At 70.8% G+C, this 55495-nt stretch carries 57 protein-coding genes and 4 pseudogenes (2 of these 61 running past the window's edge); 31 read left to right on the top strand and 30 right to left on the bottom strand.

Translation table 11 applies throughout. The annotated features are described in order from the left end of the window. On the bottom strand, positions 1-630 hold the 5' portion of the coding sequence (locus HOP40_RS33305) for an acyl-CoA dehydrogenase family protein (protein WP_172167092.1). Its footprint begins 495 nt before the window's first position; the window shows 630 of its 1125 coding nt (coding positions 1-630); its start codon is at positions 628-630; its stop codon lies beyond the left edge, outside the window. 396 nt (positions 631-1026) lie between these two features. On the opposite strand from HOP40_RS33305, the gene HOP40_RS33300 reads away from it, so the two are divergent. Together HOP40_RS33300 and HOP40_RS33295 are read left to right on the top strand one after the other, a co-directional pair. Then, the gene (locus tag HOP40_RS33300) at positions 1027-2703 is read left to right on the top strand and encodes a sigma-54-dependent Fis family transcriptional regulator (protein ID WP_172167090.1); all 1677 of its coding nucleotides are present in this window, start codon (positions 1027-1029) and stop codon (positions 2701-2703) included. Positions 2704-2720: 17 nt separating this feature from the next. After that, on the top strand, positions 2721-3056 hold the full coding sequence (locus HOP40_RS33295) for an NIPSNAP family protein (protein ID WP_172167087.1): 336 nt from the start codon (positions 2721-2723) through the stop codon (positions 3054-3056). A 15-nt stretch (positions 3057-3071) separates the two neighbouring features. On the opposite strand, the gene HOP40_RS33290 is transcribed toward HOP40_RS33295, so the two are convergent. Next, positions 3072-3773, bottom strand: a complete 702-nt coding sequence (locus HOP40_RS33290) for a FadR/GntR family transcriptional regulator (protein WP_172167085.1) — start codon at positions 3771-3773, stop codon at positions 3072-3074. Between the two features lie 415 nt (positions 3774-4188). Here HOP40_RS33290 and HOP40_RS33285 point away from each other — a divergent pair, with 415 nt between their 5' ends. The 4 genes from HOP40_RS33285 (at position 4189) to HOP40_RS33275 (ending at position 6714) form a co-directional block, all read left to right on the top strand. Further along, positions 4189-5394, top strand: coding sequence for an LLM class flavin-dependent oxidoreductase (locus tag HOP40_RS33285; protein ID WP_172167083.1), 1206 nt, complete (start codon positions 4189-4191; stop codon positions 5392-5394). Positions 5395-5635: 241 nt separating this feature from the next. Next, positions 5636-5917, top strand: coding sequence for a YciI family protein (locus HOP40_RS33280; RefSeq protein WP_172167081.1), 282 nt, complete (start codon positions 5636-5638; stop codon positions 5915-5917). 26 nt (positions 5918-5943) lie between these two features. Beyond that, on the top strand, positions 5944-6072 hold the full coding sequence (locus tag HOP40_RS36540; RefSeq protein WP_267460504.1) for a hypothetical protein: 129 nt from the start codon (positions 5944-5946) through the stop codon (positions 6070-6072). 96 nt (positions 6073-6168) lie between these two features. Further along, positions 6169-6714: a cupin domain-containing protein gene (locus tag HOP40_RS33275; RefSeq protein WP_172167079.1), complete on the top strand. Its 546-nt coding sequence runs from the start codon at positions 6169-6171 to the stop codon at positions 6712-6714. Positions 6715-7155: 441 nt separating this feature from the next. On the opposite strand, the gene HOP40_RS36535 is transcribed toward HOP40_RS33275, so the two are convergent. Further along, positions 7156-7872 (bottom strand): alpha/beta fold hydrolase, encoded by a 717-nt coding sequence (locus HOP40_RS36535; RefSeq protein ID WP_172167076.1) that lies wholly within the window; start codon positions 7870-7872, stop codon positions 7156-7158. 546 nt (positions 7873-8418) lie between these two features. Here HOP40_RS36535 and HOP40_RS35685 point away from each other — a divergent pair. Further along, entirely contained in the window at positions 8419-8811 is a 393-nt protein-coding gene (locus tag HOP40_RS35685) for a TSUP family transporter (protein ID WP_275691324.1), read from the top strand. 95 nt (positions 8812-8906) lie between these two features. On the opposite strand, the gene HOP40_RS33255 is transcribed toward HOP40_RS35685, so the two are convergent. From HOP40_RS33255 to HOP40_RS33200, 13 genes and pseudogenes are all read right to left on the bottom strand, one after another. After that, complete coding sequence (locus HOP40_RS33255) at positions 8907-9251, bottom strand: IS110 family transposase (protein ID WP_205347013.1); 345 nt, start codon at positions 9249-9251, stop codon at positions 8907-8909. A 499-nt stretch (positions 9252-9750) separates the two neighbouring features. Next, positions 9751-10176, bottom strand: a pseudogene (locus HOP40_RS36675) (transposase); the annotation flags it as partial. 83 nt (positions 10177-10259) lie between these two features. Next, positions 10260-10310: pseudogene (locus tag HOP40_RS36670) on the bottom strand (hypothetical protein); the annotation flags it as partial. An 85-nt stretch (positions 10311-10395) separates the two neighbouring features. Beyond that, a pseudogene (locus HOP40_RS36665) lies at positions 10396-10554 on the bottom strand (LLM class flavin-dependent oxidoreductase); the annotation flags it as partial. Between the two features lie 84 nt (positions 10555-10638). Then, a complete protein-coding gene (locus tag HOP40_RS33240) occupies positions 10639-11613 on the bottom strand; it encodes an LLM class flavin-dependent oxidoreductase (RefSeq protein WP_172167074.1) in 975 nt (324 codons plus the stop codon). A 155-nt stretch (positions 11614-11768) separates the two neighbouring features. After that, positions 11769-12218 (bottom strand): Rieske (2Fe-2S) protein, encoded by a 450-nt coding sequence (locus tag HOP40_RS33235; RefSeq protein WP_172167072.1) that lies wholly within the window; start codon positions 12216-12218, stop codon positions 11769-11771. Beyond that, positions 12215-13282 (bottom strand): amidohydrolase family protein, encoded by a 1068-nt coding sequence (locus tag HOP40_RS33230; RefSeq protein WP_172167070.1) that lies wholly within the window; start codon positions 13280-13282, stop codon positions 12215-12217. Before HOP40_RS33230 ends, HOP40_RS33235 begins: the two co-directional genes overlap by 4 nt. Further along, the gene (locus HOP40_RS33225; RefSeq protein ID WP_172167068.1) at positions 13264-14346 is read right to left on the bottom strand and encodes an amidohydrolase family protein; all 1083 of its coding nucleotides are present in this window, start codon (positions 14344-14346) and stop codon (positions 13264-13266) included. Before HOP40_RS33225 ends, HOP40_RS33230 begins: the two co-directional genes overlap by 19 nt. 14 nt (positions 14347-14360) lie before the next feature. Further along, positions 14361-15110: an enoyl-CoA hydratase-related protein gene (locus HOP40_RS33220; RefSeq protein WP_172167065.1), complete on the bottom strand. Its 750-nt coding sequence runs from the start codon at positions 15108-15110 to the stop codon at positions 14361-14363. Beyond that, positions 15107-16324 (bottom strand): CaiB/BaiF CoA transferase family protein, encoded by a 1218-nt coding sequence (locus HOP40_RS33215; RefSeq protein WP_205347012.1) that lies wholly within the window; start codon positions 16322-16324, stop codon positions 15107-15109. Before HOP40_RS33215 ends, HOP40_RS33220 begins: the two co-directional genes overlap by 4 nt. Next, positions 16321-17469, bottom strand: coding sequence for a CaiB/BaiF CoA transferase family protein (locus HOP40_RS33210; RefSeq protein ID WP_172167063.1), 1149 nt, complete (start codon positions 17467-17469; stop codon positions 16321-16323). Before HOP40_RS33210 ends, HOP40_RS33215 begins: the two co-directional genes overlap by 4 nt. Then, a complete protein-coding gene (locus HOP40_RS33205) occupies positions 17466-18572 on the bottom strand; it encodes an acyl-CoA dehydrogenase family protein (protein WP_172167061.1) in 1107 nt (368 codons plus the stop codon). Before HOP40_RS33205 ends, HOP40_RS33210 begins: the two co-directional genes overlap by 4 nt. A gap of 1 nt (position 18573) precedes the next feature. Then, entirely contained in the window at positions 18574-19770 is a 1197-nt protein-coding gene (locus HOP40_RS33200; protein ID WP_240157409.1) for an acyl-CoA dehydrogenase family protein, read from the bottom strand. Between the two features lie 628 nt (positions 19771-20398). Here HOP40_RS33200 and HOP40_RS33195 point away from each other — a divergent pair. Genes HOP40_RS33195 through HOP40_RS33170 form a run of 6 tightly spaced genes read left to right on the top strand, consistent with a single transcriptional unit; the run spans position 20399 to position 26926 of the window. Next, a complete protein-coding gene (locus tag HOP40_RS33195; RefSeq protein WP_172167056.1) occupies positions 20399-21949 on the top strand; it encodes a sigma-54-dependent Fis family transcriptional regulator in 1551 nt (516 codons plus the stop codon). Between the two features lie 16 nt (positions 21950-21965). After that, complete coding sequence (locus tag HOP40_RS33190; protein WP_172167054.1) at positions 21966-22292, top strand: NIPSNAP family protein; 327 nt, start codon at positions 21966-21968, stop codon at positions 22290-22292. A 9-nt stretch (positions 22293-22301) separates the two neighbouring features. Continuing rightward, complete coding sequence (locus HOP40_RS33185; protein WP_172167051.1) at positions 22302-23075, top strand: enoyl-CoA hydratase-related protein; 774 nt, start codon at positions 22302-22304, stop codon at positions 23073-23075. 2 nt (positions 23076-23077) lie between these two features. Then, the gene (locus HOP40_RS33180; RefSeq protein WP_205347011.1) at positions 23078-24232 is read left to right on the top strand and encodes an acyl-CoA dehydrogenase family protein; all 1155 of its coding nucleotides are present in this window, start codon (positions 23078-23080) and stop codon (positions 24230-24232) included. Then, a complete protein-coding gene (locus HOP40_RS33175; RefSeq protein WP_172167047.1) occupies positions 24225-25301 on the top strand; it encodes an acyl-CoA dehydrogenase family protein in 1077 nt (358 codons plus the stop codon). Before HOP40_RS33180 ends, HOP40_RS33175 begins: the two co-directional genes overlap by 8 nt. Continuing rightward, the gene (locus HOP40_RS33170) at positions 25298-26926 is read left to right on the top strand and encodes an AMP-binding protein (protein WP_172167045.1); all 1629 of its coding nucleotides are present in this window, start codon (positions 25298-25300) and stop codon (positions 26924-26926) included. Before HOP40_RS33175 ends, HOP40_RS33170 begins: the two co-directional genes overlap by 4 nt. A gap of 12 nt (positions 26927-26938) precedes the next feature. Here HOP40_RS33170 and HOP40_RS33165 read toward each other — a convergent pair whose 3' ends face one another. Continuing rightward, on the bottom strand, positions 26939-27640 hold the full coding sequence (locus tag HOP40_RS33165) for a FadR/GntR family transcriptional regulator (RefSeq protein WP_172167043.1): 702 nt from the start codon (positions 27638-27640) through the stop codon (positions 26939-26941). A gap of 415 nt (positions 27641-28055) precedes the next feature. Between HOP40_RS33165 and HOP40_RS33160 the strand changes: the two genes are divergently transcribed. The 5 genes from HOP40_RS33160 (at position 28056) to HOP40_RS33140 (ending at position 32152) form a co-directional block, all read left to right on the top strand. Further along, positions 28056-29261, top strand: coding sequence for an LLM class flavin-dependent oxidoreductase (locus HOP40_RS33160; protein WP_172167041.1), 1206 nt, complete (start codon positions 28056-28058; stop codon positions 29259-29261). 110 nt (positions 29262-29371) lie between these two features. Next, on the top strand, positions 29372-30307 hold the full coding sequence (locus HOP40_RS33155; protein WP_172167039.1) for an alpha/beta hydrolase: 936 nt from the start codon (positions 29372-29374) through the stop codon (positions 30305-30307). 86 nt (positions 30308-30393) lie between these two features. Further along, positions 30394-30675: a YciI family protein gene (locus HOP40_RS33150; RefSeq protein ID WP_172167037.1), complete on the top strand. Its 282-nt coding sequence runs from the start codon at positions 30394-30396 to the stop codon at positions 30673-30675. 24 nt (positions 30676-30699) lie between these two features. Further along, entirely contained in the window at positions 30700-31572 is an 873-nt protein-coding gene (locus HOP40_RS33145) for an MBL fold metallo-hydrolase (protein ID WP_172167035.1), read from the top strand. A 34-nt stretch (positions 31573-31606) separates the two neighbouring features. Further along, a complete protein-coding gene (locus HOP40_RS33140) occupies positions 31607-32152 on the top strand; it encodes a cupin domain-containing protein (protein ID WP_172167033.1) in 546 nt (181 codons plus the stop codon). 56 nt (positions 32153-32208) lie between these two features. Here the strand turns inward: HOP40_RS33140 and HOP40_RS33135 are convergent, their stop codons facing one another. The 5 genes from HOP40_RS33135 to hpaB form a co-directional block, all read right to left on the bottom strand. After that, on the bottom strand, positions 32209-33006 hold the full coding sequence (locus HOP40_RS33135) for an alpha/beta fold hydrolase (RefSeq protein ID WP_172167030.1): 798 nt from the start codon (positions 33004-33006) through the stop codon (positions 32209-32211). A gap of 22 nt (positions 33007-33028) precedes the next feature. Continuing rightward, on the bottom strand, positions 33029-34282 hold the full coding sequence (locus tag HOP40_RS33130; protein ID WP_172167028.1) for an LLM class flavin-dependent oxidoreductase: 1254 nt from the start codon (positions 34280-34282) through the stop codon (positions 33029-33031). Positions 34283-34548: 266 nt separating this feature from the next. Next, complete coding sequence (locus HOP40_RS33125; RefSeq protein WP_172167026.1) at positions 34549-35622, bottom strand: LLM class flavin-dependent oxidoreductase; 1074 nt, start codon at positions 35620-35622, stop codon at positions 34549-34551. Between the two features lie 43 nt (positions 35623-35665). Beyond that, positions 35666-36214, bottom strand: coding sequence for a flavin reductase family protein (locus HOP40_RS33120; protein WP_172167024.1), 549 nt, complete (start codon positions 36212-36214; stop codon positions 35666-35668). Next, positions 36214-37680 carry a 4-hydroxyphenylacetate 3-monooxygenase, oxygenase component gene (hpaB, locus tag HOP40_RS33115; RefSeq protein ID WP_172167022.1) on the bottom strand — a complete coding sequence of 489 codons (1467 nt, stop codon included), beginning with the start codon at positions 37678-37680 and terminating at the stop codon, positions 36214-36216. Before hpaB ends, HOP40_RS33120 begins: the two co-directional genes overlap by 1 nt. A 169-nt stretch (positions 37681-37849) precedes the next feature. Here hpaB and HOP40_RS33110 point away from each other — a divergent pair, with 169 nt between their 5' ends. The 3 genes from HOP40_RS33110 (at position 37850) to HOP40_RS33100 (ending at position 41096) form a co-directional block, all read left to right on the top strand. Then, positions 37850-39118 (top strand): LLM class flavin-dependent oxidoreductase, encoded by a 1269-nt coding sequence (locus tag HOP40_RS33110; RefSeq protein ID WP_172167019.1) that lies wholly within the window; start codon positions 37850-37852, stop codon positions 39116-39118. 328 nt (positions 39119-39446) lie between these two features. Beyond that, entirely contained in the window at positions 39447-40157 is a 711-nt protein-coding gene (locus tag HOP40_RS33105; RefSeq protein WP_240157408.1) for an LLM class flavin-dependent oxidoreductase, read from the top strand. A gap of 72 nt (positions 40158-40229) precedes the next feature. Then, positions 40230-41096, top strand: a complete 867-nt coding sequence (locus HOP40_RS33100) for an LLM class flavin-dependent oxidoreductase (RefSeq protein ID WP_240157407.1) — start codon at positions 40230-40232, stop codon at positions 41094-41096. 17 nt (positions 41097-41113) lie between these two features. On the opposite strand, the gene HOP40_RS33095 is transcribed toward HOP40_RS33100, so the two are convergent. Then, entirely contained in the window at positions 41114-41848 is a 735-nt protein-coding gene (locus tag HOP40_RS33095; protein ID WP_172167017.1) for a GntR family transcriptional regulator, read from the bottom strand. Between the two features lie 138 nt (positions 41849-41986). Here HOP40_RS33095 and HOP40_RS33090 point away from each other — a divergent pair, with 138 nt between their 5' ends. Genes HOP40_RS33090 through HOP40_RS33075 form a run of 4 tightly spaced genes read left to right on the top strand, consistent with a single transcriptional unit; the run spans position 41987 to position 44716 of the window. Beyond that, entirely contained in the window at positions 41987-42931 is a 945-nt protein-coding gene (locus HOP40_RS33090) for a 3-carboxyethylcatechol 2,3-dioxygenase (RefSeq protein WP_172167014.1), read from the top strand. 23 nt (positions 42932-42954) lie between these two features. Next, a complete protein-coding gene (locus tag HOP40_RS33085) occupies positions 42955-43569 on the top strand; it encodes a cysteine hydrolase family protein (RefSeq protein ID WP_172167012.1) in 615 nt (204 codons plus the stop codon). Then, a complete protein-coding gene (locus HOP40_RS33080; protein ID WP_172167010.1) occupies positions 43566-44426 on the top strand; it encodes an alpha/beta fold hydrolase in 861 nt (286 codons plus the stop codon). Before HOP40_RS33085 ends, HOP40_RS33080 begins: the two co-directional genes overlap by 4 nt. Next, positions 44426-44716, top strand: coding sequence for a YciI family protein (locus HOP40_RS33075; RefSeq protein WP_172167008.1), 291 nt, complete (start codon positions 44426-44428; stop codon positions 44714-44716). Before HOP40_RS33080 ends, HOP40_RS33075 begins: the two co-directional genes overlap by 1 nt. Before the next feature lie 12 nt (positions 44717-44728). Here HOP40_RS33075 and HOP40_RS33070 read toward each other — a convergent pair whose 3' ends face one another. Both HOP40_RS33070 and HOP40_RS33065 read right to left on the bottom strand, forming a co-directional pair. Next, positions 44729-45121 carry an alpha/beta fold hydrolase gene (locus HOP40_RS33070; protein WP_338053081.1) on the bottom strand — a complete coding sequence of 131 codons (393 nt, stop codon included), beginning with the start codon at positions 45119-45121 and terminating at the stop codon, positions 44729-44731. Then, positions 45073-45552 carry an alpha/beta fold hydrolase gene (locus HOP40_RS33065; protein ID WP_172167004.1) on the bottom strand — a complete coding sequence of 160 codons (480 nt, stop codon included), beginning with the start codon at positions 45550-45552 and terminating at the stop codon, positions 45073-45075. Before HOP40_RS33065 ends, HOP40_RS33070 begins: the two co-directional genes overlap by 49 nt. A gap of 780 nt (positions 45553-46332) precedes the next feature. Between HOP40_RS33065 and HOP40_RS33060 the strand changes: the two genes are divergently transcribed. The 3 genes from HOP40_RS33060 to HOP40_RS33050 all read left to right on the top strand — a co-directional run bounded on the left by HOP40_RS33060 (position 46333) and on the right by HOP40_RS33050 (position 50194). After that, positions 46333-47859, top strand: coding sequence for a DUF2252 domain-containing protein (locus tag HOP40_RS33060; protein ID WP_240157406.1), 1527 nt, complete (start codon positions 46333-46335; stop codon positions 47857-47859). A 426-nt stretch (positions 47860-48285) separates the two neighbouring features. Further along, on the top strand, positions 48286-48426 hold the full coding sequence (locus HOP40_RS33055; RefSeq protein WP_172167002.1) for a hypothetical protein: 141 nt from the start codon (positions 48286-48288) through the stop codon (positions 48424-48426). Between the two features lie 1324 nt (positions 48427-49750). Further along, the gene (locus HOP40_RS33050; protein WP_172167000.1) at positions 49751-50194 is read left to right on the top strand and encodes a histone-like nucleoid-structuring protein Lsr2; all 444 of its coding nucleotides are present in this window, start codon (positions 49751-49753) and stop codon (positions 50192-50194) included. Between the two features lie 115 nt (positions 50195-50309). On the opposite strand, the pseudogene HOP40_RS36250 reads toward HOP40_RS33050, so the two are convergent. Continuing rightward, positions 50310-50441 (bottom strand): annotated as a pseudogene (locus HOP40_RS36250) (flavin reductase); the annotation flags it as partial. Here HOP40_RS36250 and HOP40_RS36245 point away from each other — a divergent pair. Next, complete coding sequence (locus HOP40_RS36245; protein WP_240157405.1) at positions 50424-50645, top strand: hypothetical protein; 222 nt, start codon at positions 50424-50426, stop codon at positions 50643-50645. The pseudogene HOP40_RS36250 and the gene HOP40_RS36245 overlap by 18 nt on opposite strands. A 65-nt stretch (positions 50646-50710) precedes the next feature. Here HOP40_RS36245 and HOP40_RS33040 read toward each other — a convergent pair whose 3' ends face one another. The 3 genes from HOP40_RS33040 to HOP40_RS36240 all read right to left on the bottom strand — a co-directional run bounded on the left by HOP40_RS33040 (position 50711) and on the right by HOP40_RS36240 (position 53486). Then, a complete protein-coding gene (locus HOP40_RS33040) occupies positions 50711-51478 on the bottom strand; it encodes an SDR family NAD(P)-dependent oxidoreductase (protein ID WP_172166998.1) in 768 nt (255 codons plus the stop codon). A gap of 14 nt (positions 51479-51492) precedes the next feature. After that, positions 51493-52587 (bottom strand): LLM class flavin-dependent oxidoreductase, encoded by a 1095-nt coding sequence (locus HOP40_RS33035; RefSeq protein ID WP_172166996.1) that lies wholly within the window; start codon positions 52585-52587, stop codon positions 51493-51495. 155 nt (positions 52588-52742) lie between these two features. Then, a complete protein-coding gene (locus tag HOP40_RS36240; protein WP_240157404.1) occupies positions 52743-53486 on the bottom strand; it encodes a GlcG/HbpS family heme-binding protein in 744 nt (247 codons plus the stop codon). A gap of 22 nt (positions 53487-53508) precedes the next feature. On the opposite strand from HOP40_RS36240, the gene HOP40_RS33025 reads away from it, so the two are divergent. Beyond that, a complete protein-coding gene (locus HOP40_RS33025) occupies positions 53509-54372 on the top strand; it encodes an isocitrate lyase/PEP mutase family protein (protein WP_240157403.1) in 864 nt (287 codons plus the stop codon). Positions 54373-54697: 325 nt separating this feature from the next. Beyond that, positions 54698-55480: a 2-keto-4-pentenoate hydratase gene (locus HOP40_RS33020; protein ID WP_205347010.1), complete on the top strand. Its 783-nt coding sequence runs from the start codon at positions 54698-54700 to the stop codon at positions 55478-55480. Between the two features lie 12 nt (positions 55481-55492). Here HOP40_RS33020 and HOP40_RS33015 read toward each other — a convergent pair whose 3' ends face one another. Next, positions 55493-55495: the final stretch of an IclR family transcriptional regulator gene (locus HOP40_RS33015; RefSeq protein WP_172166993.1), read on the bottom strand. It continues 810 nt past the right edge of the window; 3 of the gene's 813 nt are visible here — the last part of the coding sequence; its start codon lies off the right edge, out of view; it ends in the stop codon at positions 55493-55495.

Genomic DNA, 55495 nt, shown 5'->3' with positions numbered 1-55495 from the left:
GAAGTGGGACTCGCCGGTCATCGCCCCGATCGTCCGCACCGTCACGCCGGGGGAGTCGAGCCCGATCAGCAGCTGGCTGAGCCCGGCATGCCGGTCGTCGTCCCGCGCCTCGGTGCGGACGAGCGCGAGCAGGAAATGGCTCCGATGCGCGTGGCTGGTCCAGACCTTGCGCCCGTTGACCCGCCAGCCCGTCGCGGTCGGGACGGCGCGGGTCCGGACCGACGCGAGATCCGAACCGCTGTCCGGCTCGCTCATACCGGCGGCGATGAACAACCGTCCCTGCGCGATGAGGGGCAGGAACCGCTGTTTCTGCTGCTCGGTGCCCGAGCGCAGCAGCAGCGGCCCGGTCTGACGGTCCGCGATCCAGTGCGCGGCCACCGGCGCGCCCGCGGCGAGCAGCTCCTCGATCACCGTGAACCGCTCGAGCGCCGAACGCCCGCCGCCGCCGTAGCGCCGCGGCCAGGTCATCCCGAGCCAGCCCCGTTGGCCGAGCCTGCGGCTGAACTCCGCGGAGTGACCCTGGATCCAGGCGTCGCAGGACGGCCGGAACGACCCCGCGGCGAGTTCGTCGGCGAGGAACCGGCGCACCTCGCTACGGACCTCGGCGACGGTCGCCTGCGTTGTCGTCATCGTGCGATCCCTCGCCTCGTGCTGCCGTCAGTGGAGCTCCTATAGCTGCTGATCATGCGCATCATATGGGCGGTGCTCGGGCCGCTGTCAAGGGTCGCCGACGACGCTGCGACGTCGGCGGGCGGCGTTCGTTCCGGTGTGGAGAACAGGCCTTGACAGGCGTTCTACCCGTCCTCCACATTGCTGTTCATCCATCACTGACATGCAAGCATGCAGCTAGCAGCGAGAGAGGGCGCGGGCGAGAGGGCAGCGCCCGGCTTGCGGCAATGCCGGCGCGCACCCCTCACATCGAGGTGACCGATCGTGACCCTTGCCTTCCAACCCGGTCCAGACCTGCGCGAACCGCCCGACCCCGGCCTGTCCCGACCCGAGATCGCGCGGTCCTGGGAGCGGTCGGTGCGCAGCGGGGTGGAGCGCGTCGGAGTCGAGATCCCGGGTGGCCCCGGCATCGATCGCCCGGTTCGCCTCCTGCGGTCGGCCGAGCCCGTGATCGAGAGGCTCGGGCGGCGGCTCGAAGGGCAGCCACTGGTGATCATCCTGGCCGACGCGGAAGCGCGGGTCGTCGCCCTCAGGGCCTGCCGGGCGGAGGTGCGCGACTGGTGCGACTGCCTGCACATCGTCCCCGGCTGCAGGCTGGCCGAGGAGACCATCGGGACCAACGCGATCGGGTGCGCCGTGGAGGAGCGGCGCCCGTTCGTGGTGGTCGGTCCCGAGCACTACCGGGTCAACCTCCAGGGGTTCAGCGCACGGGCGGTGCCGGTCAGGCATCCGGTGACCGGCGTACTCAAGGGGGTGCTCGCCCTGGCCTGCCGGACCGAGGACGACAGCGTCCTGATGCTGCCCCTCGTCGAGGACGCCGCGGCGCGGATCGAGACCGACCTCGGCGACGACGCCACCCGGCTGGAGCGGCGGTTGCTGGACCGCTTCCTGCAGATCACGCGCCGCTCCACAGCAGCGGTGGTCTGCCTGAACCGTGACCTGCTCATCAGCAGCACCCTTGCCGGGCCGCTGGTGAGCCCGGTGGACCAGCCGTTCCTCTGGGACTGGGCGTCGCGCAAGCTCGCCGACCGTGACGAGTACTGCGGCGAGCTGCGGCTGTCCGGCAGCGTCGTCGTGCAGGCCCGGTGCACCACCGTCCGGGAGGACGACCAAGAGGCCGGCATTCTCATCGAGATGCGGCCGGGTCCGGCCACCCTGACCGCCGTCGGCGCGCGGCGCCCCGTCACGAGCGGCACGACCGGCGAGGGCCCGGTGCCCGGGCGCAGTGCCGCGGCCGAGCGCGTCCGCCGCGAACTCACGGCCGTGGCACGGTCCCAGGGACCGATCCTGATCACCGGGGAGCCGGGCACGGGCAAGGCCTTTCTGGCCCGCCACCTCCACGACCGCACGGGCCTGCCCGGCACCGTGACTGTGCTCGAGACGGGGCAATGCATCGACGACCCGCTTGCGTGGTTCGAGCGGCTGCGGGCGGCTCTCGCCATCCCGGGCACACTGGTGCTGCGGCAGATCGACGAGTTGCCCGTCGAGTTCGCTCCGCGCGCGGTCGGCCTGGTCGAACGAGCCGACGGGCACCCGATCCAGGTCATTGCGACCGCCCGGCTGACCAACGGCGAGGACGCCATGACGCGGCTGCGCGACTGCTTCCCGGCGCGGCTGCAGCTGCCCCCGCTGCGCAAGCGGGCCGAGGACGTCGCCGACATCGCGAGGGTGCTCGTTCGCGATCTCACCCGACGCTCGCCTGTGCCCCGGCTGGAGCCGGCCACGGTCCAGAACCTGATGGGCCAGGTTTGGCCGGGCAACATCCGCGAGCTTCGCGCGGTGCTGAGCAGCGCGCTGCTCCGGTCGGTCCGCCGCGACATCGCGATCGAGCACCTCCCGCCGGAGTACCGCTCGGCGCCGATCAGGCACCGGCTGACCTCACTCCAGCGGGTCGAGCGAGAGGCGCTGCTCAACGCGCTCGAGGACAGCGGCGGCAACAAGCAGGCTGCGGCCGAACTGCTCGGCATCGCCCGCTCCACGCTGTACCGCAAGATCAGGACCCTGGGGATCGACGGGCGATGCCTGAGCGGTTGAACACCGGAGGAAGCGACATGCTGTTCGAGCTGAGGGAGTACACGGTCGTGCCGGGCAGGCTGCCGGCCCTGATCGCCCGGTTCAACGACCACACGCTGGGGCTGTTCGACAAGCACGGCTTCGACGTCGCGTTCATGTCACACACCGAGTTCGGCGAGAACAGCCTCGGCGAGGTCGTATACGCCGTGCGCCGGGAGTCCTACCAGCAGATGCAGGACGGCTGGTCGAAGTTCCTCGCCGACCCCGAGTGGCAGCGGGTCAAGGCCGACAGCGAGCGGGACGGGCCGCTGAACGGGGCCGTGCGCCGCAGACTGCTCAACACCGCGCCGTTCGACGCCGGCCGGGAGGCGTAGGCGTCACCGGGCGGTTCAACGCCGCCACAGCACCGGGCGTGACACCAGGTCCCTGTGCTTCTTGTGCCAGTAGCCGTCGGCCTCGTCCAGGTGGTTGCGCATCAACTGCTCGGCGCAGTCCGCGTCGTTGGCCCGGAGGGCCTCGATGATGCGAGTGTGTGCGTGGGCCGCCGCGACGTAGCGCCGTGGCGAGTAGGTGACACCGCCCGCGATACCGTCGGCGACGCTGCCGAGACTCTCGACGAACACCTGAAGCACGACACTGCACGCGGCTCGCGACAGCGTCGAATGAAAGATCCGGTTCTGCTCCTGGAACACCTCGGGATCGGGGCTCTCCAGGACCACGCGGACGGTCCGCTCCATGAGGTCCAGGTCCGCTTCGGTGATCCGGGTGGCCGCCAGCCGGGCGATCGTGGGCTCGAGCGCGCGCCGCGCCTGCATCACGTCGTCGAGCGAGGCGTCCTCGAACTGCAGGATGAGGCTGAGGGCCTCGCTCAGGTCCTCCGGGCGGGGGCGGCGCACAACCGGCCCTCCGCCGGGCCCCGGACGCAGCGTGATGACGTTCCGGGTCTCCAGCAGTCGCAGCGCCTCCCGGATGGTGGAGCGTCCGACGTCAAAGCTCTCGATCATCTCCTTCTCGGTGGGCAGGACGCTGCCAGCCGGGAGCTTGGCGTCCACGATGTGGCTCGCCAGTTCGCGGGCGATGACCTCGGACATCTTCGGGCTCCGCCGGCCGCCGGTGTACGCGTCCGTCCCCATCTCGACACCCTCTCGCTCATAGCACCTCGGGCCGTTCCCGAATAGCTGCGCATGATGATGATAGGCAGCGCTGGCCCGCGGCGGGGACGCCCCTCGTGCCCCTTCGAGCCTGCCGGTCCGGTATTCGCTGCTCACGGCCCTCGCCGTCGCCATCTTCGAGCGCGTCGGTACCCCTGATCGTGCCGCTCACAGGTCCGCTGTGTCGCAGATTCGGACAGGTACCAGCCGGATCGCGCGGCTAGCGTTCGCCCCGGCTCAAGCTTCGATCGGTCTTGCACGAAGACCGTCGACGGCCGCAGGGACACGGAGTGATCGGTAGTCCGGGGTCTGCTTCCAAGGATGCCCTCACCGAACCCGATGGAGGAGTAAACACGTGAAGTTCATCTATTTCATGCTCCCGGCACTTCCGGCGACGGAGAGCGAACGGGAGGCACTGCGCCCGATCGGCCACAAGACCGAGAAGTGGCAGCAGATGCTCACCGAGGTGCGTGAGCTGGCCAAGATGGCCGACGACTACGGCTTCGAGGCGATCTGCTTCCCCGAGCACCACCTGCACACCGAGGGCATGGAGATGGGTGGGCCGAGCTCGCTCTACCTCGATGTCGCGCACCACACCAAGAACATCAAGGTCGGCCCGGTCGGTTACGTGCTGCCCAGCCACAACCCGGTCAAGCTGGCCATCGACACAGCGTGGCTGGACCAGATGACGCAGGGCCGGACCGTCGTCGGCATGGCGCGCGGCTATCAGGAGCGCTGGTTCAACGCGATGACGCAGCTGCTACCGGTTCAGACCGCGACCAGCGACGCGAGCGAGCGCGACAAGCTCAATCGCGAGCTGTTCGAGGAGGTCTACCGGATCCTCAAGCTGGCCTGGAAGGACGAGCCGTTCAACTACGACGGGAAGTTCTACAAGTTCCCGTTCCCGTACCCGGCCTCCCCCTGGAAGGCGGGCGACTACACCCGCCGGTTCGGTGCGGACGGCGAGATGGGTGAGGACGGCCTGCTGCACAACATCTCCGTCGTGCCCAAGCCGTACCAGAAGCCGCACCCCAAGCTGTTCCAGGCGTTCTCGATGAGCGAGAACACGATCCGTTGGACAGCCCGTGAGGGGATCAGCCCGGTCATCCTCACCTCGATCCCCGAGGACTACCGCAAGATGGTCGAGGCCTACCAGGACGAGGCGGGTCAGCACGGCCGTGACCTCGCACTCGGTGAGGACACCGGAGTACTGCGGTCCGTCCACTTCGGACGCAACAAGGACGAGGCGATGCGCCAGGCGCAGCGCGGGGTGTCGGGTACCGGCTGGCGAGAGTTCTGGGGCCACCACGGCTTCTACGAGGTCTTCCGGCGCGCCGGCGAGACTGGTGACGTCCCCCAGACGATCGAGCGCATGGAGGAGTCGCACTACCTCTACGCAGGCGAGCCGAACGCGGTGGCCGACAAGATCCACGAGCTGGCCGACAACGGCAACCCGGAGTACTTCGTCTGGTGGTCCGACCAGGGCATGTTGCCCTTCAACGAGGTCCGGCGGAACCTGCAGCTCTTCGGCGAGAAGATCATGCCCCAGTTCCCCGGCTGATCGCCGGCTGACCACGGCCCATGCTCCGTGATCGTCGCAAAATAGTCTCGGTCGACCGCGGTGCCGCCGTCGTCAGCGTCGACGCTGTGCGACGGCCCAGGGCCGGGTCGGGGACGACTGGCCGCAGAGGCTCACGGCGATGCTCGCCTACGCGGGCACCAAGGGCCGGCTCACCGACGACGGTGGCGGAATCCGGGCCCACACCGAGTGGGACTGATCAACCTATTGCAAGGAGACCGACATGGCGTTCTTCACCGTGGTGTGGCGCTACACCGACGACATCGCGCTGATCGACGAGGCGCGCGGCCCGCACGGGGCCTATCTCAAGGATCTGATCGCATCGGGTTCGTTGCGCATCGCCGGCCCGTTCGAGGACGGCACCGGAGGCATCCTCGTGTTCGAGGTCGCCGACCAGGCGGAGTTGAAGCCGCTGCTCGACAACGATCCCTACGTCGCGCGGGGCGTGGTCGTCGACACGCAGATCTACCCGTTCAAGCCGGTCCTAGGCGCATTGGCGGCTTGAGGACGATGTCCGCGCGACATGCACCCGTGGGGTCCATCGAGGTCGGGGGCGGTGCCTCGGTCTCGGCGACCGCGATGTTCCCGGCGTCCAGCGAGGCGTTCCGGGTGGTGGTCGACGTCGGCTTCGGGGACATGACCATCAGGCACCGCTGGTGAACCGGATCGACGCGGTGCCGACGGTGCGCTCATCGCCGCCGGCGTCGACGTCCTCGTCCGATAGCGATCCGCCCACTCACAACAGGAGGAGAGTTCATGGCGTTCGACGCCAAGGTGGTCGTCACCGACCGGACCGGCGACGGCAGGTCGGTGTTCGCCAAGGAGGCTCGACTCGAGCCGTCGTCCGTGATGGTCATGCCCGGGTCGGAGCTCTACAACATCTGGGGCACGGGTGACGGCACCCCGATCGTCGGCGCGGGTGACAACCCCGCGACGGTGCCGTTCCCGTTCTTCCCCGGGCCGGGCGGCACTCGGTTCATCATCGTGCGGTTCGCGCCCGACTCGACTCCGCCCACCGATGCCGGGATGGACGAGGTCGTAGCGGAGGCCGAGCAGAAGCAGCCCGGCCTGATCGGGGTGTTCGAGCCGGATGCCCCGGGGATGCACACCACGGACAGCATCGACTACGGGATCTGCGTGGACGGTGAGATCTGGCTCGAGCTCGACGACGGCGCCGAGGTGCACGTCACGCCGGGCACCTGCGTCGTGCAGCAGGGGACCCGGCACGGGTGGCGCAACCGCAGCGACCGGCACTGCACGATGGTCTACGTACTGGTTGGAGCCGAGCGCAAATCCGGCTGAACCCCTGACGGCGACACCCGCCCGACCCACTGGGTCGGGCGGGTGTGGCCATGTCCGGGGATCTAGTCCCTGAGGTGGTCGAGCACCAGCGGCACGACCGTGTCGAGCTGCTCCCACTGCGGGACGTGTCCGGACCCGGCACGATCTCGACGCGGGAGCCCGCGATGGCGACCTGGAAGTCGTGCGCGTAGGTCGACGAGATCAGCTTGTCGTCCTCGCCCCACAGGATCAGTGTTCGCGCGGTGATGCGGTGCAGCCGCTTCTTCAGGCCTTTGTCGGGTATGGGCCAGACGAACTTCCCGGTGGCCCCCAGCGCCCAGATGGAGTCGGCCATGGCGACGGCGATGTCCTTCGGGTCACTGGGCAGGGTGAGGAAATCCTGGACGGGCGCCGCGTCGAGGTTGCTGAACAGCGTCGCGACCAGGTCGGCCTGCGACATCATCATGTAGGGCGCGACCGGTTCGTCGTCGCGCCAGAGCCCGATGGGTCGATGAGGACGAGGTCGCTGACCCGGTCTGGCCGCAGCGCGGCGAGCTCGCAGGCCATCATCCCGCCGAACGAGCTGCCGATGACCGGCACCGAGTCCAGCCCGAGCCCGTCGAGGAGTTCGTCGTAAATCAGGATGAGGTCCCACAGCGTGTCGACGAGGCGCAGGCCGCTGTAGCTCGCTCGCCGCTCGACGTAGCACACGTCGACACCCTCCCTGATGGCGAGCTGCACGGTGTCGCCGCAGCGGTTGCGCAGGTCGTCGATCACCGGGGCGCTGGCCGTTCGCAGCCGCAGGTCGGTGGCGGCAGCGTGGCCGAGCGCGCACATCATGAGGCTCAATCGGTAGGTCCCGTCGGCGGGATCGCGGTCGAGCAAACCCTCGGCAGTGAGCGTCTGCAGCAGCCGGTGGACGGTGCTCTTCCCGAGACCGAGGGTGCGGGCCAGCTCACGCACGCCTCGGTCGCGCGGCCCCGTGGCGAACGCGCACAGCAGCCGCGCGGTGCGGGCTGCCGAGGATGTTGAAGGATGCCGGGCCGGCGCCCGGTTCCCGTCGTGGTCGTTGATCGACACCGCCTGCCCCGGTTCACTCGGCACTGCCGTTCCTGACCCACAGGATGTGCCGTCGAGGTTCTTGCGGTGGCGAGATGTAGCGAACTCGGACAGGCGCACAGCCCACCGCCGTCGCCCCGCGGCCATGACCACCCACATGCGGTGCGGGTACTGGCCCGGGCCTGGGTCTATGTGTTGTGGCGTTGCTGGCAGGACGGCGTGGCCTACGACCCCGACCGCCACGCCGGGCTGCAGAAGCTCATCCCCGTCTCCGGCCCGGCAGTCGAACTGCAGGAGGCGGCGCTGGTCGCGGTGTCGTGAGGGTTCCTACGCTGGGCGGATGAGCGACATCGGGGGGCGGGCCGTTTCGGCCGGGGTGGAATCGGACCGTTCATCACCGCTGTTCGATGCCGCCGCGGCTGCGGCGCCACAGACACCGGCGCGGTTGCTGGCCGCGTTCCTCGCCGGCGCAGGTGTCGGGGTCCTGGGCGGCATGATCGGACTCGGTGGCGCGGAGTTCCGGCTCCCGTTGCTGATCGGGATGTTCGGGTTCGCCGCGCTCGCCGCGGTGATCCTGAATAAAGCGCTTAGCCTGGTCGTGGTCCTCGCCGCGCTACCCGCCCGCCTGATCGCGGTGCCGTCGACCAGGTCGCGCCGCACTGGGCGGTGGTGCTCGACCTGCTCGCCGGGAGCCTGGTTGGGGCCTGGCTCGGCGCGACCTGGGCCACCCGGCTGCGTTCGGCCACGCTCTACCGGGTCCTGGCCGTGCTGCTGCTGGTGATCGCCGCGGTCCTGCTCGCCACCCACTTCGCCACGATTCCGTCCCCGAACCTGGCCGGGCCGGCGCAGATCGTGGTCGGCGTTCTGGCCGGTGTCGGGATCGGCGTGGTCGCGGCGTTGATGGGCGTCGCCGGTGGTGAGCTGCTGATCCCGACCATCGTGTTGCTCTACGGGCTTGACATCCGCATCGCCGGCAGCCTGTCCTTGGCCGTCTCGCTGCCCACGATGTTGGTCGCGTTCGCTCGCTACAGCCGCACCCACCGGGTCGGGCTGGCGTAGAGGTGCGCGGCCCAGGGGTTGGCGTGGCGGGAGGAGGACGAAGGCGTCGAACCGGTCGTCCTTGTTCCCCGGCTGATCCGTAGCGGCCGCGCAGGTTATGGACCTGGTTGGGGCTGATCCACCACGACGGTCAGGCCGGCGGCGAGCAGGGCGTCGACGACCTGGCCGTCACCGCGTTCGATCGCGACCTCGGCGACACCGGCGCGGCGCAGCCGTCCGACGAGCTCGCGGAGCCCGGCACCGCCGGCGTCGACGAGGTACTGCTCGATGACGGTGCCCTTGTCGTTCACCACGGCGACGGCGTGATCGGCGGTGGCCCAGTCCACGCCGGCGGTCAGCCCGCCGGGTGGGAACTCCGGCAGCACTGTCGCCGGCAGCGCTGTCGCCGGCAGCGCTGTCGCTGGCTCCGAGGGGTGGTCGGTGGTGGGGGAGTGCGGCATGTCGTCCTCCGGTGCTCGAGGTCGCACCCGCCGGCCGGGGATCTGGGTCGCGGCTCCCGCATCGCTCACTGTTCGGCGCTCGTTGTTGGCGCTCAGCCCTTGTCGACGGTCCGCGCGACCCAGGTGACCACCAGGTCCCGCACTTCTAAGGGCGGACGTCGGCGTGCGCGTCGGCTTAACAGGGCGGTGACCGGTGGCACCTCGGGTGCATCGGCGGCCATGGCGACCGCCGACACCGGCTAAGGGTGGACCAGTGGGCTTCGCACGGCCTGTCTCCCGGTCAAGGGCGCTCAGCTGCGCTGCGCGTCACTGCGTGACAGCCCTGGCGGGCTGCCCTGGACAACCCCATGTCAATCTCGGTGGGTCGTTTTCCGGCGCTTCGAGTGTCCGCCGTCCTCGGTGGTGTCAAGGCCGGGGCCCTTCGGGTGGCCTTCGGCCAGCCTGGACACCACCTGCGGGCGGCTGGGGCTGGCCGCTGTCGGGAACGAGCCAGCCCTGGTCAGGACGCCATGGGTGCGGGCTTGGGGGTGCCGGTCTGTGGGTGGCGTGCGGCGACCGCGGCGAGGTGTCGGGCCTGGTCGTAGGGGGTGTGGTCGTTCCAGCAGCGCCAGATGATCCGCAGCCAGGCGCGGGCCAGGACCCGGACGGCGTGGGCGTGGTTGAGGCCGCGACCTCGGGCTCGGGTGTAGGTGTCCTGGGCCCAGGGGTGGGCGGCGCGGCTGCCGTCGGCGAAGTCGACGACAGCCTGGCGCAGGCGGTGGTTGCAGCCGCGGCGGAAGGTGACGTAGTGGGCCCGTCCTGAGGCGCGGGTGGAGGGGGCGATGCCGGCCGCGGCGGCGAGGGCGTCGTCGGTGGGAAACCGGGCGCGGACGTCGCCGATCTCGGCGAGCAGGGTCGCGGCGCGGACGGTCCCGGAGCGGGGCAGGCTGGTGAACACCGCCTGATCGGCGTGCGCGTCCAACGCCGCGGCGATGTGCGCCTCGAGCGCAGGAACTCCTGCTCGTCGACGCCGCGACCCAATCCGACCTCGAGGCGCCCGCCGGTGAGGTAGTCGAGCATCGCGGCTTCCTCGGCGAGCCGGGCGCGGGTCGTGGAACGGGACGATGTTGGCCATGACGCCCAGGCGGACCCGCTTCGTCAGCCTCGCCACCGTCGCCACCAGGAGGTTGGGGGACGGACTCACGTTGTAGGCGGTGAAGTGGTGTTCGCTGAAGAAGATGCCGTCGAACGCCTGCTCGTCGGCGCGCAGCCACGACTCGAGGTGCCAGTCGTACAGCTCCGCGCACTTCGCCGGGTCGAACATCTCGGGCCGCGGGTCGTGCGGGTAGTTGAAGATGTCGAAGATCCAGGTCTTGACCATTCAGGTCCTCACTGGGCGCGCAGGCGATCAAGCGTGGACGGCGGCGGCGAAGGCCTCGAGCTCGTGCGGGATGTCCGGGCCGGCCGGCTGGTAGGCGATCTCGGTGCATCCGCCCGCTTCCAGCTTGGCGAGCTTGTCGCGCCACTGGGACGCCGACAGCGCCAACCCGCCCTTGACCAGCAGGTCGCCGGTGACGAACGGCCTGTCGCGCTCGTTCACGGCGACCAGGTGCCGGTCGTGCAGGGCCAGGTGGCGCTTCTCGGGCGGCACGTCGTCGTAGGCCGCAGCCCACTCGCGGCCCCGCTCCGGCATCAGCTCGTCGATCGCGCCGTGCTCGACCGCCCAGTGCAGTACGACGCTCAGGCCGTGGCCGGCGGCGTCGACCACCCGCTGCGACCCGGGGTCCTCGCCCTCGTCCAGCACCGTCCCGAAGTCCAGGATGACGCTCGAGGCGAAGTCCGGGTTCGGGACCAGGATGGTGAGCACCTCGGCGCCGAGATCGCGGGTGACCCCGTAGCCCTTCGGCCCGTTGGCGGCGACCACCCAGGAGACCTCGATCGGCCGGGCCGGGGCGTAGCGGTCGTTCGGCGCCAGCATCGTCATGATGCCGCCGTCCCACTCCACCTCCTCGCCGCGCAGCAGAGCCTGCACGATGAGCACGTACTCCTTGACCTTCGCCCAGGGAATGGGCCGCTTACCCATGGAGAGCCGCCCGGTGAACCCGGAGCCGACGCCGACCATCGTGCGGTCCGGGCCGGCCACCGAGGCCAGGGTTCCGATCGCGGAGGCCGTCACCATCGGGTGCCGCAGGCTCGGGATCAGCACGCCGGGCCCGAGCACGATCCGCTCCGTGCGATCCGCGGCCCGGCAGAGCTGGACCCAGACGTCGGGATAGAGCGCGGGTGAGTCGTAGAAGAATGCCCGCTCGTAGCCCAACGTTTCCGCGATTCGGGCGTGCTCGTGGCTGTCCAGCGAGGTGGCGAACGCGCATGAGATCTTCACGCAGAGCCTCCAGATCGGTATATCGGGTCATTCGGAGGACGAGGTCGAGCGCGCCCGGAATCGACACGGCCACGTGCCGCGGAACGAGCTCGAAGCCCTTCGTGACACTAACTCGATCCGACCCGAACGAGTGTCCGATCGCCGGACATCGGCGATCAGACGTGCACCACGACGAACTCGCCGTCCCTGGTCACCGGGTAGGTCTCGGCCGAGTACGGGCCCCGCGCCCGGCCGGCCGGTTCGGCGCCGCAGGCCAGCAGGTCCGCGCCGGGCTCGACGCCCACCTGGTAGCTGCGCACGCGGGCCCGCACCGGGTCCACCCACGACCGCCCGGTGCGGATGTCGAACTCCCACTGGTGCCAGGGGCAGCGGAGGAACTCGCCGCGCCGCTCGTAGGTGTACCGACCCGGCGCGGACGAGCTGACGAAGCCGGAGAGCACGCCCTCGCACAGCGGACCGCCGGCGTGCGGGCAGGCGTTGCGCAGGGCGAAGTAGCGGCCGCCGACGTTGAACACCCCGACCGACCGGCCGGCGACATCGACGATCTTGCGGCCGCCCGGTGGGATCTCCGTCGCGGTCGCCACCACGTACGCCCTGGCCGTCACGGGGCGAACCGGTACTGGGCGTTGGCGTTGTCGAACATGATCCGCTGGTGCAGGTCGGCCGGCACCCTGGTCTGGAACGCGCGGTGCGGGTTGTCGAAGTCCCAGTGCGGATAGTCGGTGGAGAACATCAGGACGTCCTGGCCGATGTCGCGGATCAGCGGGACGAGGTCGGCGGGACGCTCGGGCTCCTCCATCGGCTGGGTGGTGATCCGGATCCGGTCGCGCAGGTAGTGCGAGGGCGGGTGTTCGAGGTCGGGCACCTCGTCGCGCAGCCGGTGGTGCAGAGCGTCGAGCCGGTGGCCCAGCGCCGGCACCCAGGCGAAGCCGCCCTCCATGAGGACGACGCGCAGGTCGGGGAACCGGTCGAAAACCCCCTCCATGATCAGGCTGATCACCTGGGCCTGGAAGGCGACGGCCAGCGACGTGTGGTCCTCGATGTAGTAGGACGGCCAGCCCGCCGCTGTGACGGGCCCTGGGGTGGTGGACGCCGCGTGGATCCCCACCGGCAACCCGGCCCGCGTGGCCGCCTCGTAGATCGGCCAGTAGTGCCGCTTGCCCAGCGGCTGCTGGGTGCGCGGGAACAGCAGCACCTGAACGAACCCGGGGTGCGTGGCGGCCCGGTCGATCTCCGCGGCGGCGAGGCCGGGGGACTCGAACGGCACCGTGATCGAGGCCCGGAGACGGGGGTCGCGCTCCAGCCAGTGCTCGACCTGCCAGTCGTTGACCGCCGTGGCCAGCGCCGCCCCGTAGGCGTCGTAGCGCTGCTCGGATGCCCGGTAGAGGCAGTTCAGCACCGCGTAGTCCACGCCGTAGGCGTCCAGCAGCTGCGCACGCATGAAGTCGAGGTCCGAGCCGGGCAGGCCGCCCGACGGTGGCCAGGCGTCGTGCCGGCTGGCGAACCGCGCGGCCTTGGGATAGGCGTAGCCCTTGGCGAACGGCGAGAACGTCCGCGATCCGACCAGCTCGAGGTGCCGGCGCCAGCGGGCCGGCAGATAGGGCAGCAGCGCGGCGTCCGAGGACACCGCGTTGTGCACGTCGCAGTCGATCAACCCGTTGGTGCGCATGAGGCGGCCTCCTCGGGCAGCCCGTAGAGGCGGGCCGCGTTGCCGTGCAGCACCTGTGCCCGCTCGGCGGGGGACAGGTGCCCCAGCAGCGTGCCCTGCCCGTCGCCGTGGTGCCAGTGCGGGTAGTCGCTCGCGTGCAGGAGCATCTCGGCGGACCCGATCTGCGTCAGGAACCGGTCGATCCACTCCGGGGCCGGGTCGGACGGACCGTCGAAGGGGGCCACGGTGAGCAGGACGTGCTCCCGGATGAGCTGCGAGGGCGGCCGGTCCACCCACGGCACCTCCCGGCGCAGCGCCTTCCAGTTCTTGTCGAAGCGCCACATCAGCGAGGGCAGCCACGTCACGCCACTCTCGAGCAGCACCACCCGCAGCCCCTGGTGCGCCGCGAAGACGCCCTCGGACACGAGGCTGGTCAGCTGCGACTGCAGGGTCAGCGCCGCGCCGGCGTAGTCCTCGATGTAGTGCGAGGACCAGCCGACCGGCGAGAGCGCGTTGGCCCCGGCCACCCCGGGATGGATCGCGACGGCCATCCCCGCCGCTTCGGCGGCGGCGTAGATCGGCCAGTGCGCCCGCTGACCCAGCGGCACCTGGGTCGAGGCGAGCAGCAGGACCTGGACGAAGCCAGGGGTGCCCGCCCTCCGGTCGACCTCCTCCGCCGCCGCACGCGGATCGTGCGGCGAGACCACGACGGAGGCCCGGAAGCGCGGGTCGGCGGCCAGCCAGGTCGCGGCCTGCCAGTCGTTGAGGGCGCCGGCCAGCGCCGTCGACCAGTCGGCGTTGTGCAGGGCCTGCACTGCGTAGAGGCAGTTGAGGACGGCGTGCCCGGCGCCGGGGCCGTCGAGGACGTGGGCGCGCACCGTGTCCGGGTCGGACCCCGGCAGGCCGTCGCCACGGCGCGCCTCGGGCCGGGCCGACAGCGGCATCCCCGCCGGGTAGAAGGCGGGATCGAAACCGTCGACGCCGCTCTCCACGCAGTAGTCCACCCAGCGGTCGGCGAGGAAGGGGAACAACGCCGCCAGGTCGGGGACCGCGTTGTGCACGTCGCAGTCCACGAATCCGGTCATGGTGCACCTCCGTGTCAGGTCGCGGACGCCTTCGCCCGCCTGCGGAACGACCACATCTGCGGTCCGCGCTCGATCTCGAGCCCCACGTCCCACGACGTCGCGGGCGGCCCGGCCTCGCGACGGAAGGAGGCGGTCATCCGCCGGGCCAGCGCCGGGTCCTTGCCCAACCGGGCGGCGACCTGCAGCGCCGTCGCCTCGACATCGGCGTCGTCGACCGCCTGCCACGCGAGCCCGAGGGCGGCAGCCCGCTCGCCGTCGATCTCGTGGCCGAACAGCCCGACCGCGGCAGCGGCGTCCCGTCCCGCCGCCCGGCTGAGCAGCGTGAAGTGCCCGCCGCCAGGATGCACCCCGATGCGCAGGAAGCCCGAGATCAGGCGCGCGTCGCGGGCGACGATGCGCAGATCGGTGGCCAGGGCGAGGTTGAGCCCCGCGCCGACCGCGGCCCCGCGCACCGCGGCGATCGTCGCCGTCCGGCACCGACCGACGCGCAGGAACGAGCCGTAGAGGGCGTCGATGTCGCGCTGCGCGTCGTCGTCCAGCGGGTCCCGGGCGGCCTCGCCCAGCACCCCGAGGTGCGCGCCGGCGCAGAACGATCCACCGGACCCGCGCACCACGGCCGCACCGACGTCGTCGCGGGCGTCGATCTCGTCGAATGCGGCCTCCATCTCGCGGGCCATCTCGACGGTCAGCGCGTTGCGGCGCTCCGGTGCGGCAAGGGTGACGACGGCGATCCCGTCACTGATCTCCCAGCGGACCTCGGTCATGACCGGTTCTCCTTCTCCACGACGACGACGCCCGCCTCGGCGAGCATGGCGATCTCCTCCGGGCCGTACCCGAGCTCGGCGAGCACCTCGCCGCCGTGCTGGCCCAACCGTGGCGCCGGGCGCGGCCGGTCCGGATGCGTCCCGTCGAACGAGATCGGGAACCGGGCCAGCCGCAGCGGGCCCTCGGTGGGGTGCTCGACCTGCTCGAAGAGCCCGACCGCATCCAGGTGCTCGTCGGTGAAGAGGTCGGGCACCGAATGCACCGGCGCCGCCGGGATCTCCGCCCCGCTCAGCACGGCGAGCCACTCGGCACTCGGCCGGGCCAGCAGCTCCTTCTCGACCAGCTGGTAGAGCTCGTCGATGTTGCGGGTCCGCTCGGTGATCGTCCGGTACCGCGGTTCGGCCGCCAGGTCGGGCCGTCCGATCAACGCGAAGAACGTGCGCCACTGCGCGTCGGTGTAGACCATGACGCTCAGGTAGCCGTCGGCGGTCCGGTACGGCTTGCGGTACGGCGAGGCCGTCCGGGCGTAGCCGGCCGCGCCGCGGGGCGGATCGAAGACGTAGCCGCCCTGCTGGTCCAGCAGCGTGAAGGTGACCATCGACTCGAGCATCGGGACCTCGATCTCCTGGCCACGGCCGGTGCGTCCCCTGGCGAAGAGCGCCGCGCTGATCGCGCTGAGCGCGAGCAGCCCCACCGTCTTGTCGGCCACCGGCGTACGCACGTACGCGGGCTCGTCCGCCGTGCCCTGCACCGCAGCCAGCCCGCAGCTCGCCTGGATCACGTCGTCGTAGGCGGCCCGGTCCCGGTACGGGCCCTCCCTGCCGTAGCCGCGGAGCGCGCAGTAGACCACCGCGGGGTTCACCGCGGCGATCTCGTCGTAGCCGATGCCCAGCCGGCGTGCTGCCTCCGGGCGCACGTTGTGCACGACGACGTCGGCGGTGGCCACGAGACGCAGCAGCACCTCACGGCCGGCCGGGGCCTTCAGATCCAGCGCGACGCTGCGCTTGCCCTGGTTCGCGTTGAGGAACACCGGGCCCATCCCGGCGCCGCGATCGTCGCCGATGTAGCGGACCACGTCCCCGGTGGGCGTCTCGACCTTGACCACCTCGGCACCCATCTGGGCCAGCAGCAACGTGCAGTAGGGACCCATGAACGTCGAGGTGAGGTCGACGACCGTGATCCCGTCGAGGGGACCTGCGTGCGGCGCCGTCACAGGATCCACGGTTCCTTCCCGGCTGCCACGTCGGCCAGCACCTGCTCGGTGTGTGCGCCCAGCGCGGGCGCCGGGCTGCGCATGGTGCCCATGACGGCGCCGTCGCGCAGCACGGGGAACAGGACGTGGCGCCCGCGGTCGCTGTCCGCGACGACCCCGCGCGCCCGCACGTGCGCGGAGCGGCTGGCCTCACCCACGGACAGCACCCGGTGTGCCGGGACGTCGGCCGCGGCGAACGCGGCCAGCCAGTCGACGGCCGGACGGGCGCGCACCGCGCGGCGCAGCAGCGCGACGAGGTCGTCGCCGTGCGCGCGCCGCCCCTCCGCGGAGCCGAAGCGGGGATCGGTGAGCGCCGGGACCTCCTCGGCGAGCAGCGCGGCGAGCCGCTCCCAGAAGTGCTCCTCGACGGCGCCGATCGCGATCCGCACGCCGTCGGCGGCTTCGAACAGGTCGTTCGACGGGTGCAGGTGCGTGCTGCTCGGGCCGCGGTCGTCCAGGCGCTGGTCGGCCCTGGTACTGGCGAAGGACAGGGCCGCGTCGGCGATCGCCAGGTCGAGGTGGGTACCTTCGCCCGTGCCCCGGCGCCGGTACAGCGCGGCCAGGATCGCGATGGCCGCGTAGGTGGACGCCGCCAGGTCGCTCACCGGTACCCCCGGCCGGGGCGGTGCGCTGTCACCCCAGCCGCCGGGGAAGGACAGCAGCCCGCTGGCCGCAAGGTAGGTGACGTCGTGGCCGGGGACATCGCGCAGCGGACCGGTCTGCCCGAACCCGGAGACCGAGCAGTAGACGATCGACGGGTTCACCGCGCGCAGCGCCGAGTAGGACATGCCGAGCCGGTCCGCCACGCCGGGGCGGAAGCCTTCCACCAGCACGTCGGCCCCGGCGGCGAGCCCGCGCCCCAGCGCCTGCCCCCGGTCGGTCTTCAGGTCGAGGACGACGCTGCGCTTGTTGCGGTTCGCCGCCTCGTGCAGGGCACCGGGCAGCTGCCGCCCCGCGTCCCCGCCCGGACCCTCGATCTTGATCACCGTAGCGCCGAGGTCGGCCAGGATCTGGGTGCAGAAGGGACCGGGCAGGTACGCACTCAGGTCGAGCACCCGCACCCCGGTCAGGAAGCCGGGAGGCGCGGGCGGCGGAACGGCCGTCATCGGGCGGCCACCGCGGCCGACCGGCCGGTCAGCAGGTCCCACAGCCCGTCGGGGCCGGCGCTCGTGACCCGCGCGCCCAGCTCGGCCGCCCATTCGGACTCGGCGCCGTACTCGTCGCGCCACGCCATGAGCCTGCGCGTGTGCAGGTGAAGCTCGTGCTCGGTGGTGAAGCCGATCGCGCCGTGTACCTGGTGCCCGACGGCGATCGCGACGGACGCGGCCTGCCCCGCACAGATCTTCGCCGCCATCACGGCCTCGGCTGCGCAGCCGCCATCGTCGAGGACGGCCACGGCCAGGTCGGTCATGGCCTGCGCCTGCTCGACGGCGCCCGCGAGCGCGGCGATCTGCTGCTGGACGGCCTGGAACCGGCCGATCGGACGGCCGAACTGCTCGCGCTCACGCGCGTACCCCACGGTCAGGTCGAGCACCCGGCGCAGCGACCCGACCATCAGCAGGGCCCGGCCCAGCGCCCCCCGCAGCACCGCCGCGGACGGGTCCGGGCCGTCGGCGGGCAGCGGCGTGCACGCGACGCCGCCGGCGGGCAGCACGAGGGTGTCGCGCGGCTCGGCGGCGAGGTTCGTGCCGGGTTCGACGGCACAGTCGCGCGGGTCGACCGCCGCGAGCACGACCCGGCCCGGATCCCCCGGCGCCGCGGTGAGGAGGAGGACCTGCCGGGCGGCCCGCGCCCACGGGACGCCGCAGAGCCGGCCGTGGACGCGGAGGCCGGGACCGTCGGGCGCCAGCGTGGCGGATGCGGCGGCGGCGGACGGCACGACGGTGAGCGGGCCGGGCGGCACCGCGAGCCCGGCCGCCGCGAGCGCCCAACCGGCCAGCAGTGCGGTCTCCACCAGCGGCACCGGGGCCGCCTGGTAGCCGCAGGCCTGGGCCACGACGGCGAGGTCGCTCACGTCGCCCCCGGAGCCGCCCGCCGATTCCGGAACGGAGACGAGGGTGAGCCCGGCCTCCTCCAGGAGCGCCCACAGGCCGGGGCTCCACCCCTGCCGGGCCGCATCGGCGCGGGCGGAGGGCGCCCGGTCGGTCAGCAGCCTCGCCACGGTCGCCCGGAGCAGATCCCGCTCGTCCCCCTCGACGGTTCCCGGCATCTCAGGCATCTCGGGCCCCCAGTCCGCGCGCGACCAGTCCGCGGAGGATCTCGTTCGTCCCGCCGCGCAGCGTGAACGACGGCGCGGCGAGCTGGGCCGCGCGCAACAGTCCGGGCAGCGCGCCATGGTCGGCGCGGCCCGGTCCGCGCTGGGACGCCCGCCGGGTGATGTTGATGATGTCGCCCTCCAGGCGGGTGCCGAGGTCCTTCACCAGCGCGGCCGCGGTGTCGGTCGGGCTGCCCCGCTCGAGGAGATCCTGCACGCGCAGCGACAGGCTGCGCAGGGCCCAGAGCCGGGCGGTCGCCGAGCCGATGTCGGCCAGCGCGGTCTCGCCGTCCACCGTCCCGCCGGACACCAGCTCGGCGAGCAGCGGAAACGTGCTGAGGTAGCGCTCCGGGCCGCTGCGCTCATGCGCCAGCTCCGACATCACGCCACGCCACCCGTCCCCGACCCTGCCGACGACCATCCCGTTCGGCACGTCGACGTCGTCGAGGGTGACCTCGGTGAAATGCGACTCGCCGGTCATCACCTCGATCGGCCGCACCGCCACACCGGGGGAGTCGAGCTTGATCAGCATCTGGCTGAGCCCGGCGTGGCGGTCGCCGTCCGGTGCCGCGGTGCGGACGAGCGCGAGCAGGTAGTGGCTCCGGTGGGCGTGGCTGGTCCACACCTTGCGCCCGCTCACGCGCCAGCCGGTCGCGGTGGGGACGGCGCGGGTCCGGACCGATGCGAGGTCCGAACCGCTGTCGGGCTCGCTCATACCGGCGGCGATGAACAGCCTGCCCCGCGCGATGGCCGGCAGGAACGTCCGCTTCTGCTGCTCGGTGCCTGCGCGCAGCAGCAGCGGCCCGGTCTGGCGGTCGGCGATCCAGTGCGCGGCGACCGGCGCTCCCGCGGCGAGCAGCTCCTCGATCACGGTGAACCGCTCGCGCGCCGAGTGCCCCCCGCCCCCGTAGCGCTGCGGCCAGGTCATCCCGAGCCAGCCGCGGTCACCCAGCTTCCGGCTGAACGCCACCGAGTGGCCCTGGATCCAGGAGTCGCACGTCGGTCGGAAGGAGGCCGCAGCCAGCTCCTCGGCCAGGAACCGTCGGACGTCCGTGCGAACCTCGGCGATCGTCGCCTCCGGTGTCGTCATCTGGAGCCCCTCATGTCGAGAGCCGATGGTCAGGCGAGAGGTATAACTGCTGATCATGCGCATCATATGAGTGGTGCTCGGACTGCTGTCAAGGTTCGCCGGGGAGATGCCGGGGTGGGAAGGGGTGACCGGAGGCGGATTTCGGCCAGGGTTCTGAACTGCGGGAACGTCGACTTCGCCGGCGTTTCGGGCGGCTCGCGGGCGGCGAACGGAGCACCCCGAGGCGGCGCGTTCCGGTAACGGGAACACTTCTTGACAGACTTCGTCACACCCTGAGAGATTGCTGTTCATCAACCGCAGACATGCAAGCATGCAACGGGGAAGTACGGCCGTTTCCGGCTCCTGACCGGGCCGGAGCGGCGGCAGTGCGACAGGGCGCGGGCGGACGGCGCCCGGAAGGACACGGCCCGAGACGGATTCCATCACAGCGAGGTGGCTGAACGTGAACCTTGCCCTCCAGCCCGGCCCGGATCTGCACGAGCCGCTCCACTCCGACCTGGTCGGTGCTCAGCGGCCCACCGGGCTCCGACCCGAGATCGCCTTGTCCTGGGAGCGGTCGGCCCGCAACGGGGTCGAGCGCGACGGTGTCGACGTTGCCCGTGGGCCCGGTAGCGATCGTCCCAGTCGGCTCCTGCGGGCGGCCGAGCCGGTGATCCAGCGGTTGGCGCAGCGGCTCGAGGGGGAGCCGTTGGTGATCATCCTGGCCGACGCCGAAGCGCGGGTCGTCGTGCGCCGGGCCGGCCGGGAGGACGTTCGGGACTGGTGCGACAGGCTGCTCATCGTCCCCGGTTCCCGGCTGGCGGAGGAGGCCATCGGCACGAACGCGGTCGGGTGCGCGGTCGAGGAGCGGCGCCCGTTCGTGGTGGCCGGCGGCGAGCACTACCGGGAGAACCTGCGGCTGTTCAGTGCACGCGCGGTCCCGGTGCGGCACCCGGTGAGCGGCGTGATCAAGGGCGCCCTCGCCCTCGCGTGCCGGACCGAGGACGGCAGCGTGTTGATGCTGCCCCTGGTCGAGGAGGCCGCGGCGCGGATCGAGGCCCGCCTCGGCGACGACACCACACGGCAGGAGCGGCTGCTGCTGGACCGATTCCTGCAGACCACCCGCCGCTCCGCGGCAGCCGTGGTCTGCCTCAATCGCGACCTGCTCATCAGCAACACCCTCGCCGGGCCGCTCGTCAGCCCGGCCGACCAGCCGTTCCTGTGGGACTGGGCCTCGCGGGTGCTCGCTGCCCGCGACGAGTACTGCGGCGAGCTGCGGCTGGCCGGTGACGTCGTCGTGCAGGCGCGGTGCACGACCGTGCGGGAGGAGGAGGTCGTGGCCGGGATCCTGATCGAGATGCGGCCGCACTCGGCCACCCTGCGCTGCGCCGGTCGTACCGTGCGGCCGCACCGCCCGGCCGGGCCGAGCGACGACAGCCCGGTCCCCGGCCGCAGCGCCGCGGCCGAGCGGGTCCGGCGCGAGCTCGCGGCCGTGGCGCAGGCCCGGCGGCCGATCCTGATCTCCGGCGAACCGGGCACCGGCAAGGCCTTCCTGGCCCGCCACCTGCACGAGCGGGACGGGGCGACCGGCTCCGTCACGGTTCTCGAGACCGGGCAGTGCCGGGACGATCCACGGGCCTGGTTCGAACGCCTGCGGGCGGGCCTGACCGTCCAGGGGACGCTGGTGCTGCGCCAGATCGACGAGCTGCCCGTCGAGCTGGCCTCGCGCGCGGTCGGCCTGGTCGAGCGCGTCGACGGGCGGATGGTGCGGGTGATCGCCACTGCTCGCCTGGCGGACAGCGACGACGGGATGACCCGGTTGCGGGACTGCTTCCCGGCGCGGTTGCAGCTGCCGCCGTTGCGTCAGCGGGCCGAGGACGTCGCCGACATCGCGCGGGTGCTCGTCCGCGATCTCGCGGACCGCTCGCCGCCCCCCCGGCTGGAACCGGCCACGCTGCAGAACTTCATGGGCCAGGTGTGGCCGGGCAACGTGCGGGAGCTGCGCGCGGTGCTCAGCAGCGCGCTGCTGCGTTCGGCCCGGCGGGACATCGCGATCGAGCACCTGCCACCGGAGTACCGCGCCGCGCCGATCAAGCACCGGTTGACGTCGCTGCAGCGGGTCGAGCGGGAGGCGCTGCTCAACGCGCTCGACGACAGCGGCGGCAACAAGCAGGCCGCGGCCGAGCTGCTCGGCATCGCTCGCTCCACGCTCTACCGCAAGATCAGGATCTTGGGCATCGACGGCCGTTGTCTGAGCGGCTGACACCAGAGGGAGCCACGTGCTGTACGAGCTGAGGGAGTACACGGTCGTTCCGGGCAGGCTGCAGGCCCTGATCGCCCGGTTCACCGACCACACGCTGGGGCTGTTCGAGAAGCACGGCTTCGACATCGCGTTCATCTCGCACACCGAGTTCGGCGAGAACAGCATCGGTGAGGTCGTGTACGCCGTGCGCTGGGAGTCCTACCAGCAGATGCAGGACGGCTGGGCGGGCTTCATGGGCGATCCCGAGTGGCAACGGGTCAAGGCCGACAGCGAGCGGGAGGGCCCGCTCAACAGCGCCGTGCGCCGCAGGCTGCTCAACACCGCGCCGTTCGACGGCCGGTAGGGGCGGGCGATGGGTGAGTTCGAGTTCCTGCGCTGGTCCGCCGACGGGCACGTGGGGACGGTCTGGCTGGACCGGCCTCCGGTGAACGCGGTGAACCAGCAGATGTACGCCGAGATCCGCGAGTTCTTCGCGCACCTCGACGTGCACCTGCCCGCCGCCAGGGTCCTCGTCCTGACCGGGCAGGGCCGGCACTTCTGCGGGGGCAACGACCTCGAGGAGTTCCAGACCATGGACCCCGGCAACGCCCCCGACCGGATGCGGCTGGTCCGGGAGGCGTTCTGGGCCATCTACGACGCACCGCTGCCGGTGATCGCCGCGGTGCACGGCGTCGCGGTCGGCACCGGGCTCGCGCTCGCCGCGTCCTGCGACCTGATCGTCGCCGCCGAGGGTGCGAAGCTCGGCACCCCCGAGATCAACGTCGGGGTGATGGGCGGCGCCAAGCACCTGTCCCGGCTGCTCCCGCAGCCGCTGGTGCGGCTGCTGCACTTCACCGGCGAGCCGCTGGCCGCCGAGGAGTTCGTGCGGTACGGAGGCGTGCTCACGGTGGTGCCGCGGGAGCGGCTGCTCGACGAGGCCTACGCGCTGGCCGCCCGGATGACCCGGCACAGCCCGATCGCGCTGCGCTACGCCAAGCAGAGCCTCAACGCCATCGAGTACGCCGACCTCAAGGGCGGCTACGAGTACGAGCAGGGCCTGACCGGGGAGCTGTCCGCCCACGCCGACGCGAAGGAGGCCGTCAACGCCTTCTTCGAGCGCCGCCCACCGCAGTACACGGGGTCGTGAGGGTGGCCGTCGAGGAGGTCGCGGCGTTCCGGGAGAGGGCCAGAGCCTGGCTGGCCGAGGCGGAGGTCCCCGGCACCCCGCTGGGCCTCGACGAGCGGTTCGCGGTGCACCGTCGCTGGCAGCGCACCCTCTACGACGCGGGCTTCATGGGCATCGCCTGGCCGCGGCGGTTCGGCGGGCAGGGGCTCACCGCACAGCACCAGTTCGCCTTCGTCGACGAGCTGGTCCGCGCGCACGCCCCGGCCCCGATCGGGCTGATCGGCCTCGACGTGGTCGGCCCCTCGATCCACGCCTTCGGCACCGACGTGCAGCGCGAGCGGTTCCTGCCACGGCTGCTCTCCGGCGCGGACATCTGGTGCCAGGGCTTCTCCGAGCCGGGCGCGGGCTCGGACCTGGCGTCGCTCAGCACCAGGGCCGAGCCCGATGGGGACGAGTTCGTGGTGACGGGTGCGAAGGTGTGGACCAGCTGGGCGCACGAGGCGGCCTGGTGCGCTCTGCTGTGCCGCACGAACCCGACCGCGCGCAAGCACGAGGGGATCTCCTACCTGCTGGTCGACATGGCCTCGCCCGGCATCACAGTGCGGCCGATCACCCAGATGACCGGCGACGCGGAGTTCAACGAGGTCTTCCTCGACCACGTCCGGGTGCCGCGGGCGAACGTGCTCGGCGAGGTCGACGGCGGCTGGCGGATCGCGCTCGACACGCTCGGCCGGGAGCGCGGCAGCTACACGATGCGCCGCCGGGTGGAGCTCGAGGCCGGGCTGGCCGACGCCGTCGCGCAGCTGCGGACCGCGCCGCCGGCGCGGCGCTCCCATCCCCGCGTGCTGGAGGAGATCGGGCGGGCGCACGTCGCATTGCGCGTGCTGGAGGCGCAGACCCGCCGCACGCTGACCCGGATGCTCGACGAGTCCGGCGCCGGCCCGCTCGACTCGGTGGACAAGCTCGTGCTCAACGACGCCGAGCAGGTGGTCTGCCGCGCGATCGCCGAGCTGCTGGGTCCGTTCCGGGTGGTGCCGCAGTCCCGCCCGCTCGGTCTCGACGCGGGCCGCTGGGTGCACGACCACTACTACTCACGGGCCGCCTCCATCTACGGCGGCACCTCGCAGATCCAGCGCAACATCGTCGCCGAGCGACTGCTGGGGCTGCCCCGTGGCTGAGCGGCAGGGCGGGGACGACCTGGTGTCGTCGGTCGCCGCGTTCCTGGACAGGGCGCTGCCTCCCGAGCGGCACCGCGCGATCCTGGCCGCGGGCGGTTGGGACGAGGGCCTGCACGCCGAGCTGGCCGCGCTGGGCTGGGCCGAGCTGACCGCCGACCCCGACGACGGCGGCCTGGGCGTGTCGCCGGCGGAGCTGGGAGGTCTGGCCGGCCTGGTCGGGGAACGGCTGGTACCGGGGCCACTGGTCGAGCAGCTCGTGCTGCCCGCGCTGCTGCCGGGGGCGCTGGCCGGCGCGCGGCTGCCCGCGCTCGCCGACCCGGCGGTCACCGTCGACTGGGCCGCCGACGTGGGTGGCCTGCAGCTGTGCGGGGGCACCCTGTCCGGCGTGGTCGAGCTGGTCCGGTTCGGGGCGCAGGCCGACGTGATCGTCCTGGCCGCCGACGCCGGGCCCGGCGAGCCTGCGGTCGTGGTGCTCCCCGCCGGGGATCCGGAGCTGCGGGTCGACGAGCGGGCCGGCGCCGACCCCTGCGCCCGGTACGCGCGGGTCGCCGTGGCCGAGCGGCCGGTGGCCGCCGGCGAGGTCATGGCCACCGGACCGGCCGCGTTCGAGCTGCTGGCCGGGGTCCGGGCCTGGCTCCGGATCCTCACCGCCTGCGAGCTGGCCGGGATCGCCCGCCGGGTGCTGGCCGACTCCGTCGCCTACGCCGGACAGCGCGAACAGTTCGGCCGTCCGGTCGGCAGCTTCCAGGCGCTCAAGCACATCCTGGCCACGATGGCGCAGCTCTCGCTGTCCCTGGACGCGCTGTGCGAGGCGGCGACGGCCGATGCCGCCGGGCAGGATGCGGCGGCGCTCGAGCTCACCGGTCTCACGGTCAAGGCGTGCGCCGCGCAGAGCGCGCGGCAGGTCTGCGAGGACGGGCTGCAGGTGCACGGCGGCATCGGGTTCACCACCGAGTACGACCTGCACTGGTACCTGCGCCGGGCGCTGGCCCTGCGCAGCTGGTACGGCGACGAGCGTGAGCTCGCCGGCCTGATCGGCGCCCGGCGCCTGGGGGTCGAGACCGCATGATCACCCCGGCCCGGCTCCCCCCGGAGCTCGTCGCGCACTTCACCGACCGCGGGCTGTGGCGGGACACGCTCACCGACTCCCACCTCGCCGCGCACGCCCGCGCCGACGGCGCGCGCCTGGCGGTCGTCGATCGCGATCGCAGCGTCAGCTACGCCGAGCTGGACGCGCTGGTGAACCGGACCGCGTCCGCGCTGCGGGCCAGGGGCATCGACCGCGGCGACGTCGTGGCCTGGCAGCTGCCGAACTGGGTCGAGGCGTTCGCCGTGCACCACGGCGCGATCCGGATCGGCGCGGTCAGCAACCCGATCATCCCGATCTACCGGCACCGCGAGATGGAGTTCATCCTGCGCCAGTCGGGAGCGAAGATCGTCATCGGGCCGAGCGTGTTCCGCGGGTTCGACCACGCGGCGATGCTGGTCCAGCTCCGCGACGAGCTGCCCGCGCTGCGCGACGTCGTCGTGGTCGGCGGGCAGGCACCGGCGGGCGCGCTCCCGTTCGCGGAGCTGCTCGCCGCCGGGAGCGACGGACCACCCGCCGCCGAGCGCGGCGCCAACGACGTGACGGTGCTGCTCTACACCTCCGGGACGACGGCGGACCCGAAGGGCGCACTGCACACGCACAACACCCTGGACTACGAGAACCGCAGCATCATCGAGCTGTTCGGCCTCGGCGGCCACGACGTGGTGTTCATGCCGTCACCGGTCGCACACATCACCGGGGTGCTCTACGCGCTGCAGTTGCCGTTCATGCTCGGCACGCACGTCGTCCTGCAGGACGTCTGGGAGCCAGGGCGGGCGCTGGAGCTGCTGGAGCGGCACCGGTGCAGCTTCACGGTCGCCGCGACCCCGTTCCTGCACGGCATCCTGCACCACCCGGATCGCCCCCGATTCGACCTCGGCTCCTTCACCACGTTCGCGTGCGGCGGGGCGGACGTGCCCCCCGAGCTGATCCGGCACGCCACCAGGGAACTGGGGTGCATGGCCGCGCGCGCCTACGGGTCGACCGAGTTCCCCACGCTGTCCGCCGGCAACGCCGCCGACCCGGTGGAGAAGCGCGCCACCACGGACGGCAGGCGGATCGGGGCGGCCGAGGCGAAGGTGCTCGGCCTCGACGGGCGCCCGGTCGCCCCCGGTGTCGCCGGCGAACTGTTCGTCCGCGGGCCGGAGCTGTTCGTCGGGTACCTCGACGCGGGGCTCGACGAGGAGGCCTTCGACGCGGAGGGCTGGTTCGCCACGGGTGACCTGGCCGTGCTCGATGCGGAGGGCTACGTGCAGATCACCGGCCGCCGCAAGGACATCATCATCCGGGGCGGGGAGAACATCTCGGCGAAGGAGGTCGAGGACCTGCTCTTCGAGCATCCTGCGGTGCGCGAGGTCGCGGTCGTCGGAATGCCCGACCCGGTGCTCGTGGAGCGGATCTGCGCCTACGTCGTCCCCGAGGACGACGCCGCCGTCGAGCTGGCCGACCTGGTGGCGTTCCTGCGCGGGCGGCGCATCGCCAACCAGAAGCTGCCCGAGCGGCTGGAGGTCGTCACCGAGATGCCCCGGACGGCCAGCGGCAAGATCCAGAAGTTCCGGCTGCGGGAGGACGTCCGGCGACGGCTCACCGAGGGCGTCGCGTCCTGACCGGGCGGCTGCTCAGCGCCGCCACACCACCGGTCGCGACACCAGGTCCTTGTGCTTCTTGTGCCAGTAGTCGTCGGCCTCGTCGAGGTGGTCGCGCATCAACTGCTCGGCGCGGTCGGCGTCGTGGGCGCGCAGGGCCTCGATGATGCGGGCGTGGGCCTGCGCCGCCGCGATGTAGCGGCGCGACGAGTAGGTGACGCCGCCCGCGACGCCGTCGGCGACGCTGCCGAGGCTCTCGACGAACACCTGCAGCACGACGCTGCGCGCGGCCCTGGACAGCGTGGCGTGGAAGATCCGGTTCTGCTCCTGGAAGACCTCGGGGTTCGGGTTGTCGAGGATCAGGCAGACCGTCCGGTCCATGGCGTCCAGGTCCGCGTCGGAGATCCGGCTCGCGGCCAGCCGGGCGATCGTGGGCTCGAGCGCGCGCCGCGCCTCCATCACGTCGTCGAGCGAGGCGTCCTCGAACTGCAGGATGAGGGTGAGGGCCTCGCCCAGGTCCTCGGGACGAGGACGGCGCACGACCGGCCCCCCGCCCGGTCCGGGGCGCAGCGTGATGACGTTGCGGGTCTCCAGCAGCCGCAGTGCCTCACGAATGGTGGAGCGGCCGACGTCGAAGCTCTCGATCATCTCCCGTTCGGTGGGCAGGACGCTGCCGGCCGAGAGCTTGGCGTTCACGATATGACTGGCCAGTTCGCGGGCGATGACCTCGGACATCTTCGGACTCCGGCGATTGCTGCCCTGCGCACCGGTCCTCATTCCGCCACACCTCTCGCTCCGGGGCGCCGCGGGCCGGGCCTCGGCAATAGTTGCACATCATGATGATAGCCAGCGGCTGCCGCCGGGACCCTCCAGCCTCGTGGGCGGCACCGATCGGAACGGCATCGACGCTGCTCAGGGCCGTGTCGGGCGCGCTGCTGCCGCCTTCGTCGCGTCACCCGCGGCTGCCGGACCGTCCGGAGTGTTGCACTTTCGGACAGGTTCGCGCCTGGTCGCCCGGCTAGGTTCGTGCCAGCGTGATCCACCCGAACGTCCTGAACCAACTCCGCCGCGCAACGGCCGGTGGTGGGGTGATCGGCAATTCGAGGCCCCGCTCGGACGACCCCTCATCGACCCGTGGAGGAGTGAGCACGTGAAGTTCGTCTTTTTCATGCTCCCGGCACTTCCGGCTTCTGAGCGCGAGCGGGAGGCGTTGCGTCCGATCGGCCACAAGACCGAGAAGTGGCAGCAGATGCTCACCGAGGTGCGTGAGCTGGCCAAGATGGCCGACGACTACGGCTTCGAGGCGATCTGCTTCCCCGAGCACCACCTGCACACCGAGGGCATGGAGCAGGGTGGGCCGCACTCCCTCTACCTGGACGTCGCGCACCACACCAAGAACATCAAGGTCGGCCCGGTCGGGTACGTGCTGCCCAGCCACAACCCGGTCAAGCTCGCCATCGAGACGGCGTGGCTGGACCAGATGACGAAGGGCCGCACGGTCGTCGGGTTCGCCCGCGGCTACCAGGAGCGCTGGTTCAACGCCATGACGCAGCTGCTCCCGGTCCAGACCGCCACCAGCGACGCGAGCGAGCGCGACAAGCTCAACCGCGAGCTGTTCGAGGAGGTCTACCGGATCCTCAAGCTCGCCTGGAAGGAGGAGTCGTTCTCCTACGAAGGCACGTTCTACTCGTTCCCGTACCCGCCGGGCGGGACGAACTGGCCGGCGGGCGACTACACCCGGCGGTTCGGCGCCGACGGTGAGATCGGCGACGACGGCCTGCTGCACAAGATCTCCGTTGTGCCGAAGCCGTACCAGAAGCCGCACCCGAAGCTGTTCCAGGCGTTCTCGATGAGCGAGAACACGATCCGCTGGACGGCCCGCGAGGGCATCACCCCGGTCATCCTGACCTCGATCCCCGAGGACTACCGCAAGATGGTCGAGGCCTACCAGGACGAGGCGGGTCAGCACGGCCGTGACCTCGCACTCGGCGAGAACACCGGGGTGCTGCGGTCGGTCCACATCGGACGTAACAAGGACGAGGCGATGCGCCAGGCGCAGCGCGGGGTGTCGGGCGTGGGCTGGGAGAACTTCTGGGGCCACCACGGCTTCTACGAGGTCTTCCGCAAGGCCGGCGAGACCGGCCCCGTCCCGCAGACGGTCGAGCGGATGGAGGAGTCGCACTACCTCTACGCCGGCGACGTCGGGCACGTGACCGAGAAGATGCACGAGCTGTGGGAGAACGGCAGCCCGGAGTACTTCGTCTGGTGGTCCGACCAGGGCTTCCTGCCCTTCAACGAGGTCCGGCGCAACCTTCAGCTGTTCGGCGAGAAGATCATGCCGCAGTTCCCCGGCTGATCCCGACACGCTCGGAATGGGTGGGTGGTCCCGCGCGAACGGGACCACCCACCTCCCTGTGCCGACCGAACGGGTCGTCGACCCGTCCCCCATGACGAAGGGATCTCCCGATGGCGTTGGATCCACAGACGCAGGGCCTGCTCGAGGCGATGCAGGCCCAGGGCATGAAGTCGTTCGAGCAGATGAGCGTGTCCGAGGCGCGCGACGCGGCCATGGCGTTCCGCGGCCTGCAGGCCGAGCCGGCCGCCGTCGCGGCCGTGCACGACCGGACCATCCCCGGCGCGGACGGTGAGCTGCCGATCCGCATCTTCGTCCCCGGCGGCGAGGGGCCACTGCCGGTTCTGACCTACTTCCACGGCGGCGGCTGGGTGATCGGCAACCTCGAGGTCGCCGACAAGCCGTGCCGTGCCCTGGCCGCCGCGTCCGGCGCCATCGTGGTGGCCACCCAGTACCGGATGGCCCCGGAGACGAAGTTCCCCGGCGCGGTGGACGACTGCTACGCCGCGCTGCAGTGGGTGGCCGCGAACGCGGCCGAGTTCGGCGGTGACCCGAGCCGGCTCGGTGTGATCGGGGACAGCGCGGGCGCCAACCTCGCGGCGGTCGTGGCACTCAAGGCGCGCGACGAGGGCGGCCCGCGGATCCGGGCGCAGGTGCTGACCTACCCGGTCACCGACGCGACCTCCGACCTGCCCTCGCGCCGGGAGAACGCCGAGGGCTACCTGCTCACCGCGGGGTCGATGGACTGGTTCTGGCGGCACTACCTGCGCGAGCCCGGTGACGGCAAGAACCCCTACGCCTCGCCGCTGCTAGCCGCCGACCACTCGGGGCTGCCCCCCGCCCTGGTCCTCACCATGGAGTTCGACCCCTTGCGCGACGAGGGCGAGGCCTACGCCGAGAAGCTGAAGGCGGCCGGCGTCCCGGTGACCCTGCAGCGGTACGACGGGCTGATCCACGGGACCTACTGGATGACCGCCGCGATCGAGCGCTCCGGCGAGCTGTACAGAGCGATCGCGGAGTTCGTCCGGTCCGAGCTCGCCGTGCAGTGATCGTCTCGGTCGACACCACGGCGCGGCCAACGGTGGCCGCGCCGTCCGACCCCGGGCAGTGACCGATTCATCCAGGGGGAGTGGGCATGGCGTTCTTCACCGTGGTGTGGAAGTACACCGACGACACCGAGCTGATCGACAAGGCGCGCGGCCCGCACGGGGCCCACCTGAAGGAGCTGATCGGAGCCGGGTCCCTGCGCATCGCCGGCCCGTTCGAGGACGGCACCGGCGGAATCCTCGTGCTCGAGGTCGCCGGCCAGGAGGAGCTGAAGCCCTTGCTCGACGAGGACCCCTACGTCGCGCAGGGCGTGGTCGTCGACACGCAGATCTACCCGTTCAAGCCGGTGCTCGGAGCGTTGGCGGGCTGATCGCCCGCCGAGAGAGGACTACCTATGTCCGCACGGCACGCCCCTGTCGAGTCGATCGACGTCGGCGACATCAGGGTGACCTACCTGCCCGATGGCGACGCGTCGCTCTCGGCCAGCGCCATCTTCCCCGCGGCCAACGACGCGCTCTGGGAGGCGCACCGCGAGCTGTTCGACGACGACGGCAAGTTGCTCATGTCCCTCGGCGGCTTCCTCGTCGAGAGCGGCGACAAGAAAATCATCGTCGACCTCGGCTTCGGGGACATGACCGTCCCGTTCCCTCCGGTGGACGGGGAGTTCCGCGGCGGCAAGCTGCTCACCAGCCTGCGCCAGGCCGGCGTCGAACCCGGCGACGTGGACGTCGTGTTCTACACCCACATGCACCTCGACCACGTGGGGTGGACCGCACAGAACGGTGAGCTGACCTTCCCCAACGCCCGCCACGTCGTGGGCGACGGCGAGTTCGACTTCTGGCAGGGGGTGACCGACGAGGGGCTCGCGGCGGTCGGGCCGCATCCCGAGGCGGTCCAGGCTCCGCTGGTGAACCGCATCGAGTCGGTGGCCGACGGTGCGCTCATCGCCACCGGGGTGAACGTGCTCGCGAGCCCAGGGCACACGCCGGGCCACTGCTCGGCGGTGATCTCCTCGGGGCAGGAGCGGGCGATCATCCTGGGCGACGTCGTGCACTGCCCGCTGCAGCTCGCCGACGGCGACCTGCGGATCATCTTCGACGTGGACCCGGACGTGGCGGCCCGGACCCGCGACCGGATCGCCGCCGAGCTCGAAGGCGACCCCACCACGATCGGAGCAGACGGCCACTTCAGTGGCTCCGCGTTCGGCCGGATCGTGCCGGCCTCCGGTCGTCGCTGGGTGGACCTGGCCGAGACCTCCGCCCGGTAGCGATCCGCGCAGTTCCCCGACAGAAGGAGAGATCGTGGCGTTCGACGTCAAGAAGGTCGTGACCGACCGCACCAGCGACGGCACGTCGGTGTTCGCGGACGAGACGCGGGTCGAGCCGTCGTCGGTGATGGCGATGCCGGGCTCGGAGCTGTTCAACATCTGGGGCACCGGGGACGGCACGCCGTTCGTGGGCGCAGGCGACAATCCCGCGACCGTTCCGTTCCCGTTCTTCCCCGGGCCGGGCGGCACTCGGTTCGTCATCGTGCGGTTCGCTCCCGAGTCGACCCCGCCCGCCGACGCCGGCCCGGAGGAGGTCGTGGCGGAGGCCGAGGAGAAGCAGCCCGGCCTGGTCCACGTGTTCGAGCCCGACACACCGGGCATGCACACCACGGACAGCATCGACTACGGGATCTGCGTGGACGGCGAGATCTGGCTCGAGCTCGACGACGGCGCCGAGGTGCACGTCACCCCTGGCACCTGCGTCGTGCAGCAGGGCATCCGGCACGCCTGGCACAACCGCAGTGATCGGCACTGCACGATGGTCTACGTGCTGGTCGGAGCCGAGCGCAAGTCCGGCTGAGACCGCGAACGGCCCGGTCCGGGCAGACCCGGACCGGGCCGTTCGCGCGTCCGCGGTTACTCCTTGAGGTAGTCGAGCACCAACGGTGCGACGATGTCGAGCTGCTCCCACTGCGGGACGTGGCCGGCGCCCTTCACGATCTCGATGCGGGAGTCGGCGATGGCGGCGGCGAAGTCCTCGGCGTAGACCGGTGAGATCAGCTTGTCCTCCGCGCCCCAGATGATGAGGGTGGGCGCGGTGACCCGGTGCAGCCGCTTCTTCAGACCCTTGTCCGGGATGGGCCAGACGAACTTCCCGGTGGTGCCCAGCGCCCACACGGAGTCGGCCATCGCAATGGCCATCTCCATCGGGTCGGTGGGCAGCGTGAGGAACTCCTGCACGGGCTTGGCGGCGAGGTTGCTGAACAGCGTCGCGACGAGGTCGGCCTGGGAGAGCATCATGTACGGCGCGACCGGGATGTCCTCACGCCACAGCCCGATCGGGTCGATGAGCACCATCTTGCTGACCCGCTCCGGGCGCAGCGCGGCCAGCTCGCAGGCCATCATCCCGCCGAAGGAGCTGCCGACGACGGGCACCGATGCCAGGCCGAGCCCGTCGAGGATCTCGTCGTAGATCAGGGTGAGGTCCCACAGCGAGTCGACCTGGTAGATGGAGTCCCTGGCGGTGGCGCCGGTTCCGGGGTGGTCGGGGGCGTAGACGGTGTGGTGTTCGGCCAGCGCGTCGAGGAAGGCGTCCCATCGGGGTCCGCCGGCGGTGTGCAGGTAGACGACGGGGCTTCCGCTCCCTGCCACCTTCACCTTCGCCTCGAAGTCGCAATGCCGCAGCTGAAGGGTCTCGGTCGTCGGTGCAGCCATTACCGTGTCCTCCGGTCCCGGATCAGGCCTGGGCCTGCAGAGCGGGCGTCTTGTTGCACTTCTTGGGCCACCACGCGTTCTCCCAGCCCTCGGACTGCCAGATCTTCTGGAGGTGGGGCAGGACCTCCCGCCCGAACAGCTCGATGTTCTGCATCGCCATGTCGTGGGGCATCGACCCGAACTGCAGGACGGTCATTAGATGGCCCACGTTGAGCTCGCGAACCATCGCCTCGAGCTTCTCGCGGACGGTACTCGGACTGCCGACGACGGCGAAGCCCTTCTCGATCATGTCCCGGCCGCTGAGCGGTTTGAGGTCCACGGTGTAGTCCATGTACTCGAGCATTCCGGAGCTGAACAGGTTGACCATGCTCTTGTAGTCGGACTGCCCCGGTGTGGCGAGGTAGTGCAGCGGCAGGTGCAGGGCCTTGTGGTAGAAGTGCTCGAGGTGCTCGGCGAACTGCTCCTCGGCCTGCGCGTCGGTCTCCGCGACGCCCACCAACTGGAGCATGGCGGCCCGGTAGGGATTGGCGTCCTTGTCCTTCGCGGCGGCGCGGTCCCAGAACCGGTTCATCACATTCTGCGCCGACTTGCCACCGAAGTAGCTCAGGTAGGCGTACGGCAGATCCCGGTCGTGGCAGTAGTCCCAGGTCGACGAACTGGCGGCGCCGGGAATGAGCAGCGGCGGGTGCGGGGTCTGCACCGGCCGCGGCCACAGGTTGACCTTCGGCAGCTGGAAGTACTTGCCGTTCCAGGCGAAGAACTCCTGCGCCGTCCAGGCCTTGACCATCAAGTCGATGGCCTCGCGCCAGCGCTCGCGCTGCTCCATCGGGGGAATGCCGTAGCTGATGTTCGCGTCGCAGCCCAGACCCAGCGGCAGACCGGCGACGAGCCGGCCACCGCTGATGCAGTCGATCACCGCATACTCCTCGGCGATCCTGATCGGGGGCGCGGTCGACGAGACGGTGGCGCCGAGCTGGACCAGTGCGACGTCGTCGATGCCGGCGTCCTTCGTCATCTTCGCGAGCGTCGCCCCGAACAGGTTCGGGTTGCACATGAACCCGTAGACGTTCTGGTGGTGCTCGTTGGTGCCGAGACCGTCGAACCCCATCCTGGCCGCGTGCATCAGCTCGTCGATGGACTGGTTGTAGTACTCACCGACCTTTTCCGCGTCGCCGAGCTCCCACCACGGCGCGTCCACCCACGCGGAGGTGTACCGCTTGTCGAAGTCGTCGGGCAGGTCCCGGTAGGGCATGAAATGGAATGACGTGACCTTCACGGTTGTCCTCTCCTGATCATCCGGGATCGGGGCGCGACGGAACGACCCGCGTGATATCGGCACCGGAGACCCACCCCCGCCGTGCGCTTGATCGCCCGGAGTCGGACGGCGCCTGCGGTGCGATGGGAGCCACGACGGAGTGTCCCCGAATCGGGGACGGCCGGATCGAAACTGGCTCAGGATCGGACAGTGGGCGTTCGACGAGCAGGAGCCGCCGGCCGGGGTGACCCGCGCGGCGTGCGTGGGTCACCCCGGCTCGGACAGCCTCAGGCCCGGTTCAGGATCGACGAGCCGATGTCCGCGATGTCGCGCTCGGCGGTGAACGGGTTGGACAGGAAGACGCTCATCATGTCGACGCCGGCCTCGAGCATCCCCTGGGTCTTCTCCCAGATCTCGTCGGGGGAGCCGTAGAGGCACCAGTAGTCGCACAGCTGCTTGGTGATCAGCGGCCGGTGCGAGTCGTCGAGCCCTTTCTGGTACTTCGACCAGGTGTCGAGGTAGTGCGGTTGCTCGGCGGCGTTCGGGTCGCCCAGGTAGGCGGTGGCTGCGGCTGCGCTGGCCTCGACGATCGAGGGGTCGAGCTCGGCGGCGTGCTCGCGCATGAAGCCGATGTTGGTCAGGCACGAGCTGATCGGGCCGGAGGCGAAGCCGTGGTCGACGCCGTCCTCCCAGGTCTCGCCGTCGCGCAGCTGGTAGAACCAGCTCACCGCGACGAGCTTGACCGAACCGGGCGGACGGCCCGCGTCCGCGACGGCCTTGTCCAGCTCGCGGCGCACGAGCCGGATCATCTCGGGGTCCGGCCCGAGGCAGTAGGCCACGTAGTCGGCGTAGCGGGCGGCCACCTTGATGCCGCGCGGGCCCCCCGCCGCCATCCACACCGGGATCCGGTCCTCGAGGTTGTACCAGGTACCGCCCTTGTCGAGGAACTCCAGCTCGCGTTCCTTGCCCCGCCACGTCTCGGTGACCCGCTCGCCGTTCAGCAGCCCCGTGGTGACCCGCAACGCGTCGTCGAGCTGGGCGATCGACGCGGGACTCTGACCCATCGAGCGCAGCGCGTTGTTCGCCGTGCCGATGCCCAGGAAGGTGCGCCCGGGGGCGAGCGCGTTGAGGGTGGCGTGCGAGTTCGCGGTGACGGCAGGGATCCGGGTGAGCGGGTTGGTGACCCAGGTGCCCAGGTTGATCGTCGAGGTCTCCCTGGCGGCGAGGGCGAGGTACTGGTACGGGTCGCTGAACAGCAGCGGACCCTCGCCGACGCCGAAGTGCGTGACTCCGGCGTCCTCGGCCTGCCTGACGATGCCGACCTGGTCGATCTTGGCGCACGCGCCGACGAAGAACTCCATCACTGCTCCTTTGCCATGCGGGACCGGGGGAAGAGCGGGCGGCTCACCAGGGGGCGGAGAGCAGCCATTCGTGCGGGGCGGTGGCGGCGGCACGCTCCCAGTCCGGCCCCGGGAGGTCGAGGAACGCGCCCTGGGCGTAGAGCAGCGGGTCGCCGGTGTGCACCCGCAAGCCGTGGACGCGGCCGAGGACGATCACGTGGTCGCCCCCGTCCCGGATCTCGTGCACGGCGCAGTCGAGGTGGGCGAGCGCGCCGTCGAGGTGCGGTCCGTACCGGCCGGGGGAGTGCGCGACCCCGGCGAACCGGTCCGCGGGCCGGGCGAAGCCGCGGGCCAGCGCGCCCTGGTCCGAGGCCAGGATGCTGACGCCGAAGCCGGGGGCGGCGCTCAGCGCGTGGTGCATCGACCGGTCCCGGTTGAGGCAGACGAGCACCAGCGGGGGGTCGAGTGAGAGCGAGCAGAACGCGCTCACCGTGCAGCCGACCGGACCGTCCGCGGTCGTCGTCGTGATCACGGTGACGCCGGTGGCGAACTGGCCCAGGGCGTAGCGGAACCGCTCGGGTTCCACCCGGCCGGTCCGCGGTCCCGCCGCCATCAGGAGACCGGACCGTCCGGGTCCCCGGCGAGGGCGAGCGCGCGGTCCACCAGCCGGAAGCAGTCGGACTTGTCGTAGGACAGGTAGTTCATGGCCAGGATGCGGACCGGGTCGCCGGCGTAGTAGCGCTCGTACTGCAGCGCCCGTTGGCCGAACGCGTCCCCGCACAGGTCCCAGGCCAGCTTGTAGAGCCGGATGCGGTCCACGGCGGGCATGTCGGCGCCGCGGTAGTAGCGCGCGATGTCCTCCGCGATGGGCGAGCCGAAGTCCTCGGCCGAGGGCATCATCAGCAGGCCACCGGCGCCGAGGGTCTGCAGCACCTCCACCAGCTGCGGGTACTGGGTGGACAGCAGCACCCGCAGCGTCTGCAGCGCGTTGAACCGCGGCCGGACGGTGCCGGCGTCGGTCGTCTCGTACTCGGCCTCCGACGCCACGATCAGGGCGTGCGCCTGCTCCACGGCCGCGATGCACTCGCCCAGCTTCTGCTGCACGTGCAGGAAGCCGTCGATCTTCACCGACTGGCTGAGCTTCATCGCGAGCCCGGTCACGAACTGCAGCTTGACCAGGCCGCGCACGCCGGTCTGGTGCGCGGTGTGCTGGCGCAGGTTCGTCTCGGAGTAGAGGGCGTTGGCCAGCGCGACGTCACCGTGCAGGAACACCCGGTCCCAGGGCACGAGCACGTCGTCGAACACGACCAGGCAGTCCGCCTCCTCGAAGTGTGCGGACAGCGGGTGGTCGAAGGGGTGCCGGGTGCCGTCGTCGAACGGGGCGCGGGAGATCAGCCGCAGGCCGGGGGTGTCGATCGGGATGGCGAAGCAGGCCGCGTGCTTCTCGTCGCCGAGGCGCAGGCCGGGCAGGCTGTAGATGATCAGCTCGTCGGCCATCGGGGCGAGGGTGGCGAGCATCCGCGCACCGCGGACCACCAGCCCGTCCGGGCCCTCGGACACCACGCCCATGTGCAGGAACTGCTCCTGCTGCTCCGACGCCGTCTTCGACCGGTCGGTCTGCGGGGTGATCAGTGCGTGGGTGAGGAACAGGTCGTTGTCGCGGACGTACTCGTAGTAGCGCTGCACGTTGTCGGCGTAGCGCTGCCCGAGCTTGGCGAACACGCCCGGCGACTCGGTGAACGCCATCAGCGTGGTGTTGAGGAAGTCGGGGGAGCGGCCGAGCAGCCCGAGCGTGGGCTCGGCCCAGGCCCGGTAGGCGGCGCGCCGCGCGGCCAGGTCGTCCTGGGTGCGGCAGGGCAAGAAGGCGCGGCCCACGGCTGCTCCGTCGGGGCCCTCCCCGGTGAGCACCGGGGCGAGTTCGGGGTCGTGCTGCAGGTCGTAGAGCCGGGCGATCTGCTCGATCGGGCGGCGCAGGGCGGGGTGCGTGGTGACGTCGTCGACGCGCTCGCCCCGCAGCCACACCTCACGGGGGTGCTTCTGCAGGTTCTCGACGTACTGCGCACCGGTGCGGACGGGCATCGACGGTCCCTTCTCGAGCCGTGCGAACTGGAATGCTAGCGTGCCTCGCACGGTAATCGCCCTCACATCGGGGGGCAAGAGGCTCCTTGACAGTCGATCACGGCGCGTGTTGCATGCCAGCATACTAGGAGGCCAACGATGGCCTCCCCCGTGGCGAAGGGTGTCCGAGATGCGGTTGGGAACCTTCCTGCTGCCGAGTGCAGCGGCGACTCCCGAGCAGTACCGGCAGGGCTACGCGGGCGCGAACCCGAACTTCTACCAGCGGACACTGTTCGAGAACGCCGCGGTGCTGCGGCAGATCGACGAGCTGGGCTTCGACTTCGCGGCGTTCTCCGAGCACCACTTCCATCTCGAGGGCCTCGAGATGTCAAACAACCCGATCATGCTCGGCGCCTGGGCCGCGGGGATCACGAAGAAGCTGCGCGTGGGGCAGATGGCGACGGTGCTGCCCTCGCGCAACCCGATCCTGGTGGCCGAGGACCTGGCCATGCTCGACCACTTCAGCGGCGGCCGGATGCTGGCGGGCTTCGCCCGCGGCTACCAGACCCGCCACGTGACCACGATCGGCCAGAAGAACGGTGCGGTGGCGACGTACGCGACCGACCCGGAGTACGCCGCGCACGACGCGATCAACCGGGAGCTGTTCGAGGAGGCCTACCAGGTCGTGCGCGGCCTCTGGGAGAACCGCGAGTTCTCCTTCGAGGGCAAGCACTGGCAGGTGCCGCCGCGTGGGATCACCTGGGACCACCCCGGCACCCGCGCCATGGCGCCGTCGATGCTGGGCGCGGGCAACGAGCTGGAGAAGATCGGCATTGCCCCGAACACCCTGCAGGACCCGGCCACGATCGAGCTGATGGTGCCGTTCACGCTCAGCCCCAACACCATCCGGTGGGCGGCGCGCGAGGGCGGCTGGCCGATCATCTTCAGCCCGATCGAACAGACCGTGAAGGGCTGCCTCGACGCCTATCACGAGGAGGCGAAGAAGCGGGACCCGGCGATCGGCTGGGGGCAGAACGTCGGGCACTTCCGCGAGATCGTCGTGGCGGACACCGACGATGAGGCCCTGGCGATCGGCAGGGACGCGCTCGGCTTCATCTGGCCCGAGTGGCACGACCACTTCGGGTTCAACGAGGCGCTCCGCTACCCGGGGGAGGAGGGCCCGATCAAGAACGACTACCAGACCATGGTGGACCGCGGGTACTCGATCACCGGCTCGGTCGACACCGTGGCGCGCAACCTCGAGAAGGCGATCGAGATGTTCGGCATCGAGCTGCTCGTGCTCTGGATGGGGCTGGGTCCCGCGCCGATCGACAAGCTGTTGCGCAGCAACGAGCTGCTGGTCGAGCGCGTGCTGCCGAAGATCGGGATCAAGCTCGACCGCTTCGAGCCGACCCTGCGTCCCGAGTTCGACACCCCGAAGTGGACCGACGTCAGCTGACCCGTCCGTCGAGTGCACAGGAGCGTTCCATGGTCAAGACCTGGATCTTCGACATCTTCAACTACCCGTACTCGCCGGACCCCGCCGACTTCGACCCACAGAAGTGCCAGGAGCTCTACGACTGGCACTTCGAGTCCTGGATCAAGGCCGACGACCAGGGCTTCGACGGGATCTTCTTCAGCGAGCACCACTTCACCGCCTACAACGTCAGCCCGTCACCGGACCTGCTGGTGGCCACGATCGCCAGGCTGACCCGGAACATGCGGCTGGGGGTGATGCCAACATCATCCCGTTCCACGACCCGCGCCGCCTCGCCGAGGAGGCCGCGATGCTCGACTACCTCACCGGCGGGCGGCTCGAGGTGGGCATGGGCCGCGGCGTCGACGAGCAGGAGTTTCTCCGGCAGGGCGTGCCGATGGAGGAGACCCGCCCCCGCTTCGAGGTGGGCATGGAGCTCATCCACACCGCGTGGCGGAACCCGACCTTCACCCATCACGGCAAGTTCTGGAACTACGAGGACGTCAGCATCTGGCCGCGTCCGCTGCAGCAGCCCAACCCGCCGGTGTGGATCACGGCGCTGAGCCCGGCGACCGTGGAGTGGGCGGGGCGCAAGGGGTACAAGATGGGCCACACGTTCCTGTCCACCCCCGACACCAAGGACATGTTCGACCGGTACCGCACGTCCGCGGCCGAGGCCGGCAACTCGACGAGCCCGGACCAGCTCGCGGTCATGCGCAACATCTTCGTCGCCGACTCCGACGAGGAGGCCCGCGAGATCGCCGAACCCGCCCTGGACTACCTGTTCGCGCTGTTCAAGGAGCACGCGATCTTCGACGACCTGGACAACGTGCCGGCCGGCTACGAGTACTACTCGTCGTTCTTCCGGCCGTTCACCTCCGGGCCGATCAGCTGGGAGGGGCTCATCCAGGCCGGGGTCGTCTGCGTCGGTTCGCCGGAGACGGTGCGCGACCAGCTCGTGGCGCAGGCCGAGCAGCTGCAATGCGGCAACATCATCATGTGGGGCTCGTTCGGGACATGACCAGGGAGCAGACGCTGCGCTCCTACGAGCTCTACAGTCGCGACGTCATCCCGGCCCTGAAAGGTCTCAACCTTGGCTGATGCCACGTCGATGCAGGTCGGGGTCGGGCTTCCGGCAGCGGTGCCCGGAGCCCGGCCCGACCAGGTCGTCGAGTGGGCCCGGCGGGCGGAGTCCGCCGGGTTCTCCTCGCTGGCCGCGCTGGACCGGGTCGTCTACGACAACTACGACCCGCTCATCATCCTGGCGGCCGCCGCATCGGTCACCGAACGGATCGGGCTGTGCACCTCCGTCCTGCTCGCCCCCGCCCGCGGCTCGGCGACGATCCTCGCGAAGCAGGCCGCCACGATCGACCGGCTGTCCGGCGGCCGGCTCACCCTCGGCCTCGGGGTAGGGGCGCGTGAGGACGACTACGCCGCGACGGGCGCGGACTTCACCGACCGGGGGCGCCGGCTCGACGTGATGCTCGCCGAGCTGGTCGGGACGTGGGCGGCGGCAAGCGGCCCCGCGGGGATCGGTCCCGCGTCGCCACGCGGACGCCCCGGTGTCGTCCTGGGTGGCCGCTCGCCGCAGGCGCTGGACCGTGCCGCCCGGTTCGGCGACGGCTGGGTCGCGGGCAGCGCGGGGTTCTACGCCACCGGCGCGGCGGTGGTCCGCGAGGGCTGGCGGCGGCACGGCCGGGACGGCTCCCCGCGGACGCAGGCCGTCGCCTACGTGGCGCTCGGCGCCGACGGTCCGGCGCGGGCCGAGCGCTACCTGCCGGAGTACTACGCCCTTCTCGGTGACGCCGCGACCGGACTGGGCTCGACTGCGCTCACCAGCGCCGCTGCGGTCCGGGAGGTGGTCGCCCGCCTGGCAGGGGAGGGGTGCGACGAGTTGCTGCTCTTCCCGTGCAGCTCCGATCCCGACCAGGTCGACCTGATCGCCGATGCTCTCGCCTGACGGCCGACCGGCGCCTGTCAGCCGTTGTGCTCGACGATCGACGGCTGCGGCCAGATGATCCCGATCGTGCCGATGATGTGGGCCTCGGTCTCGCGCCGCGCGGTGGCCCCGTCGGCGGCGCGGAGGGCCCGAACGATGCGCTCGTGATCGGCGTGCCGCTGCTCGAGGGCCTCGGACAGCGGCGCCGTGCTCCCCATGGTGTTGATCAGGAAGTCACTGAGGTCCCACATCCGCTGGCTGGTGGCCGCCATGATCGGCGACCTGGCCATCTCGTGCACCACGGCGTGGAACCGGCGGTTGTGCAGCCGGTAACCGCGGCTGCGGACACCTGCATCGTCCCCGTGGCGCAGCGCGCCGATCTGGTCCTCCACCTGCTCGAGCAGCGCGATCTGCGCGTCGGTGCGCCGGGCCGCCGCAATCTCGGTGATCGTGCCCTCCATGCCACCGAAGAGCCTGAAGAAGTCCTCGACCTCCTGGTGCGGGTAGTCGCGCACCTGGCAGCCGACCTGGGGAATGATCTCGACCAGGCCTTCGCCGGAGAGCCGACGCAGCGCCTCCATGACCGGCTGCTTGCTCACCCGGAACTCGGCCTTGAGGGCCTCGACCTGCAGCCGCTGGCCCGCGGCGAGGACGCCGTCGAGGAGTCGCTCCTTGATCTGCTCGTACACGAGCGAGCCGAGCCCTTGGGCGGTCGGCCGCCTGCCGGTGAAACCGGCGGGGGAGACCGACCACGCGCTTGGATCACTGCTCATGGCCACCCATCCAGCCTATCGAGGCCGCCCGAGGACGGCGCCCCGACATCGCGAGGGAGCGCCGTCCGGGCCCTTGCCCGTGGCGCAGCACACCTCTAGAGTCGGTTGAAACGCTAGAATGCTAGCAGGGAGTCAATGATGACGCTGGCGCTGTGTACGACCTCCCACACCCCGCTGATGGGCAAGGCCGATCCGGCCCCGGATGTCACGGGGAGGGTGGAGGACGCGTTCGACCGGGCCCGCGCGTTCATCCGCGACTACGACCCCGAACTCGTGGTGATCTTCGGTCCGGACCACTACAACGGCTTCTTCTACGAGGTCATGCCCCCCTTCTGCATCGCCGCCGCCGCGGAGTCGGTCGGGGACTACGGACTGCCGAAGGGGCCGCTCCCGGTCGATGCCGACGCGGCGCGCCACATCGCGGCGGAGGTGCTCGCGGAGGGAGTCGACGTCGCGGTCTCCGAGCGCATGCAGGTCGACCACGGGTTCTCCCAGCCGCTCGCGCTGCTGTTCGGGGCGATCGACGTCGTCCCCGTCGTTCCCGTCTTCATCAACTGCGTGGCCGAGCCGCTCGGGCCGGTTGCCAGGGCCCGCCATCTCGGAGCGGCCGTCGGACGCGCTGCGGCCGGCCTCGACAGGCGCGTGCTGCTCGTCGGCTCCGGAGGCCTCTCGCACGACCCGCCGGTGCCCCAGCTGAGGGGTGCCCCGCCGGAGGTCGCCGAGCGGCTGATCGCCGGCCGCAACCCGACCGCGCAGGAGCGGGCGGTGCGCGAGGCCAGGGTCGTCGGCGCGATCGCCGACTTCGCCGCGGGCACCTCCGACCTGATGCCGCTGAACCCCCACTGGGACGCGGACATGATGGCGCTGCTCGCCTCCGGCGAGATCGAGCGCATCGACGATCGGCCGAACACGTGGTTCGTCGAGCACGCAGGCCACTCCTCGCACGAGGTGCGCACCTGGATCGCGGCCTACGCCGCGCTCGGCGCCGCCGGCCGGTACGCGGTCGAGACCTCCTTCTACGAGGCGATCCCGGAGTGGATCGCCGGATTCGGGCTCACCACCGCCCGCACCGTCACCTCCTGAGACCCCGACCCCGAGAGGCAACCATGGAGCTCGAGCCCCGCCGGACCGCGTTCATCGCGGTGCACTACCAGAACGACGTGATCACCCGGGACGGTGCCTTCGGCGCCTTCTTCGCCGAGCAGGCCGCGGCGGCCGGTGTCGTCCCGACCACCAGGACGCTGCAGGAGGCGGCACGCGCCGCGGGCTCCCTCGTGGTGTACACCCGTGTGGCGTTCCAGCCCGGTTACGGCGACCTGGTGGGCAACTTCCCGTTGCTCGCGATGGTCGGGCAGCAGGGCTGCCTGGTCGACGGGACGTCCGCGGCCGCCATCGTCGACGAGCTCACCCCGCAGGACGGCGACATCGTCGTGACGCACCAGCGCGTGAGCGGGTTCGTCGGCAGCGAGCTCGACGCGGTGCTGCGCGGCCGGGGCGTCGACACCGTCGTGATCACCGGCGTCGCCACGAACATGTCGATCGAGAGCACGGCGCGCAGTGCGGGCGACCTCGGCTACCGCACGATCGTCGTCGCCGACGCGTGCAGCGCCGCTGCCCCGGAGGTCCACCAGGCGTCGCTGGACAGCCTCGGCATGCTCGGCGAGGTCGTGAGCAGCTCGGACGTGCTCGAGGCGCTGAAGGTCCCGGCGGTGAGCGCATGAGCCGCCCCTCGGTGTGGTCCGCGCTCGCGGGTGTCGAGCTGAGCATCCGGTACGTGCAGGTCGGGGAGTGGCGGACCAGGGTCCTGGAGGCGGGCGAGGGTGAGCCGCTGGTGCTCATGCACGGCACCGGCGGGCACCTGGAGGCCTACGCGCACAACATCGGCCCGCTCTCGCGTCGGTTCCGGGTGATCGCCTACGAGTACCCCGGCCACGGGTACACCACCCACACCACCCGCGACCTGGAGCTGCCGGACTACGTCGCGCACCTCGACGGCCTGCTCGACGCGCTCGGCATCGGACGCGCGCACCTGTCGGGGGAGTCCCTGGGCGGTTGGCTCGCGCTGAAGTACGCCGCCGCGCACCCGGACCGCACCGGCCGGGTGCTGCTCAACACGCCCGGCGGCACGATGGCCACGCCCGAGGTGATGGAGCGGATCCGCAGCCTGTCCCAGGCGGCCGCGGACGATCCGAGCGAGGAGCGGATCCGCGCCCGGCTCGAGTGGCTGATGGCGGACGCCTCGTCGGTCACCGACGAGCTGGTCGGCATCCGCCGCGCGATCTACGCGCGGCCCGGATTCGCCGAGTCGATGCGGCACCTGCTCTGCCTGCAGGACCCGGAGATCCGCGCCCGCAACCTGGTCAGCGACGACGAGCTCGCCGCGGTGGCCGGGCCGGCGCTCGTGGTGTGGACCAGCGACGACCCGTCCGGGCCTGCCGCGGCAGGTATGGCGATGGCCGACAAGATGCCGAACGCCGGCTTCGAGGTGATCAAGGACGCCGGGCACTGGCCGCAGTGGGAGCAGCACGAGGTCTTCAACGCCCTCGCGCTCGAGTTCCTGACCGGGGAGCGGGGCTGATGGCGCTCTTCGCGGTGGTGTGGCGCTACACCGACGACGTCGCGCTGCTCGACGAGGTTCGCCCGCGGCACCGTGAGTACCTGGGGGGCATGGTGGAGCGGGGGGTGGTGCGCCAAGCCGGACCGTTCGGCGACGGCTCGGGCGGTCTGCTCCTCTACGACGTCGAGGACGAGCACGAGCTGGCGACGTGGATCGCCGAGGACCCCTTCACCGTGAGCGGGGTGATCGTCGAGAGCCGGTGGTGGCCCTGGACCCCGGTCGTCGGGCCCCTGGCCGAGCCCCGCGGGTGAGCGCCAGGCCCGTCAGGCGCTCGACCGGGACGCGACGACCGTGGTCCGCAGGAACGCCTCGATGTGCCCGTTGAACTCGGCAGGCCGCTCCAGCCAGATCAGGTGACCCGCCCGCGGGACGCGCGCCACGACCGCCCCCCGGATCGCCGCTGCCACGGCTTCGTTGTAGCGGGGCAGCGTGATCCGGTCCTCCTCGCCGTAGACCACCATGGTCGGGCACGTGATCTGGGGCAGGCGGTCGGCCGTCTCGTGCACGAGGTCGGCGCGGAAGTGCGCCGCTGTGCCGTCGAGCCGCGTCGACATGTGCCGGCGGAGCTCGGCCTCGACGGCGGTCTGGAGATCGGGCTCGTCGTCGATCACGCTCGGGGACGACATCCAGAAGGCGAACTGCCCGTAGACGTCCAGGGTCCGTTCTCCAGCGCGTACAGGCGCGAGGTGAAGTGCCGCTGCATGTGCTTCTCGCGGCCGGTGGAGGACCAGGTTGCGGCCAGCACGGCGCTGCGCACGCGGTCCGGGCGCAGCAGCGCGATCTCCTGGGCGACCGCGGACCCGAGACTGAGACCCACGACGTGCGCGGGCGGCAGGTCGAGCGCGTCCATCACGCCGATGACGTCGGTTGCGAGGTCGGCCACGGTCGGGGGCAGGTGGCCGCCGACGGTACGGCCGCTGCCGCGCAGGTCGACGGTCACGCAGCGGTGACGGTCCCGGAAGTGGGCGACCTGGTGGGTGTCCCACATGGATCCGGCCAGGCCGGTCCCCGGGATCCACACGACCGGGTCACCCGAACCCGCCTCGTCGTAGTGCATCTCGACGTCTCCGATGCGGACACTGGGCATCCGGCGCTCCTCGGTCGTGTGCGTGGGCAGCAGGGGTCGGCTGCCCGTGCCTCCGGCTCGGGCCGGCCCTGTACCGTCGCAGGTCCCCGTGAGCGGCGCGTTAACCAGGTCACAGTCGCCTTGCCAGCGTTTGTATGCCCTGTTGCATGCAATGTCCCCCTCCGATCGGTGGGGGAGCGACGAGTCGGCAGTCACAGCGGTCCGCTGCTCGGGGTGCTCCTCACGGCGGGCTCGGGCGCACAGAGTCGCCGAGAACGAGGCCGACGCGGCGTGGCCGGGTGGGGTGCGGAGGCTGCGGTGCCGGGCGGAACGCCCTCCGTTGCGTCGCTGGCCCAAGATCGAACGTGACACGATTCGTGACACGAAATCGAGCCACGCAGCGACGTCGACGACGCTCCTGAATCATGGCTCGCGACCATCGATGCAGATGAGAGCCATAGGGCACGGCTCCGAGTTCCCTCATAATCCGTCAGGTCGTGGGTTCGAGCCCCACCCGCCCCACACGAATGGGCCTGAGCGGCGGGCCTGACGGCGCGGTTCGTCGTCTCTGGCGTGGGCAGCCCGACCGCCGTCGGTGCCGACCCCGCGACCCATCCGGGCCGCGCGGGCCCTCGGCGTTCACCTGCATGGATCGGGAGGAGAAGGGGCCGGGACTCCCAAGGTGTTGACAGGTGGGTGGGAAACCGCGCCTTTCGTCGGTCGGCTCGGCGAAGCCGTCGGCGGACAGGGTTCGCTCGGTCGGTCGTGGGCGAACGGCACCGGGGAAAGTACGATCTTCCCGTGTCTGCCACATCGGTTCCCGCGCAGGGCGCCGGGAGCGGACCGCCCAGCCGGGACCGGCCGCCCCTCGACCCTGCCGGCAGCCGCCCGGACGGCACACCGCCGACCGGCGTCACCCCGGCGGAGGACACCCCGCGCGGGCGGTTCGACAGCCACGTCTTCGGGTCACTGACCGACCCCGCCGCGCTGCGCGCCACGGGCGTCGAGCTGCGTGAGGCGACCCCGTCCGCCGCGTTCAGCGCGTACCGGGCGCAGGCGGGCCGCCCGGACCCGGTCGAGTTCGTCGAGCGGACCAACGCCGGGCGGGTCGACGATCTGATCGCGCTGCGGGTGGGTCGGATGGCCGCGTCCCCGTTCGCGTTCCTGCGCGGCAGTGCCGGGCTGATGGCCGCCGACCTCGCGGGTTCCCCCACGTCCGGGGTGACGGCGTGGATCTGCGGGGACGCGCACGCGTCGAACTTCGGCCTGTACGCCTCGCCGGAACGTCGCCTGGTCATGGACGTCAACGACTTCGACGAGACGCTCATCGGCCCGTGGGAGTGGGACCTCAAGCGGCTGGTCACCAGCCTCGTCGTCGCCTCGCGCGAGACGGGCAGCACCGACGACGCGGCCGCCCACGCGGCCGCGGACTGCGCCAGGACCTACCGTGCTGCGCTGCGCGAGCTCGCCGCGATGCCGGTCCTGGACGCGTTCTACCTGACCACCGACGAGAAGACCGTCTCGCACTTCGACGTCGAGGACCTCGGTGAGGTGTTCAAACGGGTCGGCAAGAAGGCGCGCCGCAACACCAGCCGCCGGGTCGTGGAGAAGTTCGCCGAGCGCGCCGAGCACACCGGCTGGCGGTTCCTCGAGGACCCGCCGATCCTCACCCGGATCGACGACGCGACCGCGCACGCCGTCCTCGACGGCGTCGAGGAGTACGCGGAGCGCTGCCTGGACGACGAGCTGCGCCAGCTGCTGTCCCGGTACGCCGTCGCCGACATCGCGCACCGCGTCGTCGGCCTGGGCAGCGTGGGGCGCCGCAGCTACGTCATGCTGCTGCACGGCAACGGCGAGGACTCACTGGTCCTGCAGGTCAAGGAGGCCGGCGCATCCGCGCTCGCGCCCTACGCCGACGCCACCCCGTACGCGCACGACGGCGAGCGCATCGTGCACGGCCAGCGCTGGATGCAGACGGTCAGCGACATCTTCCTGGGCTGGACCACGATCGAGGGCCGCCCCTACCTCGTCCGCCAGTTCCGCGACATGAAGGGCAGCATCGACCCGCTCACGCTCAAGCCCAACCAGCTCGACGACTACGCGCGGGTCGTCGGCGCGACGCTGGCCCGCTCACACGCCCAGTCGGCTGACCCCCGGATACTCACCGGGTACTGCGACGGCGCAGCGGGCTCCGGGCACGGAGAGCGGTTCGACCGGGCCATGGCCACGTTCGCCACCGCCTACGCCGACCAGACCCAGGCCGACCACGCCGCCGTGGTCGCGGCGGTCACGAGCGGCCGCCTCCCCGCCCTCGTGCTGGAGGGTTAGACAGCCGGTTCTCGGATACGGCGAGTCGGTCCACCCGTGCGTACCGCCGGCCGGTGCATGGGTGATCGAAAGGCCGCTGTTGACTTCGCCTGCCGGAGATCGAACGCGGTGCGGTTCGTGATGCGAACCAGCGACACCCAGGGACGGTTGCGACGCCCCTGGGTCAGGATCTGCGAGTGGAGACGCAGGTGGGGGCTGTAGGACGCGGAACCGACTTCCCTCATGATCCGTCAGGTCGTGGGTTCGAGCCCCACCCGCCCCACAGTCTCTACCAGCAGATACAGGGTTCGAGCCGAATAGGCACGCAGGTCGCGGGACAGAGTTGTGACACGAATGAGCGGTACGCTCCGGCCATGGCTTCCCACGGTGCAGGTCGGCGTCGCGCTCGTGGCGCAATCGACGTGCTGCCGAGCGGGGGGCCTCCGCGTGCGCGACTACGCCGGCATGGACGCGGTCACCGGGCGACGGCTGAGCCTGGTCGAGCTGATCCCGCCTGGCCCGAAGGCGGCGCGGCAGGCAGAGGCCGCCCGCACCCGTCTCCTGAACCAGGTCGATGAGGAGCGCTAGCCTCGAACCGGTGTGACGATGAACCACCTGCTGGACCAGCACTGAGATGAAGCTGCGGTTCCACACGGCTGGCCTCACGCCACGCTGCATCGGTGTGTGTCAGCCTGCGCATGCAGCGATGGCGCGACCTTGACATAGTAGCCGCGTATTCAAGCTGTCGGGCTCGAAGTCCCTGACGCTGATTGCTAGCACAGGTAGGAGCAGCAGTTAGGTGTTTCCAAATGTTGCGCAGTTTGCAGCTCAATGGGCCCAGGTAGCAACCACGCTGTTCCTCGGTATCGCAGGTTTCGTAATTGCCGGCAACTATCGTCGTCAAGTCAAGGTCAAGCTTTCCGAGAAACTTTCCGATTCTTACATGGATCTGTGGAGTCTAATGGAGGTCACGCATATAAATAGAAACGAACCTACTTTGATGACGCGTGATGATATGTCCAACCTTGCTATCGAGATGAAGCGATGGTACTTTCGCAACGGGAATGGCCTTCTCATCTCGAACTCGTGTCGCGTCATCTTTTTTGTCGTTTACCACAATCTGAGGGCGACTAGGGACCGCGTCCAGCCGTCCCGGCTGAATGCCCAATTGATGCGATTGTCGGCGGACGACGCAGAGCGAATGCAAGCCTGCGCATGCAGTAGGCAAGCGTCGCGTCTGCGCGCTCAGATGAAGACTGATCTCGGTGCATATCGCGGAATGCGCCACTTGCGAGGCGTGACTCGGGACGAACGCGAACTGTTCGCATCGGCCGGCATCAAGATCGGGTTTCCAAGTTGGACCGGCGCGGAGGAGGAGAACTGCTTCTGTGGCTTTTGCGAGCGAGGGCTCACGGTAGTCAATATTCTCAGGAGGAGGCTCACTCGCCCTTCTGTGTGAAATCCACAGAGGCGCGGCCGCTCGGGTGTGGAGCTCGCGCTCCGCGTCGGCGTTGACGGCAAGGTGCACGCTAAATCGTAGGTGGATGACGCTATGAATCACATCTTGGCGCGGCGCCTGCTCGTCGGAGTAGCGCCCATGGCAGTCCGTCGAGAGCGCGCCGTACCTGCTCGCGGCACTCGGTGGGCATCGTTCGGCGCTGATCGGTCATCGGCGCGGTGCCGTCGATGTCTACAGGGTGCACGCTCCAAGAGTGGGTGTGTTACCCAGCAGCGGTGGTGAAGCCGTTGGATGATTGCGGTGGATGGGGCACTGAGGCGCGTCGCGCGTCACGCCGGAAACCGCCGTCTGCTTCAGCGAGGCGTTGCGCACAGAGGACCGACTCGGCTCGACAGGCCGCGTCGGTGATCCTATGTTGACGCAGTTCCAGTAGGACGACCGAACGGAAGCGTAATGGCGAAGCAGGTAGTGGAAACGCTCGTCGATGACCTGGACGGCAGCGAGGCAGCCGAGACGGTGTCGTTCGCGATCGACGGACGGCAGTTCGAGATCGATCTCAGTGCAGCGCACGCGTCCGAGCTCCGTGATGTCGTCGCCCCGTTCGTCGGAGCGGCACGCCGGGCAGGTGGTGGGCCGGGTCGCAGGAGCTACCAGCGCGCGAGTTCGAGGTCGGCGGAGAGGTCGAAGGAGGAGAACGCTGCGATCCGGGCATGGGCGATGCAGAACGGCCTGGAGGTCTCGGAGCGGGGGCGTCTGTCGTCCGCGGTGCTGACGGCCTACGAGAACCGCGAGACCACGTCCGCTGCCGAGCCCGACACAGCTCCTGCTGATGCGCCGGTGGCCGAGGCGGAGAAGCCGAAGCGACGTAGCCGCAAGAAGGTCGCCGTCGACGCGTGACCTCGAAGGGACGGGGGTCAGCCGCCGTTGACACCCGGGGTCGGCGCCGAGATCGAGCACCCCGTCCGACGACGATGGGGTGGGCCCCGCCGGGGAACTCGTCGGTGAGCGTGCAGTCGACCCAGGCCGTCACGCCGTCGAGCCGTGGCGCGCCGGACGGGGTGGGCTCCCAGTCGATCCCGGCGAACGTGGCCCCTCCGGACCGGGCGAACGCCGTGCTCAGCTCCTGGTGTCCGTCCGCGAGCACGTTCACGCAGAGGACCCGCACTCGCGCATCCGCGGCCAGGTCGTCGAGGTCCGCGCCGGGCTGAACGACTACGCCCGTGGCGAAGTGCCCCATCACGTCCCGCAGCCGGGACGGGAACGCGACGTGCGCCTGATCGTCGTGGCGGATGCCTACCGTTGCTCCTCCTCGTGCGTCGATCCGTGGACACCGGCCGGCGCCCGGTGAGCCGGTCGCCCGGCACCGCGACGGACACCGGCCGGTGTCGGGGAAGCGCGTGTGCTCGTCGAGCGTCAGCGCGCGGTGTAGCCACCGTCGATCGGGATGGCAGCACCCGTCATGAAGGTCGATTCGTCGCTCGCGAGGTAGACGGCCAGCGTGACCACCTCCTCCGGTCGACCGAACCGGTTGACGAAGTGCTCTGCGGCGTTCGCCTCCATCGCCGCCGCGGCGTCCTCCTCACTCAGCAGCGCGAAGAAGGCGCGGGGCATCGGGGTGTCGATGCTGCCCGGGCAGATGGCGTTGACGCGGATGCCGAGCGGGGCGAGGTCGGCGGCGGCGCCCTTGGAGAACATCGTCAGGCCGCCCTTCGCGGCGCAGTAGGCCGACATCCCCGGCAGCGCGACGAGGGCGCCTGCCGAGGCCACGTTGATGATCGACCCGCCGTCGGTCATCAGCGGGACGACCGCCTTGGTGAGCAGGAACACGCTCTTGAGGTCGACATCGTGGATCCTGTCCCACTCCGCCTCGGTGGTGTCGAGCAGCGGTTTGCCCAGGATGATGCCGTGGTTGTTGTAGAGCACGTCGATCCGGCCGTCCAGGTCGGCGCGAGCGGTGTCGCTGATCCGCCGGATCCCCTCCGACGTCGCGACGTCGGCCGCGACGAAGGTGAACGACAGTCCGTCGGCCTGCAGCGCCACCTCGAGCTTGCGGCCGGCCTCCTCGTCGAGATCGGTCCCGACGACGATGGCGCCCTCGTCGCAGAACTGCCGGCAGGCGACCAGGCCCATACCGCCCGTCGCGCCGGTGATGATCGCGTGCTTGCCGGTCAGTCGACCCATCCGTCCGTCCCCCGTCACTTCCGCAGCCCGGCCTGCTGCATCAGCGGCAGTACCTTCTCGCCGATGTAGTCGATCTCCTCCGCGTAGTTCAGGAAGCCCATCAGGACGCCCTGCATCCCGTGGTCGGCCATCTGCTGGAGTCCGTCCACCACCTGCTCCGGAGTGCCGACCAGTGACGTGGCGCCGTGCGCCAGGATGAAGCGCTCCTTGAACTTCGTCATCTGCTCCTTCCACGAGTCGCTGTCGACCCCGTGGATGGCCATCAGGTTCTGGGCGGAGACCCAGTCGGCCTTCTCGAGGATCTCGTCGTGCACGCGTCGGGCCTCCGCCTCCGTGTCGCGGCAGATCACCATCGCCGCGGTCATGGTCTGGATCTCCCGGTCGTGCTCCTCGCGGGCCGCCTTCTTCAGGGCTGCCGAATGGGCGGCCATCTGGTCGAGGTCGGAGGAGACGAAGAAGTTGATGTCGGCGTACTTGGCCGAGTAGGCCAGTCCCGTCTTCGAGTTGCCGGCATTGATGATCACCGGCCTGTCCTGCAGCGGCTTGGGCTCGGACTCGCAACCGACGGCGCGGAAGAACTTCCCGTCGACGTCGAACGCCTCGTCGCTGGACCACAGCCGCTCGACGAAGTCGAGCCACTCCGCGCCGTAGGCGTAGCGCTCCTCGTGATTCAGCAGCCCGTTCTGCATCATGGCCATCTCGACCGAGTTCCACCCCATGACCACGTTGAGCCCGAACCTGCCACCGGAGATGTGATCCACGGTCGCGGCCATCTTCGCGGCCACGACGGGGTCGAGCGTCGCGACATGGGTGGTCGCCACCACGGCGATGTTCTCGGTCGCCTCCGCGATGCCCGCAGCCCAGGTGAAGGTCTCGAGCGCACTGCCGTTGAAGTTGGTCGAGCCCCCGAAACCCTTCCAGCGGGCGATCGGCACCGTCACGTCGAAGCCCCAGCGGTCGAGGCTCTGGGCGATCTTCTTCTGATGCTCCCAGGACACTCTCAGCGACCGCGTCGCCTCGGTCATCGTGATACCGCCGTTGGCGTTCGGGGCGAACGCCCCGATCTTGAGCGGCTGGTCTCCCAGCAAGGGGGACGTGGGCTGCGACATGGCGAGGACCTCCTGACGGCGCTCTCGCGCGACCGGCCCAGCCGGTTGCGCGATGCGTGTGGGCGCGGACGGACGGCCCGCTGCGACTGGTGGAACGGGAGTTCCGGTGTGGGGGAGACGAGACCTCGTCTCCGGTGCCGAACGATGACGACCGGTCAGACGCTGTAACCGCACGCCTTCAGGGCTTCTTCGGCTACTGCCGTGTCCTGCGTGTAGTGGCCGCCGCTGACCCCGACCGCGCCGACGATCCGACCGTCGGCGACGACGGGGTAGCCGCCGCCGAAGGTGACCAGCCGCGGCGTGTGGACGATCCCGAGGCGGAGCGGCTCGTCCTCCTTGATGAGTTCGTGCAGCTGGTGCGTTGCGGCGCCGAACGCGGCCGACGAGTACGCCTTGTTCTGGGCGATGCCGATCGTCAGCTCGGGTGCGCCGTCCATGCGGACGAACGCCAACAGGTTCGCCGCCGCATCGTGCACGGCGACGCTGACCGGCAGCGCCGAGGTCCTCGCTGCCGCGATGACCGCTCGGACCAGCTCGTCGGCGCCCTCCTGCGAGAGCGTGACGACCTGACGCGTCCGGCTTCCTGTAGCGACGGTCATGCGGGCTCCTTCCTCTGCGTTGATGAGGCGGCCCGACCACCGATCCGACGGAGACGGCGCTCGTTGCTCGCGTACAAGCCGCCTGGTGGTTTCCGAAACCGCTGTGCAGGCAGGACAGTGCCAGTGGGTTTCCCTGGTGTCAATGGCGCTCCTGGCTCCGGCGATCTGCTCCGTCCCGCGTGCCAGGTGCTTGACGAGAGGTTCGACGAGTTCTAGCGTTCGCCGCACCGTGGTTTCAGAAACCACGGTGCGGTGACCGCGAGATGTCCGCGCCTCGTCGCGGGACCCGGTTCCGATCACGCCGACAGATGAGGTGCAACGAGTGGATACGACGACGTCCCCGGCCGCCGCGGCCCTGCGAGATCGCCTCGCCGCGCCCGGCCTGATCCGTGTTCCCGGCCTGTACGACGGGGTGAGTGCGCACGTGGCGCGTCGGGCCGGGTTCGAGGTGGCCTTCCTGACCGGTGCGGGCGTGTCGGCATCCCGCTACGGCGTGCCCGATCTCGGCCTGATCACCGCTACCGAGCTGGCCGACGCCGCGAACGTCGTCGGCAGGGCCTTCGGTGCGCCACTCATCGTCGACGCCGACACCGGGTTCGGCGGCGTCCTCAACGTGACGCGCACGGTCGAGGTGCTCGAACGCGCGGGAGCGGCCGCGATCATGATCGAGGACCAGGTCACGTCGAAGCGTCGCTGCGGCCACCTCTCGAACAAGGAGGTCGTGTCGGTCGGGGAGTACGTCACGAAACTGCATGCCGCCCTCGCCGCGCGGCGGGCGGGCACGCTCCTGCTGGCTCGGACCGATGCCCGCGGTCCGTTGGGGATCGACGCCGCGATCGAGCGTGCCAGGACGTACGCGGCGGAGGGTGCGGACTTCGTCTTCGTCGAGGCGCCGGAGAGCGTCGAGGAGATCGAGCGCATCCCCCAGGAGATCACCGGAGTTCCGGTGCTGTTCAACGCCGTTCCCGGTGGTCTCACACCCGAGGTCGGCGAGGCCGATCTGGAGAGGTTCGGCTACCGCCTCGTGGCGTACCCGGCCGCCCTGCTCATCCCGTCTGCGCAGACCATGGCCGACGAGCTGACGAAGTGGGCCGGGAGCGCGGCGCAACGCATCACGAGCCCCCGCGAGCTGTTCGAGACCGTGGGCCTGGACAGGTGGGCCGCCCTCGAGGAGAGCAGCTTCTGATGACGCCGCGCACGATGCTGGACGAGATCTGGGAGGCGCACGAGGTCGCCCCGGCCGGGTGTAGCCACAGGCGTTCGCGCGCTGCGGGAGGCGGGAGGCGGGCCCGACGGTTCGCCGGCGGACGGGAGTGGACCTTCGACATCCACCCGGACGTGGAGCACCGCCTGGTCAACGGTCTGGACGACGTCGCGATCACCCTCCGCGATCACGTCCGGGGGCATCGCGTCGTTCGAGGCCCGTCACGACCTCCATCCCCGTTCCGACACCACTGCTCTCCGACCGACCCCTGCCACCGGAAGACCGCACCGAGAGACGAGGTCGCCCCATGTCCTCAGCCACCACCGACCGGATACGCATGCTCGCCGACGAGCTGGAACGGGCCGAGACCGATGCCCGACCGGTGCAACCGCTCTCCGAGCGGTTCCCGGACCTGACCGAGCACGACGCGTACGCCATCCAGGACCTCACGCTGCGTCGCCGCCTCGCTGCGGGGGCGACCGTGAGCGGACACAAGATCGGCCTGACCTCCGAGGCCATGCGCCGCCAGCTCGGGGTCGCCGATCCGGACTACGGGTACGTGCTGTCGTCCCGGGTGCTCCGCTCGGGCGACCGCTTGGCCGCATCCGGTCTGATCGCCCCGATGATCGAGGCCGAGCTCGCGGTCGAGCTCTCCCGCGACCTCGACGCGCCGGTCGGCGTCGCCGACGTCGCCGCGGCGACGGCGGCGGTGCACGCGTCCCTCGAGGTCATCGACAGCCGCGTGCGGGACTGGCGGATCCGGTTGGTGGACACGGTCGCCGACAACGCCTCCTGCGCCCGGGTGGTGCTGGGCTCCGCGACCACGACACCGCCGTCGTTGGCCGCGGTCGAGCTGCGGCTGCGGCGCAACGGCGAGCTGGTCGCGACCGGGCGCGGCTCGGACGTGCTGGACGACCCGCTGAACGCCGTCGTCTGGCTGGCCAACACCCTCCACCGCTTCGGTCGCACCGTCCGCGCCGGCCAGATCGTGTTCACGGGTTCGCTGCACGCAGCGGTTCCCGTGGCGGCCGGTGACACCGTCGAGGCGGACTTCAGCGGCATCGGCGGCGTCTCGCTCCACCTCACCTGATCGGCTTCCCCCCTA

This window comes from Pseudonocardia broussonetiae (genome assembly GCF_013155125.1).
In the GTDB taxonomy this organism is placed as follows: Bacteria; Actinomycetota; Actinomycetes; order Mycobacteriales; family Pseudonocardiaceae; genus Pseudonocardia; species Pseudonocardia broussonetiae.
Note: the sequence above shows the minus strand (reverse complement) of the source record. Positions and strands in the feature narration are given on the sequence as shown.

Bases quoted from the DNA above. Each gene is read 5' to 3' on its own strand.
- HOP40_RS33020 (WP_205347010.1), top strand. From the start codon at position 54,698: ATGTCCTCAGCCACCACCGACCGGATACGCATGCTCGCCGACGAGCTG.
- HOP40_RS33290 (WP_172167085.1), bottom strand. From the start codon at position 3,773: ATGTCCGAGGTCATCGCCCGCGAACTGGCGAGCCACATCGTGGACGCC.
- hpaB (WP_172167022.1), bottom strand. From the start codon at position 37,680: ATGCCCGTCCGCACCGGTGCGCAGTACGTCGAGAACCTGCAGAAGCAC.
- HOP40_RS33255 (WP_205347013.1), bottom strand. From the start codon at position 9,251: ATGCCGCACTCCCCCACCACCGACCACCCCTCGGAGCCAGCGACAGCG.
- HOP40_RS33090 (WP_172167014.1), top strand. From the start codon at position 41,987: ATGACGCTGGCGCTGTGTACGACCTCCCACACCCCGCTGATGGGCAAG.
- HOP40_RS33105 (WP_240157408.1), top strand. From the start codon at position 39,447: ATGCTCGACTACCTCACCGGCGGGCGGCTCGAGGTGGGCATGGGCCGC.
- HOP40_RS33065 (WP_172167004.1), bottom strand. From the start codon at position 45,552: ATGCCCAGTGTCCGCATCGGAGACGTCGAGATGCACTACGACGAGGCG.
- HOP40_RS33110 (WP_172167019.1), top strand. From the start codon at position 37,850: ATGCGGTTGGGAACCTTCCTGCTGCCGAGTGCAGCGGCGACTCCCGAG.
- HOP40_RS33155 (WP_172167039.1), top strand. From the start codon at position 29,372: ATGGCGTTGGATCCACAGACGCAGGGCCTGCTCGAGGCGATGCAGGCC.
- HOP40_RS33150 (WP_172167037.1), top strand. From the start codon at position 30,394: ATGGCGTTCTTCACCGTGGTGTGGAAGTACACCGACGACACCGAGCTG.
- HOP40_RS33145 (WP_172167035.1), top strand. From the start codon at position 30,700: ATGTCCGCACGGCACGCCCCTGTCGAGTCGATCGACGTCGGCGACATC.
- HOP40_RS33075 (WP_172167008.1), top strand. From the start codon at position 44,426: ATGGCGCTCTTCGCGGTGGTGTGGCGCTACACCGACGACGTCGCGCTG.
- HOP40_RS33050 (WP_172167000.1), top strand. From the start codon at position 49,751: ATGGCGAAGCAGGTAGTGGAAACGCTCGTCGATGACCTGGACGGCAGC.
- HOP40_RS33200 (WP_240157409.1), bottom strand. From the start codon at position 19,770: ATGCGCATGATCAGCAGTTATACCTCTCGCCTGACCATCGGCTCTCGA.
- HOP40_RS33230 (WP_172167070.1), bottom strand. From the start codon at position 13,282: ATGCGCACCAACGGGTTGATCGACTGCGACGTGCACAACGCGGTGTCC.
- HOP40_RS33185 (WP_172167051.1), top strand. From the start codon at position 22,302: ATGGGTGAGTTCGAGTTCCTGCGCTGGTCCGCCGACGGGCACGTGGGG.
- HOP40_RS33120 (WP_172167024.1), bottom strand. From the start codon at position 36,214: ATGGCGGCGGGACCGCGGACCGGCCGGGTGGAACCCGAGCGGTTCCGC.
- HOP40_RS33125 (WP_172167026.1), bottom strand. From the start codon at position 35,622: ATGGAGTTCTTCGTCGGCGCGTGCGCCAAGATCGACCAGGTCGGCATC.
- HOP40_RS33210 (WP_172167063.1), bottom strand. From the start codon at position 17,469: ATGACGGCCGTTCCGCCGCCCGCGCCTCCCGGCTTCCTGACCGGGGTG.
- HOP40_RS33035 (WP_172166996.1), bottom strand. From the start codon at position 52,587: ATGTCGCAGCCCACGTCCCCCTTGCTGGGAGACCAGCCGCTCAAGATC.
- HOP40_RS33275 (WP_172167079.1), top strand. From the start codon at position 6,169: ATGGCGTTCGACGCCAAGGTGGTCGTCACCGACCGGACCGGCGACGGC.
- HOP40_RS33095 (WP_172167017.1), bottom strand. From the start codon at position 41,848: ATGAGCAGTGATCCAAGCGCGTGGTCGGTCTCCCCCGCCGGTTTCACC.
- HOP40_RS33220 (WP_172167065.1), bottom strand. From the start codon at position 15,110: ATGACCGAGGTCCGCTGGGAGATCAGTGACGGGATCGCCGTCGTCACC.
- HOP40_RS33205 (WP_172167061.1), bottom strand. From the start codon at position 18,572: ATGCCGGGAACCGTCGAGGGGGACGAGCGGGATCTGCTCCGGGCGACC.
- HOP40_RS33280 (WP_172167081.1), top strand. From the start codon at position 5,636: ATGGCGTTCTTCACCGTGGTGTGGCGCTACACCGACGACATCGCGCTG.
- HOP40_RS33135 (WP_172167030.1), bottom strand. From the start codon at position 33,006: ATGGCTGCACCGACGACCGAGACCCTTCAGCTGCGGCATTGCGACTTC.
- HOP40_RS33165 (WP_172167043.1), bottom strand. From the start codon at position 27,640: ATGTCCGAGGTCATCGCCCGCGAACTGGCCAGTCATATCGTGAACGCC.
- HOP40_RS33170 (WP_172167045.1), top strand. From the start codon at position 25,298: ATGATCACCCCGGCCCGGCTCCCCCCGGAGCTCGTCGCGCACTTCACC.
- HOP40_RS33085 (WP_172167012.1), top strand. From the start codon at position 42,955: ATGGAGCTCGAGCCCCGCCGGACCGCGTTCATCGCGGTGCACTACCAG.
- HOP40_RS33080 (WP_172167010.1), top strand. From the start codon at position 43,566: ATGAGCCGCCCCTCGGTGTGGTCCGCGCTCGCGGGTGTCGAGCTGAGC.
- HOP40_RS33295 (WP_172167087.1), top strand. From the start codon at position 2,721: ATGCTGTTCGAGCTGAGGGAGTACACGGTCGTGCCGGGCAGGCTGCCG.
- HOP40_RS33225 (WP_172167068.1), bottom strand. From the start codon at position 14,346: ATGACCGGATTCGTGGACTGCGACGTGCACAACGCGGTCCCCGACCTG.
- HOP40_RS33040 (WP_172166998.1), bottom strand. From the start codon at position 51,478: ATGGGTCGACTGACCGGCAAGCACGCGATCATCACCGGCGCGACGGGC.